The sequence below is a fragment of the Pseudomonas sp. FFPRI_1 genome, assembly GCF_055384485.1.
Map to the genome: position 1 here is coordinate 4,977,123 of NZ_AP029168.1, position 57,671 is coordinate 5,034,793.

37 protein-coding genes and 2 pseudogenes (2 of these 39 cut by a window edge) are annotated in these 57,671 nt (G+C 66.2%); 9 read left to right on the forward strand and 30 right to left on the reverse strand.

Annotated elements, in window-relative coordinates; translation table 11 throughout:
• Positions 1–617, reverse strand: the 5' portion of a protein-coding gene (locus tag ACZ5BO_RS21995) for a fimbrial protein (RefSeq protein ID WP_464696462.1). Its footprint begins 343 nt before the window's first position; the window shows 617 of its 960 coding nt (coding positions 1–617); it begins with the start codon at positions 615–617; its stop codon lies off the left edge, out of view.
• Between the two features lie 333 nt (positions 618–950).
• Between ACZ5BO_RS21995 and ACZ5BO_RS22000 the strand changes: the two genes are divergently transcribed.
• Both ACZ5BO_RS22000 and ACZ5BO_RS22005 read left to right on the forward strand, forming a co-directional pair.
• Positions 951–1,574, forward strand: coding sequence for a response regulator (locus ACZ5BO_RS22000; protein WP_464696463.1), 624 nt, complete (start codon positions 951–953; stop codon positions 1,572–1,574).
• Between the two features lie 10 nt (positions 1,575–1,584).
• Positions 1,585–5,172 carry an ATP-binding protein gene (locus tag ACZ5BO_RS22005; protein WP_464696464.1) on the forward strand — a complete coding sequence of 1,196 codons (3,588 nt, stop codon included), beginning with the start codon at positions 1,585–1,587 and terminating at the stop codon, positions 5,170–5,172.
• 67 nt (positions 5,173–5,239) lie between these two features.
• On the opposite strand, the gene ACZ5BO_RS22010 is transcribed toward ACZ5BO_RS22005, so the two are convergent.
• The 7 genes and pseudogenes from ACZ5BO_RS22010 to ACZ5BO_RS22040 all read right to left on the reverse strand — a co-directional run.
• Positions 5,240–7,663: a fimbria/pilus outer membrane usher protein gene (locus ACZ5BO_RS22010; protein ID WP_464696465.1), complete on the reverse strand. Its 2,424-nt coding sequence runs from the start codon at positions 7,661–7,663 to the stop codon at positions 5,240–5,242.
• Positions 7,664–7,768: 105 nt separating this feature from the next.
• A complete protein-coding gene (locus ACZ5BO_RS22015; protein WP_464696466.1) occupies positions 7,769–8,518 on the reverse strand; it encodes a fimbrial biogenesis chaperone in 750 nt (249 codons plus the stop codon).
• Between the two features lie 81 nt (positions 8,519–8,599).
• Positions 8,600–9,160, reverse strand: coding sequence for a fimbrial protein (locus ACZ5BO_RS22020; RefSeq protein ID WP_025130361.1), 561 nt, complete (start codon positions 9,158–9,160; stop codon positions 8,600–8,602).
• 221 nt (positions 9,161–9,381) lie between these two features.
• Positions 9,382–10,323, reverse strand: coding sequence for a LysR family transcriptional regulator BsrA (gene bsrA, locus ACZ5BO_RS22025; protein WP_464696467.1), 942 nt, complete (start codon positions 10,321–10,323; stop codon positions 9,382–9,384).
• A 110-nt stretch (positions 10,324–10,433) separates the two neighbouring features.
• Positions 10,434–10,784 carry a DUF3969 family protein gene (locus ACZ5BO_RS22030; protein WP_025130359.1) on the reverse strand — a complete coding sequence of 117 codons (351 nt, stop codon included), beginning with the start codon at positions 10,782–10,784 and terminating at the stop codon, positions 10,434–10,436.
• Between the two features lie 887 nt (positions 10,785–11,671).
• A pseudogene (locus ACZ5BO_RS22035) lies at positions 11,672–14,563 on the reverse strand (DUF637 domain-containing protein); the annotation flags it as partial.
• A gap of 366 nt (positions 14,564–14,929) precedes the next feature.
• A pseudogene (locus tag ACZ5BO_RS22040) lies at positions 14,930–21,865 on the reverse strand (two-partner secretion domain-containing protein); the annotation flags it as partial.
• Positions 21,866–22,219: 354 nt separating this feature from the next.
• On the opposite strand from ACZ5BO_RS22040, the gene ACZ5BO_RS22045 reads away from it, so the two are divergent.
• A complete protein-coding gene (locus tag ACZ5BO_RS22045) occupies positions 22,220–23,389 on the forward strand; it encodes an SRPBCC family protein (RefSeq protein ID WP_025126752.1) in 1,170 nt (389 codons plus the stop codon).
• A 32-nt stretch (positions 23,390–23,421) separates the two neighbouring features.
• Complete coding sequence (locus ACZ5BO_RS22050; RefSeq protein WP_464696468.1) at positions 23,422–24,525, forward strand: SMP-30/gluconolactonase/LRE family protein; 1,104 nt, start codon at positions 23,422–23,424, stop codon at positions 24,523–24,525.
• A 123-nt stretch (positions 24,526–24,648) separates the two neighbouring features.
• On the opposite strand, the gene ACZ5BO_RS22055 is transcribed toward ACZ5BO_RS22050, so the two are convergent.
• The 11 genes from ACZ5BO_RS22055 to ACZ5BO_RS22105 all read right to left on the reverse strand — a co-directional run bounded on the left by ACZ5BO_RS22055 (position 24,649) and on the right by ACZ5BO_RS22105 (position 37,425).
• Entirely contained in the window at positions 24,649–24,882 is a 234-nt protein-coding gene (locus ACZ5BO_RS22055) for a DUF465 domain-containing protein (RefSeq protein ID WP_025126750.1), read from the reverse strand.
• Positions 24,883–25,018: 136 nt separating this feature from the next.
• Positions 25,019–27,685 (reverse strand): excinuclease ABC subunit UvrA, encoded by a 2,667-nt coding sequence (locus tag ACZ5BO_RS22060; protein WP_464696469.1) that lies wholly within the window; start codon positions 27,683–27,685, stop codon positions 25,019–25,021.
• Positions 27,686–27,926: 241 nt separating this feature from the next.
• Positions 27,927–28,181, reverse strand: coding sequence for a DUF1652 domain-containing protein (locus ACZ5BO_RS22065; RefSeq protein ID WP_464696470.1), 255 nt, complete (start codon positions 28,179–28,181; stop codon positions 27,927–27,929).
• 434 nt (positions 28,182–28,615) lie between these two features.
• Positions 28,616–29,275, reverse strand: coding sequence for a DUF799 domain-containing protein (locus ACZ5BO_RS22070; RefSeq protein ID WP_025126747.1), 660 nt, complete (start codon positions 29,273–29,275; stop codon positions 28,616–28,618).
• Complete coding sequence (locus tag ACZ5BO_RS22075) at positions 29,272–29,643, reverse strand: DUF4810 domain-containing protein (RefSeq protein ID WP_025126746.1); 372 nt, start codon at positions 29,641–29,643, stop codon at positions 29,272–29,274. The genes ACZ5BO_RS22070 and ACZ5BO_RS22075 overlap by 4 nt, the downstream gene beginning before the upstream one ends.
• 30 nt (positions 29,644–29,673) lie before the next feature.
• Positions 29,674–30,354, reverse strand: a complete 681-nt coding sequence (locus ACZ5BO_RS22080) for a CsgG/HfaB family protein (RefSeq protein ID WP_464696471.1) — start codon at positions 30,352–30,354, stop codon at positions 29,674–29,676.
• 254 nt (positions 30,355–30,608) lie between these two features.
• Positions 30,609–33,815: an error-prone DNA polymerase gene (locus tag ACZ5BO_RS22085; protein WP_464696472.1), complete on the reverse strand. Its 3,207-nt coding sequence runs from the start codon at positions 33,813–33,815 to the stop codon at positions 30,609–30,611.
• Positions 33,812–35,227: a Y-family DNA polymerase gene (locus ACZ5BO_RS22090; RefSeq protein ID WP_464696473.1), complete on the reverse strand. Its 1,416-nt coding sequence runs from the start codon at positions 35,225–35,227 to the stop codon at positions 33,812–33,814. Before ACZ5BO_RS22090 ends, ACZ5BO_RS22085 begins: the two co-directional genes overlap by 4 nt.
• A 7-nt stretch (positions 35,228–35,234) precedes the next feature.
• A complete protein-coding gene (imuA, locus tag ACZ5BO_RS22095; RefSeq protein ID WP_025126742.1) occupies positions 35,235–35,852 on the reverse strand; it encodes a translesion DNA synthesis-associated protein ImuA in 618 nt (205 codons plus the stop codon).
• Positions 35,852–36,469 carry a transcriptional repressor LexA gene (gene lexA, locus ACZ5BO_RS22100; protein WP_025126741.1) on the reverse strand — a complete coding sequence of 206 codons (618 nt, stop codon included), beginning with the start codon at positions 36,467–36,469 and terminating at the stop codon, positions 35,852–35,854. Before lexA ends, imuA begins: the two co-directional genes overlap by 1 nt.
• Before the next feature lie 38 nt (positions 36,470–36,507).
• The gene (locus tag ACZ5BO_RS22105; protein WP_025126740.1) at positions 36,508–37,425 is read right to left on the reverse strand and encodes a LysR family transcriptional regulator; all 918 of its coding nucleotides are present in this window, start codon (positions 37,423–37,425) and stop codon (positions 36,508–36,510) included.
• Positions 37,426–37,528: 103 nt separating this feature from the next.
• Here ACZ5BO_RS22105 and ACZ5BO_RS22110 point away from each other — a divergent pair, with 103 nt between their 5' ends.
• Both ACZ5BO_RS22110 and ACZ5BO_RS22115 read left to right on the forward strand, forming a co-directional pair.
• Entirely contained in the window at positions 37,529–39,271 is a 1,743-nt protein-coding gene (locus ACZ5BO_RS22110; RefSeq protein ID WP_464696474.1) for an amidohydrolase, read from the forward strand.
• Positions 39,272–39,372: 101 nt separating this feature from the next.
• The gene (locus ACZ5BO_RS22115; protein WP_025126738.1) at positions 39,373–40,110 is read left to right on the forward strand and encodes a TorF family putative porin; all 738 of its coding nucleotides are present in this window, start codon (positions 39,373–39,375) and stop codon (positions 40,108–40,110) included.
• Between the two features lie 620 nt (positions 40,111–40,730).
• On the opposite strand, the gene ACZ5BO_RS22120 is transcribed toward ACZ5BO_RS22115, so the two are convergent.
• The 3 genes from ACZ5BO_RS22120 to ACZ5BO_RS22130 all read right to left on the reverse strand — a co-directional run bounded on the left by ACZ5BO_RS22120 (position 40,731) and on the right by ACZ5BO_RS22130 (position 43,907).
• Complete coding sequence (locus ACZ5BO_RS22120; protein ID WP_464701339.1) at positions 40,731–41,699, reverse strand: Gfo/Idh/MocA family protein; 969 nt, start codon at positions 41,697–41,699, stop codon at positions 40,731–40,733.
• Positions 41,700–41,716: 17 nt separating this feature from the next.
• Positions 41,717–42,604: a Dyp-type peroxidase gene (locus ACZ5BO_RS22125; RefSeq protein ID WP_025126736.1), complete on the reverse strand. Its 888-nt coding sequence runs from the start codon at positions 42,602–42,604 to the stop codon at positions 41,717–41,719.
• A gap of 265 nt (positions 42,605–42,869) precedes the next feature.
• A complete protein-coding gene (locus tag ACZ5BO_RS22130; RefSeq protein ID WP_464696475.1) occupies positions 42,870–43,907 on the reverse strand; it encodes an AraC family transcriptional regulator in 1,038 nt (345 codons plus the stop codon).
• A gap of 260 nt (positions 43,908–44,167) precedes the next feature.
• Here ACZ5BO_RS22130 and ACZ5BO_RS22135 point away from each other — a divergent pair, with 260 nt between their 5' ends.
• The gene (locus tag ACZ5BO_RS22135) at positions 44,168–45,112 is read left to right on the forward strand and encodes a SphA family protein (RefSeq protein WP_043274460.1); all 945 of its coding nucleotides are present in this window, start codon (positions 44,168–44,170) and stop codon (positions 45,110–45,112) included.
• 186 nt (positions 45,113–45,298) lie between these two features.
• Here the strand turns inward: ACZ5BO_RS22135 and ACZ5BO_RS22140 are convergent, their stop codons facing one another.
• The 8 genes from ACZ5BO_RS22140 to ACZ5BO_RS22175 all read right to left on the reverse strand — a co-directional run bounded on the left by ACZ5BO_RS22140 (position 45,299) and on the right by ACZ5BO_RS22175 (position 55,170).
• The gene (locus ACZ5BO_RS22140; RefSeq protein WP_464701341.1) at positions 45,299–46,507 is read right to left on the reverse strand and encodes a DSD1 family PLP-dependent enzyme; all 1,209 of its coding nucleotides are present in this window, start codon (positions 46,505–46,507) and stop codon (positions 45,299–45,301) included.
• A gap of 85 nt (positions 46,508–46,592) precedes the next feature.
• Positions 46,593–47,921: a D-arabinono-1,4-lactone oxidase gene (locus tag ACZ5BO_RS22145; protein ID WP_464701343.1), complete on the reverse strand. Its 1,329-nt coding sequence runs from the start codon at positions 47,919–47,921 to the stop codon at positions 46,593–46,595.
• 84 nt (positions 47,922–48,005) lie between these two features.
• A complete protein-coding gene (locus tag ACZ5BO_RS22150) occupies positions 48,006–48,413 on the reverse strand; it encodes a c-type cytochrome (RefSeq protein ID WP_464696476.1) in 408 nt (135 codons plus the stop codon).
• 173 nt (positions 48,414–48,586) lie between these two features.
• Positions 48,587–49,405 carry an energy transducer TonB gene (locus ACZ5BO_RS22155; RefSeq protein WP_464696477.1) on the reverse strand — a complete coding sequence of 273 codons (819 nt, stop codon included), beginning with the start codon at positions 49,403–49,405 and terminating at the stop codon, positions 48,587–48,589.
• Positions 49,402–49,848, reverse strand: a complete 447-nt coding sequence (gene tolR, locus ACZ5BO_RS22160) for a protein TolR (RefSeq protein WP_464696478.1) — start codon at positions 49,846–49,848, stop codon at positions 49,402–49,404. The genes ACZ5BO_RS22155 and tolR overlap by 4 nt, the downstream gene beginning before the upstream one ends.
• Before the next feature lie 15 nt (positions 49,849–49,863).
• On the reverse strand, positions 49,864–50,568 hold the full coding sequence (gene tolQ, locus ACZ5BO_RS22165; RefSeq protein ID WP_464696479.1) for a protein TolQ: 705 nt from the start codon (positions 50,566–50,568) through the stop codon (positions 49,864–49,866).
• A gap of 93 nt (positions 50,569–50,661) precedes the next feature.
• A complete protein-coding gene (locus ACZ5BO_RS22170) occupies positions 50,662–52,584 on the reverse strand; it encodes a phytase (RefSeq protein ID WP_464696480.1) in 1,923 nt (640 codons plus the stop codon).
• Positions 52,585–52,647: 63 nt separating this feature from the next.
• Positions 52,648–55,170: a TonB-dependent receptor gene (locus ACZ5BO_RS22175; protein WP_464696481.1), complete on the reverse strand. Its 2,523-nt coding sequence runs from the start codon at positions 55,168–55,170 to the stop codon at positions 52,648–52,650.
• A gap of 652 nt (positions 55,171–55,822) precedes the next feature.
• Here ACZ5BO_RS22175 and ACZ5BO_RS22180 point away from each other — a divergent pair.
• Both ACZ5BO_RS22180 and ACZ5BO_RS22185 read left to right on the forward strand, forming a co-directional pair.
• Positions 55,823–56,737 carry a GGDEF domain-containing protein gene (locus ACZ5BO_RS22180; protein WP_025126725.1) on the forward strand — a complete coding sequence of 305 codons (915 nt, stop codon included), beginning with the start codon at positions 55,823–55,825 and terminating at the stop codon, positions 56,735–56,737.
• Positions 56,738–56,746: 9 nt separating this feature from the next.
• Positions 56,747–57,671, forward strand: the 5' portion of a protein-coding gene (locus ACZ5BO_RS22185) for an AraC family transcriptional regulator (protein WP_025126724.1). It continues 113 nt past the right edge of the window; only the first 925 of its 1,038 coding nucleotides appear in the window; the start codon lies at positions 56,747–56,749; its stop codon lies beyond the right edge, outside the window.

The following is a 57,671-nucleotide window of genomic DNA, read 5'->3' on the forward strand; positions in this document are numbered from 1 at the left end:
CAATCGGTCAGGGCAATGAGCAGGTCCTTGTTGTCCATATGGCTGTCCTTGCCGTTGAACTGGCGGCGCATGACTTCGCCCATGGGCACCTCGATGTAGGCATTGGCACCACCGACTACCGAGCACTCCGAGCGGATCACCGTGCCGGTCAGGAACACCGCATGCAGGCGTCGGCTGCCAGACCAGAACGCCACCGCCGAGGTGGAGTTCTTGATCGCCGAGCTGCCCATGGGAATCTCGTCGCTGATCTTGATCAAGGTGAACCGAGTTTCTATCGGCTCGGCGATGTTGGTCGCCGTGGTATTGGTCAGCTTGAATGGCACATAGGGGGCGACCCCGCCAGTGGTGTTCCAACGCGTCATGTTGCGACCGGGTGCGATCACTACCAGGCCAACCCCAGGCACATTGGTTTTCAGGATGGTGGCATTGCCCATGTCCAGCCCGGTGATAGGCGGCAGGCTGATGCCTGTGACCTTGGGCCAGGGGTTCTGCCGGGTTTCCCAGGTGTCACCGACCCGACACGAGATCGTGCTGGAATGCTGGTAGCTGTAGCTGACGTTGGCCGTGCCGATCACCGAACCAAGGGGCGCATCCCGGGGCACATAGTGTGTCCCCATGTCGAACCCCGGATAAAAGTCGGTCTGCCCCCCTGAACAATCGGCCCAGGCGCCGCCACTTATACAGCAAAACAAGAACAACAATTGAGCACGCATTGACTGTCTCTAAGCCTCTAGTACCACTTAACTACAAGGGTACTCAGACTAACAAAGCCACTTGCCCTAAAGACCAAGACGCTTCTCATATAAAACCAAGAACATCCTTAAAAAACCACCGGACGGCAGGCTCGACAACCGACTGCCAAACGCCGGGCGTACAATAAAAACACTGAACCAGCGCTTTATCACGTAACGCGATAAAGCTCTAAAAAAAGTAATCAAAATGAGGTAGTCATGAGCAGAACTGTACTAATAGTGGACGATCACCCCGTCATCTGTGGTGCGATCAAAGCCATGTTAGAGCAACACGGTTATCAGGTCGTAGGAGAGTCAACCGACGGCCTGGACGCTCTGTCCAAGGTCCGCAAGCTTGCCCCGGAATACCTCTTATTGGACATCGGGCTCAATAGCCTGGATGGACTTTCGGTGTTGCAGCGGATCAATTCCGAGAACATCAAGATCAAGTCCCTGGTGTTCACCTCGCAACTGGCCAGTACCTATGCAGCGCGCTGTATGCAAGCCGGCGCCTTGGGCTTCATCAACAAGAGTGCAAGCCTGGAAGAACTGATAAAGGGCCTTGATACCCTCAACGATGGCTACCTCTACTTCCCCAAGGAAGTGTTGGGGCACTACATGGAGTACAAGTCCAATAGCACCTGCGGCACACCGAAGTTGACCAACAAGGAAATCATCGTGCTGCAACTTCTGGTTCAGGGGCTGAGCAATGTAGCCATCGGTGAAAAGCTGCATTTGAGTAACAAGACCGTCAGCGGACACAAGATCAATATCCTGCGCAAGTTGGGAGTACGCACCACCATAGAACTGGCCGAGATCGCCAAAGAAATGAGCCTGGTCTGACTTGCCCGACATGAAAGCCATCCTGATGACGCTACTCCTGGCGCTGCACCTGGCGCTGCTGCCAGGTACAACACAAGGTGCTCAAGCCTTGCATTTATCCTCTCGAGGGCAAGCCCTGGAGTTTTCCGCTCCTGTCAGCCCCGAGAACCAGGCCTGGCTCGCCAAGAGAAAAACCGTACGCCTGGGCGTCACCTCTCCCGACTACCCGCCCCTGACCATCTTTTCCGAAAAAAACGCGCTGGAGGGCATCCTCGCGGAGAACCTGCTGGCGCTGCAAAAGGCCCTGGGCATCCGCTTCGCGATCAGCCTGTATGCCGGCCGCGACAGCGCCTATAGAGCACTCAAGGCCGGCGAGATCGACCTGCTGGACGCCGCGACCCGGCCGGAAGTGCAAAAGTATGGCGTGCAGATATCGGCTCCTTATGCCTACACCCAGATCGCCCTGTACTCCACCACCGGCAGCCTGCTGGAGATCGATCTGCGCGATAAGGCCTCGCAGATTTCTTCCACCCCCGACGGCTTCATCGATGCCAACACCTTCAAGATCTTTCGCAGCGCCACCATCAACAACTACACCTCCCCCTATGACGCCATTGCCGCCGTGCTCAAGGGCAATGCCCAGGCCTACCTGGGAGATACCGTCAGCACCAACTACCTGCTGAACCAGAGCTTCAACAATCAGTTGGTGACCAATATCAGTGTCAACGGCCTGGAGACCCATATCGGCCTGGCCTACACCGGCGCCAACGCACGGCTGGCCGCCCTGATTGACCAGCAGCTGCAATCGCGCAGCCGCTGCCAGGTCATCAGGATGGTCAACTGGTGGGTCATGACGCTCAAGTGCAGTGACGAGGAATTCGTCAGCGTGCTCGATAGCGAGGAAAAACAGCTGCTGGACAGAAAGCTGCCATTCCGGATTGCCGTCAGCGAGGACCTGGCGCCCTACGCCCTGTTCGACAGCAACGGACAGTTCGGCGGCACCATGTCCGACATCATGGAACTGGTGCGCCTCAACTCCGGGCTGCGTTTCGAGATCGTGCGCACTCGCTCGGTACACAAGGCCATGGAGTTGCTCGACAGCGGCCAGGTGGACCTGGCCATCATGTCGGAAACCGACTTCAGGGAGCCCAAGTACCTGTTTACCCTGCCGGTGATCACCACACCCTACCTGCTCATCAGCAAGAATGACGGCAAGCCCAAACCCGACCTCAACAGTGCCGGCCAAAGCATCGCCCTGCCCCACTCCGATGCCTTGCTGGAGCACATTCGCATGCACTACCCACACCTGAAGATCCACACCACCGACAACGTCCCCGACGCCCTGAACAGGGTCCGCGACGGTGACAGCGACTTCACCCTGACCTCCACCCACCAAGCCAGGTACTACCTGTCGTACAAGTACGAGGACGCCCTCCACGCCTCGGAGCAGCTCAAGGGCGTCAGCGCCCGGGTGGGCATCGCCAGCCTGCCGCAGAACCGGGTGCTGATCTCCATCATCGAAAAAGCCCTGCGGCGCATCTCCCCCAGTGAAATCGCGGCGATCTCCGGGCGCTGGCGGGCCAATGCCGCTACCGACAACTTGTATTGGGAAGCCGTCAGCCTGCGCATCTACCAAGCACTCAGCGTCTCCTTCGTGCTGCTCCTGGCCACCTGCATCTGGATCCTTTACCTGCGCAAACTGATCTTCAAGAAATCCATCGTGCGCAGGCAGTTGCAGGAGCGCCTGAGCCTGATCCAGAACATCGTCGACAGCATTCCCCACCCCATCTACGTGCGCGACCGCGAAGGCGAACTACTGCTGTTCAACACCTCCTACGCCCAGACCTTCGTCCCGGGCGCCAGCTCCAACACCAACAGCAAGATGCTCGACGCCATGCTGGGCCAGGCGGTGCTCGGTCAGTGGCTCCAGGACTATGAACAGGTGGTGAACAGCGGTACTGCCATCTCCCGCGACCAGACCCTGCCCCTGGGCGGCAAAGCCCTGGACATCTATCACTGGGCGCAACCCCTGCGAGATGACCGGCAGCAGATCTTCGGGGTGGTCTGCGGTTGGCTGGAGATCGGCGATCGCCTGCGCATTCTCGAAGAACTGCGCCAGGCCAAGGATTCGGCGGACCAGGCCAACAGAGCCAAGTCGACCTTCCTCGCCACCATGAGCCATGAAATCCGTACGCCGATGAACGCCATCATCGGCATGCTGGAACTGGTGCTGACTCGCAAGGCGCCCCAGGGCAAGAACCTCGAATCGCTGCAAGTGGCCCATGACGCCGCCGTCAGCCTGCTGGAGCTGCTGGGGGGCATCCTGGACATCTCCAGCATCGAGTCCGGGCAGACTCGCCTGCACCTGGAAACCTGCACCCTGAAGGACATCGTCAATACCACTCGGACCATCTTCGACAGCCTGGCGGCCCGCAAGGGCCTGTGGATCCGGCTCGATGTGGATGCCTGGGCCGATCTGCCCGCGCGCCTGGACCGACAGAAGATCAAGCAGATCCTGAGCAACCTGATGAGCAACGCGATCAAGTTCACCGACACCGGCGGCATCACCCTGCGGGTCCGGGGTTCGCCCCTGGATCCCGTGCATTTCGCCTTCACCGTCAGCGTCGAGGACAGCGGCCCGGGCATCGACCCCGCCGACCGGCCCAGCCTGTTCACGCCGTTCTCCCGGGTGACCGTCAATCGCAACAGCGGCGCGGGAATCGGCCTGTGCATCTCGCAGTCCCTGAGCCGGATCATGGGTGGTGACCTGCTGGTGGACAGCACCCTGGGCCAGGGCACCACCATGACCCTGACCGCCACTGCCCAACAGGCCACCCCCAGCGAAACACCGTTGGCGTTGCCAGCGAGCGAACCCGCCGTGCCGACCCGGCAGCGCCTGAAGATCCTCATCGCCGAAGACCACCTGCCCAGCCTGACCCTGCTCAAGGAGCAGATCGAACTGCTCGGCCATGAGCCGATCCTGGCCCAGGACGGACTGCAGGCGCTGTTCATCTGGGAGGACCACGACATCGACCTGGTCATCACCGACTGCAACATGCCGGAACTGGACGGCATCGCCCTGACCGAGGAAATCCGCCGCTTGGAGCAGACACTGTGCATACGCCCGTGCACCATCATCGGCACCACTGCCAGTGCCCGGGAAGAGGATCGCCAGGCCGCTCTCGCCGCCGGCATGGATGCCTGCCTGCTCAAACCCCTGAGCGTATCGATGCTGGCCCGCTACGTGCCGGTATTCACCGCGAGCGCGACGCCCCCGGAAGACGAAGACGGCGCTGCGGCGCTGGTACGCTTCAATTTGCCGGAGGACAAGCGGCGCAGCCTGTTGGGCAACCTGATCCTGTGCAACCAGCAGGACCTGCAGGCCCTGGAAGACGCCATGGCGCGCCTCGATCTCAAGGCCGTGGCAGGGCTTGCCCACAAGCTCAAGAGCGCGGCGCAGATGATGCAGTCCGAGCCGCTGATGCGGCTGTGCGAAACCCTGGAAGACGCCCTTGAAAACAATGCCCCGGTCAGTGGCCTGTCTCTGCTGTGCCAGGAACTGCGGCAACTGATGGACAGGCTCAACAGCACCCTGGCCGCAGCCGCCGGGCCGCCGTGAGCTGCCGGGCGGCCACGAAAAAGGCCCGCAAGCCTCGGCTGCGGGCCCTGGGCACCGCGGATTGGAACTAACCGTGCGGGGCCGTGCAGCGTACCTGAGCCAGCTTGAACCCCTCCTGTTCATGGGCCTGCTCAAGATCCAGGCTGAACGCGCACTGCTGCTGCGCCGCGTTGCCCCAGACCAGGCGGAAATCCGTGCTCTCGCCCACCGACAGCAACACCTGGCCCATCGGCCCCACGGCATTGACCCGCTGGCCCGCGGCATCCAGCACCGCGCTGCCGAAAGGCACCAGCGTGCCATCGGGCAACGCGATGGTCGCCAGGACCTTCTGCGTATGCCGGGCGTTGAACTGCGCCAGCACCACCGCTCCGCGACGCGGCGTCACCGTGCCCACGCCGCTGTCGATATCGGTATTGGCGTCCAGCTTGCTGGTGTCCAGGCTGATGCGATTGCGCCGATAAGGCTGGACATAAGGCACCAGGCTATAGCCCTTGGCGTTGGTGAAGGTTCCCGGGGCATTGTTGACACCGACGTCGGGGGTGTCCTTGACCTCCACCAGGGCCATGGTTTCGCCCAGGCTCTGCCCCAGCTGCACACCCCCGCCATGGGCCAGCACCGAACCGGACATGCCGACGTTGACGGTCTTGTAGGCGCTGCTGCTGCTCAGGCCCGCACTGAGGTTGGCCCAGGGCGCGCGATAACCGGCCGAGGCCGAGCCGGTGTTGGCCGAACGCTCGCTGCGTTGCATATCAAGGTTGTAGTTGAGTTGGTTGTAGTCCCCGGCCAGGCCGCTCAGGCCCAGGCGCTGGTCATTGCTGCCGTCGGCGTTGCGCTCCAGGCTGACACTGGCGTTCTGCCGTCCCAGCGGGAAGCTCAGGGTCAGGCCCACCTGTACACCTTCGTTGTCGCTGTCGCTCAGGCTTTTGCTGGCGTACAGCGACAGGTTGACCCGTTGCACCTGGCCGCTGACTCCAAACTGCAACTGGCGCTGTTGCCGGGATGAGTTCCAGTAGTCCTGCTGCGACAGGTTCAGGTACAGCGACGTGCTGTCGGCCAGGGTCTGGGAAATATTGGCCTCCAGGCGGCTGCGCCGGCTGACCCGGCGATAACCGCCGCTTGCGCCCCCATCGCTGCGCCAGGAGCCCTGGCTCACCACCTCGCTGAAATCCCGGTAGCCCGGGGTCGAATAGCGATAGCCGGCAAAGCGCAGGTTGGTACCACCGGCGAATGCCTTGCCGTAGCGCAGGCCATAGCTCTGGCCACTGACAGACTCCTGGCGGGTGTCGGTCAGGGCCTGAGTCGCATCCAGGGACAGTGCGCCCAGGCTCCCCAGCCCCTTGCCCACGCCCACCTGATAAGCGCGATAGCCCTCCCCCAGCAGCCCCCCCAGGGACAAGGTGTAGTCCCTCGGCAAGCCATAGGCCAGGGAGACCTGGGTGAAGGTCGGTTGGTCGATCAAGGCCGTGGGTTCATGGTATTGGCCTGCCGTCACGCTGTAGCGCCAGGTGCCGTCGCGCAGCAGGTTGCCCAGGGTCGCATAGGGTTGGATAAAGCGCCGCTCGCTACCGTCGGCTTCGGTGATGATCACTTCCAGGTCGCCACTGCCGGAGGCGGCGTTGAGGTCGCGGATCTCGAAGGGCCCCGGGGTGACGAAGGTGCTGTACAGCGAATAGCCATGCTGGCGCACCTCGACCCGGGCCTGGGTCTGGGCCACGCCATGAATCACCGGCGCATAGCCTTGCAGCGAATCGGGGAGCATCTGGGTGTCGCTGGCCACCTGCACCCCGCGAAACGGCACGCTCTGGAAGGTATCACCCGGGGTCACGCTTTCCCCCAGGGTCAGGTTGCCAAAGGTGCCCGGCAAGTCGCGCTGCACATAAGTGGCCGCGCGCTCCCAGGTGCCATCCTTGCGGTAGGAGGAACTGGAACGCAGGCGCCACTCCCCCAGGTTGAGGCCGCCATTGAGATACAGATTGTAGTTGGCCGCACTGCGTTGCCGGCTCTTGCTCTGCGATCCGGAGAACTGGTAGTTGAGAAAACCGGCATTGATGCCGCTGTCCCACTCTTCGGGGGCCACATACCCCCGGGCATCACGGTTCATGGCGATCTGCGGCACGCTGATGTCCAGCTTGAGCTGCCGGCTGTCAAACCGCACCGTCGCGCCTTCCACCAGGGTCGGCAGGTCCAGGCAGTGCTGGTCCCCCGGTGAATCCTTGCGCGGCGCCAGCTTGACGCCCATTTCCACGAGCAACGCCTGGGGCAGGCAGGCCTTCAGGTCCGGCCCCGCACGGACAAAACTGACTTCACGCTGGCCAAAATAGTCACGGTTCAGGGTGATCCCCACCAGGTAGCTGCCGGGGCCGACCTCCTGCTCATGGAGCATGGCTTCGAGGTCGCTTTTCGGCGCGGTACCGTCGCCGAAATCCGCCACGAACCCGGTATCGAATTCGGCGGCGAACAGTTGGTTGCTCTTGAGCGTCGTCAGCAACAACGACCCAACCAGACAGCCGCTCAAAGCCCTCAAATAAACACCCATCCTGACCTCAGCACTTGCAATGACTTCCCAGGGGTTGCACTCCATCGATGCGCCAATGACCTAGAACCCGGCACTGGACTTGACCGGTTCGCTGTAGCCGCCGTAATCGTTGATGGTGGAGAACTCCACAAGCACCGTCCTGGACGTGAGCCGGCGGGGAATCGGGTGGTCCTGGCTGGACTTGGGCGCCACCATGTCGACGTCTGGCAGTTCGACGGGCGTGCCACCGTCCAGCACCCGGATCCCGATGAACGTGATGTGGTAGGCGCTGGGGTTGCTGACCCGCAAGACGGCGCCACCACCAGGTTGCTCGACCAGTTTCCAGGCCAGCAGCGCAGGCGCCTCCTGGACGTTGCCCGGCAGATTGGCGGGGCGATAGAACAACTTCACCCGGGTGCGCACCGCCACTTTCAAGGCGTTTTCCTGCTTGTGCTCCAGCACCGGGATTTCCTGGGCGTTGAAATAGAACACCGACTCCCGGTCCTGCGGCAGTTGCCCCGGGGTCTTGATGATCCGCACCACTTGCTCCTCGCCCGCGCGCACCTTGAACAGGGCCGGCATGGCAATGAACGGGCTGCGCTGGTCCTTGCTGTCACGGGCGTCGTTGACCCAGGTCTGCACCGCGTAGTCGCTGCGGGTGAGGTTGGAAACAATCGTCGAGGCACTGCGCTCATCGGCCCCGAGGATGATTCGCGTGCCATTGAGCATGATGCCGGCAGACGCCAGGGGCACCGGGCAGAGTGCGGCCAGGGCCGCGCCAAAGAGCCAGCTCCTGCTAGAGAAAGCGGCGCGCAGAAAAGCAGTCTTCATATCAACTTAAAACCTGGGGAGGGGGCTGCAGACAGCGGGGCCGAGTGCATCCGGCACCATCGACCCCGGTCGGGATGTGTCTTACTTGTAATCGACGCTGAAGGAAGCCTTGGCGTTGGCGGTGCCCGGCGTGGCTTCACCCGTGGCGATGTAGTTGGCGGTGAAGCGCATGGGCTGGGTCAGGTCCGCGTATTCGCTGGAGGCACGCCCCAGCTGCACATCCTGGCCCTTGGCATCACGGATCTGCACCGCGACGTTCTTCGCCACCCCGGCGCCGCCTGCGCCCTCCAGGGCCAGCCATTCGCCGTTGGGGCCGGCGGCACCGTTCATGCTGAGAAAGCGCACCGTGGCAGTCTTGCCGGTCAGTACGCAGTGATCGGTTTCACCCTCTTCCACCGTGGGGGCGGTCAGGGTCAGGGCAAAGGAACCGGCACCGGCGGTGTCTCCGGCCTTTTTCAGCGACAGGGACGGCGCGTTGCCCAGGGAAACGTTGGTGCCGGCACCGCCGTTGAGGTCACCGACATTCACCGAACAGGTGTTGGCGGTGATGGAACCGGTGAAGTTGATTTCGCCGTCGGCCGCCATGGCCTGGGCGGCCATGCAGCACGTCGCGACAGCCAGTGCAGACTTGATGAATTTCATGGGTTTACTTACCTATCTCGTGTTTGACGTTGGCCTTTTTCCTCAAGGCAGACCCAGCCTACAAAGGTTAAGCAGCGAACGAGACGGGACGACTCTGTGCTTTCTTCGAGAAGATTCTTGATTTTCGGCCAGACCCCCACCAAGACCTCGGCCCCCTCCCACCCTCACCGCCTGGCTCGCCGCGCCACGGCCATTGAGAAGACTCTGAAAGGGTCGACGCCTCAATGCCCCGGAGCGCTATGCAGCGAGTGCTCCGGCGCCCGGGCGATGGCATCGATCTCGCCCCGCAGCCATTGCAGCCCCGGCGCCTGTTGCTGCTGGCGATGCCAGATCAGGCTGACCTGCACCGGCGCCGCCGGCAGTGGCAGGTGGGCGCTGCGCAGCGGCAGCAAGGCGCAGAAATGCTCCGCCAGATGCCGCGGCACGGTGCCCAGCAGGTCGGACTGGGCGACGATCAGCGGGATGCTCAGGTAGTTGGGCACGAACACCTGCACCTGGCGCTGGACCTTGGCCGAGCCGAGGACGATTTCCAGCGGCGAGCCCCGGCCGCCACGGTCGGGAATCGCGACGTGCTGGCAGCCCTGGTAGGCCTCCAGGCTCAGTTCGGGGACGAATGCCGGGTGGTCGCGGCGGCCGATCACCAGCAGTTGCTCTTCCAGCAGGGGCTGGTAGCACAGCTCCGGGTTGTCGAAGTACAGGTAGTCCACCGCCAGGTCGAGCATGCCGGCACTGAGCCAGGCGGCGACGGAGTCGGCGCTGTCGCTGCGCACCGCCAGCCGCACCCCGGGCGCCACGAGCTGCAAGCGCCGGGACAGGGCCGGCAGCAGGCGCGCCTGGGCATAGTCGTTCATCGACAGGGTGAACAGTTGGTCGGCCGCCGCCGGGTCGAACACCGCACCGGGGTCCAGCCCCTGCTGCAACAGGTGCAGGGCCTGGCGCACCACCAGGTGCAGGCTGGTGGCCCGGGATGTGGGTTGCATGCCCCGCGCCGTGCGGATGAACAGCGGCTCGTCGAGGTGCCGGCGCAGGCGCGCCAGGGCATTGCTCACCGCCGGCTGGCTGAGGTTCAGGCGTACCGCCGCCCGGGACAGGTTCTGCTCCTGCATCAGGGCGTCGAACACCCGCAACAGGTTGAGGTCCAGGCGCTGCACATTGAGCTTCATGAATAATGCCCACCGCGGTTATCCAGGGGCTGGATAATTCGCGCTGGGGGCCCCGGCTGTCAATCAGCGCAGCAAGGGGAGCGAATCACTGGAGAACCGCAGGCCGAGGGCTAACGGATGACATACAAGTCTTGCCTCCCGATCTTTTCACTGGCCCTCTGGGCATAACCGGGATCGCTGTGCAGGATCGCTGCAAAACGTTCCCTCAGCAGTTGCACACTGGCCTCCAGGCGATCCGGCCTCAGGCTCTGCACATCCTCCAGTTCGCATGCCTCCATGATCAGGCTGCAGAGCTCGGGCGATAGCCCCTTGTCCTGCAACAGGCTGGCGGTACGCGGCGTGAACAGGGTCCACTCGGCCTCCTCCAGGGTGATGGCCTCATCGCGCAGCGAGGTCAACAAGCCAATCGCCAGCGTGCACACCAGCCGGGTGGCCTGTTCAGCGCCCAGGGCTTCAACCATCAACGATATTTCCTTCACTGGGTATTACTCCAACCGTTCTTGGTCTTCACGTTGAAGACCTTGCCACTTTCACTCTGGAAATAGTGCACCGAAACACGTGCACCGTTGCTGTCGAAACCGTCCTTGTACACCTTGCTCCACTTGCCGGGTTCCACTTTGCGCAGGTCAGCCAGCACGTCCCCGTTTTTGATCGCGTTGCGGCTGGTTCCTCCCGCGCGCTCCTTGAAGCCCTCGGGGTACTGCGGCGCTTTGCGCAGAGAGTCGTAGACATGCTTGATGCCGCCGTTCTGGCCGGCCCCACCACCCACCATCCCGCGCTTGATGCCGTCCGCCAGGCCCTTGGCGCCCCCTCCCGGGGTGAAGAGTTTCGACCTGGGGTCCGCCGCTTCGAGGATGTAGTCGGCAGCAGCGACCCCCAGGGTTCCATACTTGTCCCGCTGGGCATTGGCGATATAGCGGTTGAGCGCAGCCTGATTGTTGCCCAGGACAAGATACAGGTCGGTCAACTGGCCAAACAGCTCGGGTCGGCCCGATTTGCGCAGGTCGCTCATCCATTGCTGGTTGGTGCCCTCCTCGGACCTGAGGCGCTCGAATACCGCCTGGCACAAGGTGGGGTTCTGCTGGCAAAGCTGCGGGAACTCCTTGTTCCGGGTCTCATCCAGAGTGCGGTAGTAGGCACGAATGGAGTCGCACTCGGTTTTCGTCGTGCAGGCGCCCAGTTTGCGGTCTTTCTCGAGGATTTCCTCGTGGAACAGGTAGTTGTAGGCCGTCGCCATCTGGGCGATCTGCGCCCCCTGGTCCAGGTCCTTGCCCACCGCCGCAGCCGCCACCAGGCCGGTCAATTGCGACAGCGCCAATTGCAGGTCCTTGTTGCCGTCGGCCACGCTCGCCAGTTGGTTGATCAAAGCTTCGTTCAAGCCGGCCGCCGCAGCGCCGGTCTTGAAGTCGCCGCCGGTGGCTTCCGCCAGCAGGCCGCCCATCAGGGCATGGGCGACGACCTTCTCGAGCCCGCCATTGGGGAAGCGGACGTTGTCGCCGACCCAGTTGAACCCCGTCGCCATGGCCACGTTGCCCGCCTCTGCGAGCAGGGCCGCACCCAAGTTGTCGCCAAAGCTGCCGCCGCCGATCGCCGTGGAAATGCCACTGGAGATCAGTGCCCGCCCGGTGGTGCGGGTCAGGGTGTCGGCCGCCGTGCTCCAGCGGAAGATGTCCTTGGACGGGTTGGCATTGTTCAAGGTCGAGGCCGTGGTGCCTTCACTGCCCGGGGCTGCGGCGCCCGCTCCGGCACTGTCTGCACCGCCGAACCAGTTGGTGTCGGCATACTCGAAGGCGCCCGCGGTGAACCCGGCGATGGCAGCGTTTTTCAGGCTGTCGGCGCTGAGGGTCTCCTTGAGCGCCCGCCCCAGGTTGCCCTTGTTGCTGATGGTGCTGCTGACCCCGGTAGTGGCCAGGCTGCCGGCCACCGCTGCCTGAGGCGCCGCCAGGCCGAGGCCCGCCGGGCCCATGGCCAGGGACATCAGAATCGCGACCACCAGCTTGGCCCCCGCGCCGAGGCCCGAGGAGTCGTATTTGAAGCTCTCGTGGATTTCCCGGACCTGGCGCCAGTCGATGTCCCCACGCGCCTGGGCGTCCTTCATCCACGCCAGGCCCGGGTCGGCCTGGACCATGGCATCGATGGTCTGGCTGACCGTCTGCTGGTCGACCTGGCGGATATCCACGCGCAGGCCGTCGGCCGCCTTGATCAGCAGATTGCCCTGGGCCACCAGGGTGCTCTGGCGCAGGGTTTCATCGGTGCGGCCCTTGCCCTTCATCGAGTACCAGGAGAGATCGCTCTTGCTCTTGGTGTGCGTCTCGTCATGCAGGTCCTTGACCCCTTCGAAGGTGATCGCGCCGCCACTGTCCAGGGTCAGGTCCTTGGCGCTTTCCAGCTTGGCCACCTGGTATCGCTGATCGCCGCCGCTCTTGAGGGTCAGGTCGCCACCGGTGCTGATCTGGCTGCCGATGTTGGTGACCTGAGTCACCTCGTCGTGGCGCGCTTTCTTGCGCCCCCAGCTGCCTTTCTTCTTCATGTCGTACAACGAGTAGTCGCTGTCCTGGGCCGCCAGCAGTTCCAGGTTGTCACCGGCCACCAGGTAGGCTTCGTTGCCAGCATTGATGCGGCTGGAAATCAGCCTCAGGTCATTACCGGCACTGAGGACCACATCGGCCCCGGCGGTGAGGGACGTGCCGACCTGGTGCTCGTGGTCTTCCTGGCGGGTGACCTTCTTGGTCTTGGAGTAGCTGTGCTGCTCATCCGCCGCCGAAGCCAGGGTCATGTCCCCCACTGCATCCATGGCAATGGTGCGCTTGGCCTCGATCTGGCTGGCGACCGCCGTCAGGTCGCGTCCGGCGCTGACCGCGATGTCACGCCCGGCACTGACGCTGGAACCGTGCTGAGTGATGCTTTCATTCAAATACCGGTCGCGAGTGACTTTGTCGTGCTCCTGGGCCGACGTCAGGTTGACGTCGCGTCCCGCGATCAGGGCGATGTCGGCGCCAGCGCTCAGCACCCCGCCGACGTTATTGATATCGCGGCCTGCCCGCACACTCAGGTCATTGCGGGCCTCGATCCGCGCCGCGTTGTCGGCGTAGTCCAGGCGCTGGGTGGTGTTCCCGGGGTTGCTCTGGAAGGTGCTGATGCTGCGCTCGTTGATCACATCCCCGGCCAGGGCGCGGGCCGTCACATCGCGCCCGGCAATGATGCCGCCAGAACGGTTGACCAGGTTGTCACCGGCCAGCAGATCGAGGCGCCCACCGGCCTCGATCAGGCCGCCATTGATCAGGTTGTTGCCGGTGGTCGCACTGAGGTTCTCACTGGCGCGCAAGGTCCCGGAGTTGACCAGGTCCTTGCCGGCGATCAGGGTCACGTCGCGGCCCTGGACCAGCGCACCATTGGGCGCCAGGCGGTTGTTGGCGTGGGCCAGGTACAGCACCGGCACCAGCACCTTCTCGCCGTTCACCTCCTGCTCTTCGAGCCAGACGATGTCGTGGGTCAGGGCCGCCACCTGTTGGGAGGTCAGGGTCACGCCCACGGCCAGGTTGAGCGAGTCCTTGCTGGCAATGGCATTGTTCATCAGGTACTTGAACATGCCCTCGTCACTGTTCTGGCCGTCGAGGAAACGCTGGCCGGTGCGGGCCGTGACTGCCTGCTGGATCAGGCGCTGCTCATAGAAACCATCCCCCAGGCGCTTGGCGCTCTGGTCCGGGTCATAACCCAGGTTCGACAGCAGGTAGTCCGAGCCCATGAACTGCTTGAGGTCGGTGAGTAGCGGGTTGGTCTCGATCAGGTACTTGTGCGGGTTGCTGCGTACACTGCTGTCTGGCAGCCCCTGGACCCGCTTGACGCTCTGGTTGCCAGCGCCGCCCGCGGGCAGCATCACGCCCACCGGCCCAGCCCCGGACGCGGCGTTCACCTGCACCGTGGCGGTGCGGCCATCGATGCCCGTGGCCTGGTGATCCACCAGGTTCAGGTCACGAGCGCTCTGGGCCACTTGCGGCAGTGGCTGGTTGCTCAGCTCCCGGGGCCGGACCGGCGCCGGACCGGCCTGGCGGGTGCTCAGTTCGAGGCTGGCGCCGGCCATGCTCCAGCCCTGGGTCGGGGCCGTGGGCTGCGCTGCGCCGCCCTGGCCACTCAAGCGGAACAGGCCGTTCTGCCCGGACGGCAGGCTGAAGTTGGGCAGGCTCAGGGGGTTGACCTGCTGCTGCGCCAGGTCCGGCGGCAGCTGGGAATTGAGTACCACCATCAGCGGCTTGCTGGCAGCGCCCACCGCCGTGTCGCGGGCGCTGCCGCCCACGGCGATGGCACTCTTGATCACGCTGATGTTGCTGATGTCATTGGCCGCCGTGAGGCGCGCCTTGCCGCCGGCCTGGATGATCGCCGGCGCGGCGGAAGTGCCCTGGGTCGAGGTCTGCACGGGCTGGTCGATGCCGGTGAAGATGCCCGGGCTGAACTTGGCGATCAGCGCGGCGAACGCCTGCTGGTCGAAGGCCGAGCCCTGGGGGTGCGCCCTGTCGTAGGCCTGCACCTCTCGGGCCAGCTGGAAGAACAGCCCGCGCTTGATCTTGACCCCGGCGCCCACCTGAACGGCCGAGCTGCCGGAGGCCACCAGGGAGGCCTGGTTGGTGATGGTGCCGCTGGTGATGGTCAGGTCATTGCCCGCCGAGACGGTGCTGTAGCGATTGAGGAAGCTGCCGCTGTTGACCGTCAGGTTGCCCCCGGCATTGAGGGTCGAGGTCGGTGAATCGCTGGTCACCACCCCGGTCACGGTGCGGTAGACGTACACCGGCCCGCGGACCCAGCTGGCACCACCACCGCAGTGCTGCACGCACCGTATGGTGATGCGCCCGTCGGTGTACTGCTGGCTGGCTTCGTACTTCTCGCGGTCGTTGACCAGGTCCGCCACGGCGATGTTGATATCACCGCCGCTCTGGATATTGCCGGAGATGTTTCTCAGGCTCTGGGCCGAGGTGCCTGGAGCCATGCCCGCCACGCTCAGGCCGCCCAGGCTGTAGAACTCACCGTAGCTGTTGCTCAGGGTGTTGACGTTGAAGTTGGCGTTCTGGCCGCTGAACACGAACCCATGGTCGTTGACCAGGGTCGGGGTGCTCAGGCTCAGGTCCTGGGCGGCGCCCAGGGTCCCGGTGTTGAGCACGCCGCCGGCATTCACCGTGAGCTTGGCGTTGGATGTCAGGCGCCCGGCGTTGTTCAGTTGCCCGGCAACCGTGACCTGGGTATCGCCGCCGCCGGCGATGCTGCCCGCCGCGCCGAGATTGACCTGGGCAGCACCCAGGCCAAGGGTGCCTAGGCTGGACACCCGGCCGTTGCCGGAATAGCTGCCACCGATCTGCAGGTCCAGGCTGCCATCGCTGGCCAACAGCCCGTCGTTGTTCCAGTTGCCGCCCCGGGCCTGCAAGTGCTGGCTGGCCAGCAACTGGCCGCTGGCGGTCTGGCTGAAGGTATTGACGTTGAGGTTCAGGCGCCCGGCCTGGATCACGCTGCTGTTGGTCCAGTTGTCGGCGGTCAGTGTCAGCCCGCCCTGGGTGACCAGGCTGCCGCCAGCATTGATCACATTGCCGGTGGCGATATCGAAGTTGCCATCCCCCAGGTGCAGCAGGCTGCCGCCGCCGTTGAGCAGGCCCGAGGCCGCCAGCCTCAGGTCGGTGTTGGCGGTTTCCAGCAGGCCGTTGCGGTTGTCGAACAGCCCGCCGAGCTGCAGGTCGGTCATGCCGCCAGGGGCCAGGGCGCGCAGTTTGCCGCCCTGGTTGTCGAGGCTGGCGCCGCGCAGCGCCAGGCTCTCGCGGCTTTCGACCAGGCCGCCCTGGTTGAGCAGAGCGCCGTTGAAATCCAGGCCGATGTGCTGGCCGTTGATTTGCCCGGCGCTGTTGTTCAACTGATTGCCGCTGGCCTTGATCCGCCCGCTGGCGTACAGGCCACCCTGGCGGTTATCCACCCCGGCGCTGCCGGCATTGAGCAGCAGGTCGCCGCCCTTGGCCGCCATGCGTCCGGCGCCGTTGTCGATCCCAGCCAGGGCCTGCAGGTCCAGGCGCTGGGCCTCGGCCTGGCCGCCATGGTTGTTCAGCACGCCCGACACCCGGGCCTGGAACAGGCCCTTGAGGCTCGACAGCACACCCGCGCGGTTGTCCAGGCTGGAGCCCTGGATGTCCAGGTCACCGTCCTCGGCAATCAGCTTGCCGCCCTGGTTATCGATGCCCCCGGTCGTCACCAGGGTCTGGGCCTTGGCGCTCTGGATCGCGCCCTTGGCATTCTCCAGGCTGCCGGCGCGCAGGTTCAGGCCGGCGTCGCGGCTGTAGATCAGGCCGTCGTTCTGGTTGCGCACCTCGCCACTGGCGTTGATCTGCAGTGCGCCGTTGGCGGCCAGGGTGCCGCGGTTGCTGTTGTCCAGGCGGTCGCTGAACAGGGTCATCAGGTTCTGGCTGATCAACTGCCCGCCCTGGTTGTCGATCCGGCTGGAACGCTTGAGCAGCAGCGGGCCGCTGGCGGCCAACTGGCCCTGGGTGTTGATCAACGCGCCCAGCAGATCGAGGGTCACCGCGCCTTCGCCGCGCAGCTTGCCGCCCTGGTTGTTCAGGTGGTTGCCACTGAGGTTCAGGGCCCCCGCGGCGTTGAGGCTGCCGCCCTGGTTGTCCAGGTCGCCAGCGGCGATGTCGAGGCCAGCGCTGCTTTCGATCAGCCCGCCCCGGGCGTTGTTCAAGGCGCCGCCGAGGACCAGTTGCTGCCCGCCCTGGCTGGTGACGATGCCCTTGTCGCTGTTGTCCAGGCTGGCGGCCTTGAGCGTCAGCTGGCCCTGGCTGGCCAGCCCGCCCGCCGCGCTGTTGAGCAAGGCGCCGCCAAGGTCGATGTGCAGGTCACCCTGCAGGCTCGACAAGGTGCCTTGCTGGCGGTTGTCCAGGCTGCCGCCGCTGACCTTGAGCCCCTGCCAGCCTGATATCAGGCCCTGCTGGTTGCCCAGGTGCACGGCCTCGATCCCCAGTTGCTGGTGGCTGATCAGCGTGCCGCCACTGTTGTCCAGGCTACGCCCGGCCAGGGTGAAGCCCTGGGTGCTGGAGATTTCACCGATCTGGTTCTGCAGGTCCCGCAGCCCGGCAATGCTCAGCACGCCCTGGGTGTTGATCAGGCCCTGGCGGTTGTCCAGATCCGAGCCTTGATGCCCCAGGTCGATGCCCAGGCCGGTGCCACCGAGCAGACGCCCGCCCTGGTTGTCCAGGCCGTTGGCGCTGACCTGCAGCGGCCCGACGGCCTGGATCAGGCCCTGGTTGCGCAACGGGCCAGTGACCCGCAGGCCCAGTTCAGTGTCGCTGAGCAGCGAACCGCTGTGGTCCAGGCTGGCGGCGTCGATCTGCAGCGCAGCGGCGGCGATCTTGCCCTTGAGCGCGGTCAGCGCGCCCTCGATGCGCAGGGTCAGGGCCTGGTTGCTGAGCAGTTGCCCGGCGCTGTTGTCCAGGCTGCGGGCAGCCAGTTCGAAAGCCTGCTGGCTGGAAATTTCACCCTGGCGGTTGTCCACTGCGCCGAGGTTGTTCAGCAGCAGCGCACCCGGGGCATTGATCAGGCCACCCTGGTTGTTCAGGGTGCCGTGGTTCAGGTCCAGGCTCAGGGCGCTCTTGCTGAACAGCTTGCCGCCCTGCTGCTGCCAGCCGGTGACCGAGGCCGTCAGGGCCTTGGCACTGCCGATGCTGCCCTGGTCGTTGTTGACCTGGGCCGCGTTCAGGCTCAGTTCATCACCGCTGTTGAGGTGGCCGCCCTGGCTGTTGTCCAGGGCGCCGGTGGTGAGCGACAGCCGCCCCTTGGCGCTGATGATGCCCTGCTGCTGGTTGTCCAGCCGGGCACTGGCCAGGGTCAGGGCGGCGTCGCTCAGCAGCTTGCCGCCCTGGTTGCTCAAGGCTTGCCCGGCGCTGATGTGCAAGGCGCCGCCACTGGAGAGGCTGCCCTGGTCGTTGTTCAGGTTGCGCGCCTGGAGCGCCAGGCGGCCTTCGCTGCTGATCCGGCCTTTGCGGTTGTCCAGGTCTTCACCCAGCCCAAGGTCCAGGCGCTGGACGCCCAGCAACTGCCCGCCCTGGTTGTCCAGGCCGGTGCCGGTGAGGCTCAGGCCCTGGTCCGCGGATATCAGCCCGAGGCTCTGGTTGATCACCCGGGCCACGTTCAGTGTCAGGTCGCCGCTGGCCAGCAGCCGGCCCTGGTCGCTGTTGTCCAGGCGCGCACCGCTCAGGCCGATCTGCTGGCTCGATACTTCACCGCCGCGGTTGTCCAGTTGCCCGATCTGCAGGTCCAGGGCGCGGGTGGCGCCCACCAGCCCCTCCTGGCGGTTGTCCAGGCTGGCGGCCTTGAGGGTCATCTGCCCTGCGGCCAGCAGGATTGCGCCCTGGTTGTCGGCGTGCCCGCTGACCTGCAGCAGGCTGTCGCCACGGCTGTGCAGCTGGCCGTTGCGGTTGTCCAGGCTGGCGCTGCGGCTGTCGATGGCCGCCGCCGAGATCAGGCCCTTGACGTTGGCCAGGGCCTGCTCGATGCGCAGGGTCAGGGCCTGGTTGCTCAGGAGCTTGCCGGCACCGTTGTCCAGTTGCCGGGCGTTGAGGCTGAAGGCCTTGGCCCCGGAGATTTCCCCGCCGCGGTTGTCCACCCGCTCGAGGTTGTGCAACAGCAGTTGCCCCGGGGTGTGCAGATTGCCGCCCTGGTTGTCCAGCAGGCCGTGGTTCAGGTCCAGGCTCAGGTCGGCGTTGCTGAACAGCTCGCCGCCCTGCTGTTCCAGACCAGTGACGCTGGCGTTGAGGGCCTGGTCGCTGCCGATCCGGCCCTGGTTGTTGGTCAACTGGGCAGTGCTCAGGGTCAACTGCCCGGCGCTGGTCAAGCTGCCGCCCTGGCTGTTGTCGAAAGCGCCGGTGCCCAGGCGTGTGTCGGCCTTGGCGCTGATCACCCCCTTGTCGCTGTTGTTCAGGCTGGCGCTGTCCAGGCTCAGGCCCTGTTCGGCGACGATCGAGCCGCCCTGGTTGAGCAGCGCCCCGCTGCTGTCGAGGCTCAGAGCCCGGGCACCGGTCAGGCGCCCGCCACGGTTGTCCAGGCTGCCGACCTTGAGGGTCAGCAGGTCTTCGCCGCTGATCAGGCCGCGCTGGTTGTCCAGGGCTGCGCTGAGGGTCAGCAGCAACGGTTTCTGGCTCACCAGTTGGCCGCCGCTGTTGTCCAGGCTGGCGCCGGTCAGGTTCAGCCCCTGCTTGCTGAACAGCAGCCCCTGGTTCTGGTTGACCACCCGAGTCACCTGGAGCAGCAGGCGCTGGTCAGCCAGGACCTTGCCGCCATCACTGTTGTTCAGCCCCTGGCCGTTGATCTGCAGCTCTCCCTGGCCCGACAGCGCGCCGCCACGGTTATCCACCTCGGCGACGTCCAGGGTCAGGGCCTTGAGGGACGCCACCAGGCCCTGGTCCCGGTTGTCCAGGGTCTGGCCCTGCAGGTGCAGGTCACCTTCGGCCACCAACTCGCCGCCGCGCTGGGCGAGGCTGTCCACCTGGGCCTGGAGTTCGCCTTTGCTGGCGATGCGGCCGGCGTGGTTGAGCACCTCGCCGCTGTTCAGCACCAGGGTTGAAGTGGCGCTGAGCAGGCCACCGCTGTTGTCCAGCCGGCGACCTTCGACGGTGACCGCGGTCCGGCTTTCCAGGCGGCCCTTGTCGCGGTTGTCCACGTCGCGGCTGTGCAGGCCCAGGGCCTGATCGGCGCGGATCACCCCGCCGCGGTTGTCCAGGCTCTCGCCGCGCACCAGCAGGGTGTCGCTGGCGGAAATCTTGCCCTTGCGGTTGTCCAGTTGCCCGGCCTGCACCTCCATGGCCGCGGTGGCCTGGATCAGGCCCAGGTCCTGGTTGTCGAGGCGCCCGGCGACCCGGACCTCCAGGCGCTCTTCGCTGCGCAGGTTGCCGGCCTTGCTGTTGTCCAGGGACGCGGCCTGCACCTTCAGCAAACGCTCCGCCCCCAGGGCACCACCACGGTTGTCGATGGCCCCGCTGGCGTTGATATCCAGGGTTTCACCGGCCATCACCAGCCCGGCGACGTTGTCCAGCGAAGCCAGTTGCAGGGTGACCTGGTCCAGGCTGCTGAGCTCACCGTGGCGATTGCCCAGGTGGCCGATCTCGGCCCGGAGTTGGCCGTCGCTGGCGATCAGGGCGTTGTGGTTCAGCACCTCGGTGGCCTGCAGCACCAGGCTATCGCTGCTCAGGACCCGGCCCTGGTTCTGGTTGTCCAGGGTCCCGGCGCTGACCTTCACTTGCCGCTGGCCGCTGAGGGTGCCGCCCTGGTTGTTCAGGGTCTTGGCGGTGGTCAGGGTCAGGTCGCGACTGGCGACCAGGCTCTTGCCGCGGTTGTCGAGATCCCGGGCGTTAAGGCTGATATCGCCGCTGGCATTGCGACTGTTATCGGCATTGACCCCAGCCTCGATGATGCCGTGGTTGCTCAGTTGGCCACCGCTGTCCAGCTGGATGCTGTCGCGGGCGGCAAGGGTTTTCTGGTTGCTCAGGTCGCCCCGGGTCTGCACCTTGAGATCGCTGCCGGCGTACACCGCGCCCTGGGCATCGAGGCTGCCGGCCTTGATCGCCACCGCGCCCTTCTCGGCGCTCGCGTCCGCCATGCGCAACTGGCCGTTGGCATCGAGCTGGATGTCGCCACCGCTGGCAATCAGCTTGCCGTCGAGCTTGACCCCAACCCCAGCCTCGGTGCCCACCAGCTTGATCGCCCCGGCGTACATACCGCCCAGGGCGCTACTGTCGATGGCCAGTTGCGGTGCATCCGCCGGGTTGGCGGCGCGCGCCGTGGCGCTCAGGGTCTTGGCGTCGACGTCGTTGGCCCCGGCGATCAGCGCCAGGTGCTGGGCCTGGATCTCGGCGTTGATCCTGGCGCTGCGGGTGATGATTTCGAACTGGTCGACGTTGCTCGCATTGAGCCCCGCGCCTTCGATGGCGACGCTGCCCTGATCCACCTGATAACGCTGGATCTGGCCGTTGTCGATCACCGGCTTGCCGGTGGTCAGGGTGGCTTTCGGGGTGTTGATGAAGCCGCAGCCGTTGCAGGTCACGCCATAGGGGTTGGCGACGATCACATGGGCCGACTGCCCGGCCACTTCGGTGTAGCCCTTGAGCTGGCTGGGGCTGCCGCCGTTGACTTCGTTGAGGATGATATTGGCCGAGCGCCCGCCCAGGTTGGAGTTGCCGAGGATGATCCCGCCCAGTTGGGTTTGCTGGGTACGGCCGGTGGCGTTGTTGAGGATCACCCCCTGCTGGCCGACGTTGTAGTCGCTGAACTGGTTGTGGGACAGGCCGCTGCCATTGGGCGCGGCGATGTTGACGATGGGCACGCCATTGCCGGCCTGGCCCAGTGTGGTGCCACCGCCGTTGACCACGATGCCATCGGCCATCGCCACCACAGGCTGCCAGAACATCATGTTGGCCAGGACGAACGCCAGGCTGCGCTTGGACAGGCCGCAGAACGAATCACGGGATTGCAGGGCAGCAGCCGGTTGCTGGGCCAGGAAGGTGAAGTGGCGAACGTCCATGTCAGTCTCTTAGCAATGCAGGAGCACAAGCCCCTGGAGCCTTCATCCTGAAGGCCCATGGCGAGGAAAAATTGATTTCGGCAAGCAGGATCGAACTGGCAGACCCTCTATCCCCGACAGGCAAAACAGGGACAAAAGGCACAGAGCGCGAGCAAAAATGATATCAATTCAATATCAAAATACTAAATAGCCACTATTCTGGCGTCAATCTTTCATTCACCACACCGTCATTTCGATGAGCTTTACTCGGGCATTTTCAGCCTGATGAATAATCCTCATTCCGACTATCCATTGGCTGGATAATTGCCCGCCGGCTACGCTGCAGCCCATAAAAACAACAACGGGAATCGGGCCGTGCGAGAAACCACCCAGCACTTTCGTCTGCAGTACCGCGCGGCGGTCAGTCCGCGCTACAACCCCTGGCTGCATGGCGGCTTTGTCCTGGCCTATGGCCTGCTGTGCATCGTCCTGCTGTGCAGCACCCTGAATCAGGTGCAGCCCCTGGAGTGGCTGGCGGTGCCGCTGGCGCTGCTGTTCTTCAACCTGTGCATCTACGGGGTGCACCGCTGGCTGGGGCACCACAAGCAGCGCTTCGCGCGGATGTTCTATGCCCGCCATACCGGCGACCACCACAGCTTCTTCGCCCCCGGGCTGATGGCCTACGAAGGCTACCGGGACTGGCGGGTGATCCTGTTTCCGGCCTGGCTGATCGTGCTCCACAGCCTGCTCTTCGCCCTGCCCCTGTGGGCCCTGCTGCGCCTGTGGAACGGCAACGTGGCGGCGCTGTTCGCCAGTTGCACCCTGCTTGGCTACCTGGCCTACGAGGTGTTCCATGCCTGCGAGCACCTGCCCGCCAGCCACCCGCTGGCGCGCCTGCCCTGGATCCGCCAGATGCGCCGCCTGCACGAACTCCATCACCGCCGCGAGCTGATGCAGGAGCGCAACTTCAATATCGTCCTGCCGTTGATGGACTGGCTGTTCGGTACCTTGTACTGGCAACCGGAAGAATCACCGCTCGCCACCCACTCCTCAGACAGGTCCACGCCCATGACGCGCATGCAGCATCAGGTCGAGATTCCCCGCAGCGCCGCCACTGCCCTGGCCTACGCCGCCAGCCCACGGTGCTGGCCACAGTGGCACCCGTCCTCGCTCAGGGTCGAGGGCGATGAGGGCCCGCTGTTCGCCGGGCAAGGCTTCGAAGAAGACATCCATGCCGGCGGACGCAGCGGCCACCTGAGCTGGCAGGTCGAGGAATACCTGCCGGGGCACCGCTGGCGCGCCACGGCCCGGGGCGATCACGGCCTGCAGTTGCAGGTGACCTATGAATGCCAGCCGCTGGCCGCCGAGCGCACACGCTTTGTGCGAACCCTGGACTACCGCTTCGACGGCCTGCTGATGCGCCTGGGCAATCAGCTGTTATTCAAACGACGGATAGAACGGGAATCCGCCGCCTCATTGCTGGCATTGTGCGAAATGGCTCAGCGAGCCATCCCGCTGCCGTCCACCGATCCGGCCCGCAGCTGATCCTGAATGCGTCACTTGAATGGAGTCATTGCATGAACCAGATTGCCCCCCGACGCTTTCGCCTCAGTCGGATCCTGCTGTTGCTGCTGATCGCCCTCCTGGCCTTCCTGTTGCTGGCGCCGACCGCAGTCCAGCCGGTGGCCTGGCACCCGGCGCCGGCGCCATCCCTGAGCCAGGGCCCATTTGCCGCGAACCAGAAACTCCAGGCGGTGCAACCGGTGGGCGCCCGCGGCATCGACGGCCCTGAAGCCCTGATCCTGGAAAACGACCAGTTGATCACCGGCCTGCATGATGGCCGGGTGATCCAGACCAGCCTCGACGGCCAGTCCCTCAAGGTGCTGGTCAACACCGGCGGCCGGCCCCTGGGCCTGGCCCGACACCCGGATGGCCGCCTGATCATCGCCGATGCCATCAAGGGCCTGCTGGCCCTGGACGGCCAGGGCCAGTTGCAGACCCTGAGCACCGAGGCCAACGGCCTGAAGTTCGGTTTCACCGACGATGTCGCGGTGGATGTCGCCGGGCGCTATGCCTACTTCAGCGATGCCACCAGCCGCTGGGGCTATGGCCATGACGGCGAAGCGGTGATCGAGCACGGCGCCGATGGTCGCCTGCTGCGCTACGACTTCCAGAGCGGCACCACCGAGGTCCTGCTGGACCGCCTGGAGTTCGCCAACGGCATCGCCCTGGGGCCGGACGAAGCCTATGTCCTGGTCAATGAAACCGGCGCCTACCGCATCAGTCGCTACTGGCTCAAGGGCAACCAGGCCGGCAGCCATGACCTGTTCATCGATAACCTGCCGGGGCTGCCGGACAACCTCAGTTTCAATGGCCAGGGGCGTTTCTGGGTGGCTCTATACGCACCGCGCAACGCCCTGCTCGATGGCACCGCCCCCTACCCCTTCGTGCGCAAGATGCTGGTACGGGCCATGACGGTGGTGCCCAAGCCGGTGGAGAAGCGCGGCTTCGTCCTGGGCCTGGATACCCAGGGCCAGGTGATCGCCAACCTGCAGGATGGCAGCAGTGGCAACTACTCGCCGATCACCACCGTGCGCGAATACGGTGACGCCTTGTACCTGGGGTCGCTGAGTGCCAGCCACATGGCGCGGCTGCCGTTGCAGGAGGCGCTGGTGCCTTGAGGATGTGAAGTGGGTGCGCGGTAGCGTGGTGAGAGAACAGGCGGAGGGCGTCAGGGCGGCTAGGCCGCCCAGCGGGAGCAAGCTCCCTCGCCACAGAAAACCCCCTTGTCACAGGGGGAAGAGTCAGGAACGGGCGGTGAGTTTCCCGGCGATTTCATCCTTGATCAGCAGGCGTTTTTCCTTGAGTTTCTTCAGTTCGTCGTCTGCGGCAGCGGCAGCTTCGGCCTTGAGCACCTGATCGTCGATGCTGGTGTATTTGTCGAACAGCGCATTCAGGTGGGGATCACTGGCCCGACGCTGCTGAATGTCTTCTTTACTGCAGCTCAGGTCCTGGTAAAGGTCGTGGGTCACCGGCATGGAACACCTCCGTGGTTGATCGGCAGCAAGGGCGTCTTCACGCCCCTGCCGGTTACCAGAATGGCCTCGCCGCCCCGGGTCTGTCGACCGCCAATCAGACCAGCGGTAACCGTTCGTCGCCAATTCCTGCCCTGGATCAATGCCCTGCCAGGGCCGCGGCGAGGAATGCCGCGGTGCGGCTGTTGCGCTGCTTCGCCACCTGTTGCGGTGGACCGCAGGCCACCAGGGTGCCGCCCTGATCACCCGCGCCCGGGCCGATGTCGATGACCCAGTCGGCCTGGGCCACCACGCGCATCTCGTGCTCGACCACCACCAGGCTGTGCCCTGCCGTCACCAGCTTGTCCAACTGCTCCAGCAGGCGATCCACGTCCCGGGGGTGCAGGCCAGTGGTGGGCTCGTCGAGCACGTACAACGTGGCGCCCCGGGCGTTGCGCTGCAGCTCGGTGGCCAGCTTGATGCGCTGCGCCTCACCACCGGACAGCTCGGTGGCCGGTTGCCCCAGGCGCAGGTAATCCAGGCCGATGTCGCGCAGCACTTCCAGGGAACGGTGAACGCCCGGTTGCCCGGCAAAGACTGGCAACGCCTGCTCGACACTCAGTTGCAGCACCTGGGCGATGTTCAGGCCCTGCCAGGTCACGGCCAGGGTCTGGGGGTTGTAGCGCGCGCCATGGCAGGTCGGGCACGGGGCGAACACGCTGGGCATGAACAACAGTTCGACGCTGACAAAACCTTCGCCTTCGCAGGCCGGGCAGCGGCCCTTGGCGACGTTGAAGGAAAACTGCCCGGCATCGAAACCGCGCTCCCGGGCCTCGGGGGTGGCGGCGAACAGCTTGCGCACCTGATCGAACAGCCCGGTGTAGGTCGCCAGGTTGGAGCGCGGCGTACGGCCAATGGGTTTCTGGTCCACCTGCACCAGGCGCTTGATCTGCTCCATCCCAGCGGTGATCCGGCCACCACTGCTGACCGGAGCCTCGTCTTCCAGGTCCAGTTCGGGGCTTTCGCCACTGTCTGCGGGCTTGCCCAGATGGCTTCCCACCAGCTCCAGCAGGGCCTGGCTGACCAGGCTCGACTTGCCGGAACCGGAGACCCCGGTCACCGCGGTGAAGCAGCCCAGGGGAAACTCGACCTCCAGTTGCTTGAGGTTGTTGCGGCTGACGCCTTCCAGGCGCAGCCAGCCCTGGGGCTCGCGGGGGCTGCGGCGGGCCGGGGCCTGCTCGGCGAACAGGTAGGCCCGGGTCTGGGACGCGGCAACCTGTGCCAGCCCCGCCGGCGGCCCGCTGTACAGCACCTGGCCGCCACGCTCCCCCGCGGCCGGGCCGACGTCCACCAGCCAGTCGGCGCGGCGCATGGTCTGCACATCGTGCTCCACCACAAACAGCGAATTGCCGGCGGCCTTGAGCCGCTGCAGGGCCTCGAACAAGGCTTCGGCATCCGCCGGGTGCAGGCCGGCCGAGGGCTCGTCCAGCACATAGATCACCCCGAACAGCTGCGACCCCAACTGGGTCGCCAGGCGCAGGCGCTGCAATTCGCCGGAAGACAGGGTCGGGGTGCTGCGCTCCAGGGCCAGGTAGCCCAGCCCCAGGTCGGTCAGGGTAGCGACCCGCTCCAGCAGGTCCTGAGCGATGCGTTGTGCCGCCAGGCGTTTCTCCAGGGACAGGTTCGGCGTGTGGCGCACATCCGCTGCGCCGCGATGCGCCGCTGCCCCCTGGGCATGACGCTGCTGGCGCGCGGCGCGGGTCTGCGCAGGGCTCAAGACCGGATCATCGGCGGCGGCCTGCGCCAGGTAATCCGCCGCGGCAACCGGCCGCAATACCTCGGCCAGTTGCATCAGCGGCAGGCGCGCCAGCTCGCCGATATCCAGCCCGGCAAAGGTCACCGCCAGGGCCTCGCGCTTGAGGCGCTTGCCCTCGCACAGCGGGCACGGGCTGCCGCGCATGAACTGCGACACACGCTTTTTCATCAGCGCGCTCTGGGTGTGGGTGAAGGTGTGCAGGACATAGCGCCGAGCACCGCTGAAGGTGCCCATGTAGCTGGGCTCCTGCTGGCGCTTGAGGGCTTCGCGGGTCTGTTCCGGGGTCAGCCCGGCGTACACCGGCACCGTGGGGGTTTCCTCGGTGAAGAGGATCCAGTCGCGCTGCTTCTTCGGCAGCTCGCGCCAGGGGATGTCCACGTCGTAGCCCAGGGTCACCAGGATGTCCCGCAGGTTCTGCCCCTGCCAGGCCAGGGGCCAGGAAGCCACGGCGCGCTGGCGGAGGGTCAGCGAAGGGTCGGGGACCATGCTTGCCTCGTCGACCTCATACACCCGGCCCAGGCCATGGCACTCCGGGCAGGCGCCCTGGGGGGTGTTCGGCGAGAAGTCCTCGGCATACAGCATCGGCTGCCCCGGCGGGTAGCTGCCGGCCCGGGAATAGAGCATGCGCACCAGGCTCGACAAGGTGGTCACGCTGCCCACCGAGGAGCGGGTGCTGGGGGTGCCGCGCTGCTGTTGCAGGGCCACCGCCGGCGGCAGGCCATCGATCCGGTCGACATCCGGCACCCCGACCTGATCGATCAGGCGCCGGGCGTAGGGCGCCACCGATTCGAAATAGCGGCGCTGCGCCTCGGCATACAGGGTCGAGAACGCCAGGGACGACTTGCCCGAGCCGGAGACCCCGGTGAACACCACCAGCGCGTCCCGGGGAATGTCCACGTCGACATTCTTCAGGTTGTGCTCGCGGGCGCCGCGCACCCGGACAAAACCGCCGTGAGCGGAGGAAGGCGTACTCGCCGGGGAAGCACCTGGGGCATTGCGCGTAGAAGTCATGGACCTGCCTTATGTCGAAAGCCTGGGCGTTGAAAATCCGGCATCGAGATCCATCGATGGGCAAGCGCCGGCCGCCGATCATCACACAATCCGCCGCCCCGAGGGCAACCCGGCGGTGAACGACGCAGCGGTTTTCACGCCAGGTTTTCGAACCTCGCAGCTCAGGCAAGGTTCCATCTGCAACAGGCTTGCCGCCAGGGACGCCGCGCGCGGCGCCCGGTGCGCCAGCTGCTGGAGCCGGCTACCTGCGGCCCGCCTGTTCCGCCGCCAGGCCGGTGTGCTTGAGGTCGTAGCGCAGTTCGGCAATCAGCTCCGAGAGGGCCCGGGAGCTGGTCAGGGTACGGGTGTTGATGCCCGTCACCAGCAGATCGACGCGGCCGCTGGCCGGGTCGCAGATCCGCACGGTCATGCCGCCGCCGTGACCGACGGTGCACTGGCATTGCAGGGGTAGAAAGCTGGTTTCAATGATTCGGCGCAGTTCAAGGGTGGAGATCACGGCGGAGCATCCAAAAAGGGTTGATCGGTAAACCGCGCAAGACAGGCTGTATCGGGGTGGGTTCAGGCGGTCAATGCCCTGCCCTTGGTCACTGGGAAAACAGTACAAGTTCATTCAACTTGGTGCAGCGTAGAAGCTTGGCCGCCACTTGTCGTCAACGACTGTCGGTTTTTATGCGCTGCTTCACATTGATGCCGTTACGCCCTCGGCCAGCAATGCTGCTCGCACGCCCAAGGTGTGGGACTGCTCGGCAGGCGGGCGGCGCCGGTGATGGCAGCCGCTAAGAAGGGGCTGCGCCGTAGCACACTGACGCCTGATCGGTGACAGGGGCCGTGCCTGAGCGAACTGAAAAGACAGCTCAGGCGATACCGGCCGGCCCAGGTGGACGCCCGCAGGCGCCACCTGGCAAAGGGTGGATTGCCCACCCTGAGGTTTCAGTCGGTGCCGTATTTCGGCGAGCGGGGACCGTACAGCAAACCGGTAGGCCGCCCTGCCGACAACAGCCGCTGGCTGGCGATGCCGGCAATCGGGTGGCCAGCATCGGTGGCGGTGTTGATGATCTGCTTCACCGCCGCGGTGATCAGCATGCCCACCAGGCCGCCGTTGTTGCCGTTGTTGCCCTCCTCGCTGGATGCCCGGGCACTGCCGGTCCATAGCGTGGTGCCGGTCTTCAGGTCCACCAGGGTGGCACTGGCGGTGACCACCGTCTCACTGCTGATCAGCATGTAGCTGGTGCCGTATTCCTTGACGGTGATGTACAGGCCGGCATCGGCGCCGAAGATCTCGTTGAGCTTGGCCGGCGACAGGCCGTGGATGTCCGCCGGGTTGGTCACGCCGTTGTGGCGGAAGGTCTCATCGACCACCGCGATCGGCATCACGTAGTAACCGGCCTCGGCCAGGGGCAAGGTCACCTGGGACAGCATGCTGTAGGTGGCCTTGACGTCGGGCGACTCATTGAGCGGCGGCAGCACCAGGATCGACTTCGGACGGGCCTGCTTGTAGGCCGAGTAGTCCACGGTCTTGGGGGCGGCGCAGCCCACCAGCAGGCTCACCGACAACAGAGCCAGCACATTGCGCAGGGCGTTGAGGCTCATTGGGCGCCTCCCTTCTTGGCGTTTTTCAGCAGGAAGTCCATGTAGGACGCGGACTCGGGGAACAGCGCCTTTTCAGTACGGAACTGCTGCACCATCTGGTCATCCTTGCCCAGGCCCGCATAGAGCATGCCCAGGTGCGCGTGGTAACCCGGCGGCACCGCCTTGCCGGTGGACTTGATCTTCTGCAGGTCGCGCTCCAGCGCCTCGACTTGAGCTTCTTTGGCTTCCTCGCCCTTGAAGTACTCATAGGTCTGGGCCTGGTAGGTCTCCCACTGATACAGCGTCTGCGGACTGCTGCAACCGGCCAGCCCTACGCTGCCCAGCAAGGCGGCGACCCTCAATGGTCGTGCCATCATTGTCTTGAACATGCTTGCACTTCTCCCTGTCAGCAGTGTTTATCAGCGGCTCGGTTTCCAGGCGCCGGCATCGATGGCCTCGACCATGCGGTTGACCGCCTCGCGCATGGCCAGATCGAGGACCTTGCCGTTGAGGGTCGAATCGTAGGAGGCAGTGCCGCCGAAGCCGACCACTTCCCGGTTGGACAGGGCGTACTCACCGGCGCCCTGAGTGGAATACACCACTTCCGAGGTGCTGATGTTGACGATGTTCAACGCGACCTTGGCGTAGGCCACCTGGGTCTTGCCACGGCCGAGGATGCCGAACAACTGGCGGTCGCCGGTTTCCTTGCGGCCGAACTCGGTCACGTCGCCGGTCACCACGAAATCCGCGCCCTTGAGTTTCTGCGCCTGGCCCTTGATGGCCGCCTCCTGCTGGATCTCGCCCATGTTGTCGCGGTCCAGCACGCTGAAGCGGTTGGTCTGCTGCAGGTGGGTAATGAGGATGGTCTTGGCCTGGCCACCGAGGCGGTCGACGCCGTCGGAGAAGATCCCGCGCATGTAGCTGGAACGATTGTCGAACTTGCCCACGGCCATCGGCACCCGGGCCCCGGTCCAGGCCTGGCTGGCACTCTGAACCTTTTCCACCGGCAGCGCACGGGAGCTTTCCGTGGCACAACCGCTGACTCCTGCCAGCACCGCCACGGCTGCGCCCGACAGTACCCACTTCGAGATTACTCTCACTCTGCGTTCCCTCTTGATTGATCAATAACGACTTTGGCACCTGGCATAAACCCTCCCCGGCGCCTCTGGCAAAGGGCCGCGGGAAAGATCACAGGGCTTGGCAAGCTGACGCAGGGGGCGCCGTCGGCGGCGAGTATGACAAAACGCTATCATCGCGAAAAGGAATAAAAATCTTTGACGTCAGTCCATTGGCGTCTTTCAAATCCCAGGGCAGGCACCCGGTTTACGCCACCCGCTGGCAAGTGCCTGATCCGTCAGCGAAAATCCCGGCTGCGCACGCTGATGCCGTCCAGCAACGGGCTCAGGTCCCTCAGGCGTCCGGCGATCAGGTGCCGCACCTCGCCCTCGGTTTCCAGGATGCCGTCGACCCGCAGCAGCTGCGAGCCCACCAGTACCCGGCGCTGGCGCTCGGCCAAGTCGCGCCAGACCACCACATTGACGTTGCCGAACTCGTCTTCGAGGGTGACGAAGGTCACCCCACTGGCGGTGCCCGGACGCTGGCGGCCGGTGACCAGCCCGGCGACGCTCACTGGCCGCCCATGCTCGACCTCCTGCAGCTCCCGGGAGCTGCGGCAACGCTGGGCCTTGAGCTGGGCCCGCAGCAACGCCAGCGGGTGCGGCCCCAGGGTGGTGCCGAGGCTGTGGTAATCGGCCTGCAGGTCTTCGCCGACGCTGGGCCGGGGCAGGCTCACCGCGCCCTCTTCCCGGCTCGGCAGGGCCGCGAACAGCCCCAGCTGTTGCTCGACCCCGGCCACTTCCCAGCGGGCCCGGAAGCGATCCCCGGCCAGGCCGCGCAAGGCCCCGGCATCGGCCAGCAGTTCCTGGGCGCGGTCATCCAGCCGGGCCCGGCGCCCGAGGTCGGCGATGTCGACAAAGGCCCGCTGCTGCCGGGCGTCCTCGATGCGCCGGGCATCTTCCTGGCGAAAGCCCTTGATCATCCGCAGGCCCAGGCGCAGGGCCGGCTGGCCAGAAGCGGTGACTGTCGCGTTCGGCCATCTTGCGTTGCAAGCAGGTTCGCCAGGCTCATTCACAGCCTGCGCCCTCGCCTGTTCCGGCCCGGCCCGGCCTTCACTCGCAAGCTTTTCAGCCCCTCTGGACTGGCCCTGGATCGGTTCCAGGCTGCAATCCCAGTGGCTCGCCCCCACATCCACCGGCCGGATCTGCAAACCGTGGCGCCGGGCGTCCTGGAGGATCTGGTCCGGGCTGTAGAAGCCCATCGGCCAGCTGTTGATCAGGGCACAGGCGAAGGCCGCCGGCTCATGGCATTTGAGCCAGCAACTGGCGTAGGTCAGCAAGGCGAAGCTGGCGGCGTGGGACTCGGGAAAGCCGTAGCTGCCAAAGCCCTTGATCTGCTCGAAGATCTGCGCCGCGAACGCATCGCTGTAGCCGTTCCTGCGCATGCCCTGGCGCAGCCGTTCGCGGTGCGGTTCCAGGCCGCCGTGACGCTTCCAGGCGGCCATGGAACGGCGCAACTGGTCGGCCTCGCCCGGGGTGTAGTCGGCGGCGACAATGGCGATCTGCATCACTTGCTCCTGGAACAGCGGCACCCCCAGGGTGCGCTGGAGCACCACCTCCAGCTCCGGCGAAGGGTAGGTCACCGCTTCCTCGTTCTTGCGCCGGCGCAGGTAGGGATGAACCATGCCGCCCTGGATCGGCCCCGGGCGCACGATGGCCACCTCGATCACCAGGTCGTAGAAGTTCTTGGGCTTGAGCCTGGGCAGCATCGACATCTGCGCCCGGGACTCGATCTGGAACACCCCGATGGTGTCGGCGCGGCCGATCATTTCGTAGGTCGCGGCGTCCTCGGGAGGAATGCTCGCCAGGCTGTAGCGCTGCTGGCGATAACCGTGGATCAGGTCGAAGCAGCGGCGGATGGCGCTGAGCATGCCCAAGGCCAGGATGTCGACCTTGAGCAGGCCGACCCGGTCCAGGTCGTCCTTGTCCCACTGGATCACCGTGCGCTCGGCCATGCTGGCGTTCTCCACCGGCACCAGGCTGTCCAGGGGCTGCTGGGAAATCACGAAGCCGCCAGGGTGCTGGGACAGGTGCCGGGGAAAGCCGATCAACTGCCCGGTCAGGCTCAGCACCCGGCGCAGCACCGGGCTCTCGGGGTCGAAGCCGGCCTCCTGCAAACGTTCGACGCTGGGCGGCGTATCGCTCCAGTGGCCGCAGCAGTCGGCCAGGGCATTGACCTGGTCCGGGGGCAGGCCCAGGGCCTTGGCCACGTCGCGTACTGCGCCGGCGCCGTGGTAGCTGCTGACCACCGCGGTCAGCGCCGCGCGGTGCCGGCCGTAGCGCTGGAACACGTACTGCAGCACCTCCTCGCGGCGCTCATGCTCGAAGTCGACGTCGATGTCCGGCGGCTCGTTGCGCTCCCGGGACAGAAAGCGCTCGAACAGCAGGGTCGAACGGTCCGGGTCGATCTCGGTGATGCCCAGGGCGAAGCACACCACCGAGTTGGCCGCCGAGCCCCGGCCCTGGCAGAGAATGGCCTGGCGCCGGGCGAAGTCGACGATGTCGTGCACGGTGAGGAAATAGCTCTCGTAGCCCAGTTCGCTGATCAGTTCGAGTTCTGTTTCGATCTGCTTCAGCACCTCGGCCCGGGCCCCGCCGGGCCAGCGCCGGAGGATCCCGCGCCGGGTCAGGACCCGCAGCCAGGACTTGGCGTCGTGGCCGTCGGGCACCAGCTCCCGGGGGTATTCATAACGCAGTTGGCCGAGGTCGAAATGGCAGCGCTCGGCGACCCGCAGCGATTCGTCGAGCAGGGCCTGGGGGTACAGGCCTTGCAGCACCGACAGCCCTCGCAGATGACGCTCGCCATTGGCGAACAGGCGCTGGCCGGCCTCGGCCACCGGCAGGTGATGACGGATCGCGGTCATGGTGTCCTGCAGCGCCCGGCGTCCGCGCACATGCATGTGCACATCGCCACAGGCCAGGGCCGGCAGCGCCAGTTGCCGGGCCAGGGCCAACAGCTCCTGCAGGCGCCGGGTGTCGTCCTGGCCGCAGTGCAACTCCACCGCCAGCCACAGCCGCCCGGGGAATAGCCGCTGCAGCCAGTGCCCCTGCTCCGGCGGCCCGGCGCCGTCCGTCAGCCACAGGGCCAGGAGCCCCGGCAAGGGTTCAGCGAAGTCTTCGCGCAGCAACCGGTAGCAACCCTTCTCGGCCCGGCGCCGGGCCCGGGTGATCAGCCGGCACAGGCCCTGGTAGCCCGCGAGGTCTTCTACCAGCAGCACCAGACGCGGGCCGTCCTCGACCTGCATTTCACTGCCGACGATCAGCTTCAGGCCCGCCTCGTCGGCCGCCTGCCAGGCCCGCACGATGCCCGCCAGGGTGCATTCATCGGTGATCGCCAGGGCCTGGTAGCCCAGGGCCTTGGCGCGCTGAAACAGCTCCGCGGCACTGGAGGCGCCGCGCTGGAAACTGAAATTGGACAGGCAATGCAGCTCGGCGTAGCCGCTCATGCGAACCAGCCTTGCAGCAGCAGCGGCCCGGGTTCGCCGACGCAGCGATAGGCCCAGCCCTGCTGGCCGCTGCGGGTTTGCACCAGGTAGTAGTCGCGGCGCACGTCACCCCCGTCCCACCAGCCGGACTCGACGCGTTCCGGGCCCATGAGGATGCGCACCGTGCCCTCGCTCAAGGCCTGGGGCTCGCTGAACAGCCAACCGGGGCGGCGCAGCCCGGGGTTGGCCGGGCATGGCCGCGGGTCGCTCAGGGCCTGCCAGCTGCATTCGGGACGATGATCGGCGCGGTGCCCAAGGCCCTGCACCGCCTCATCCCCCAAGCGCGCCCGCAGGCGCTCGCGCAACTGCTCCCAGGGCAGGTTCTGCTGTGGGCGCTCGTCGAACAGCTCGGTGTGCTGGGGCACGAACAAGGGCAGGTCCTCGGCCACCAGCCGCAGGTTGCGCACCGGCGCCGGCACCTGGATCTGCTCCAGGCGCCCGCGAGCCAGTTCGAAGAGCAGCGCCGGGTCGCGCTCGGCGCTGAGCAGGCCCACCGGGATCAGGGTGTCGGCGCCCTCGGCATGTTCCAGGTGCAGGGCAAAGCGCTGCACCCCGCTGTCGCGGCCGCAGAGAAAGGCCGCCAGGTCGGCCGTCAACCGGCGCAGGGGAAACAGCAGCGCCTGGTGCGACAGCACATCGAAATTCAGTTCGATGCGCAGGTCGAAACGGTCCGGCGGCTGGTAGAAGGCCAACCCCAGCGGGCGTTCCCCGAGCAAGGTATCGAGGTGTTTGAGCAAGCCGCCATCAAAACGCCGGGCCAGGCTTGGCCGGGGCAAGGCGCGCAATTGCTCGAAGGTGCGCAGGCCCATGCGCGACAAGGCCGTGGCCTGCTCCGGCACCAGCCCCAGGCGCTCGATGGGCATCGGCCCCAGGGCCTGGCGCAAGCTTGCCTGATCGGCCACCGCCAGCCCGTCGTAGGCATTGGCCAGGGCCCGGGCCGCCGCCGGGTTGGGCGCGGCGACAATCCGGTGACGAAAGCCCAGGGCCACAAGTTCCCGGCGCAGGCGCGCCTCCAGCTGCGGCCAGGGGCCGAACAGCCCCAGGCTCGATTCGATCTCCAGCACCAAAGTGCGCGGGTAGGCAACGCTGACCTGGGAACTGAAGGAATAGGCCCAGGCCGCCAGGAACTGCTGCCAGTGCTCGATCTGCTGCGGGTCGTATTCGGCGCTGGCAAAGGCCTTGGTCAGGGCCTGGGCGGCGGTCAGCGACTGCCCGGGGCGCAGGCCCAGTTGCCGGGCGGCCTCATTCACCGCCTGGATCACCCGCCGCTGCGGGGTACCGCTGAGCAGCGCCAGGGGCGCCTCGGGTTCGGCGCGCTGGCGCAGCGCCGCGTCCAGCGCCAATTGCGGGAACAGGATACAGACCCAGCGCATGGCAACCTCAATGCCCCGGGCTGAAAGCAATCGGTGCCGAATGGGCCAGCCCGCCCCGGCACTTGAGCACCCGCAACTGCGCCGGCCGGGCATCCACCGCGATCCGCAGGGCCGCCGGCGACGGGTTGACGGCCTCGGCCTGCGAGCGATAGGCGAAGGCCAGGGTCTGGCCGGTCTCGGCTGCCACCTGCAAGCGCCGCAAGGCCCGGTCATCGGCCTGTTGCGGCCAGCACAGCACCGCGCCGCAACTGCCCGAGCGCAGGCACTGCTCGGCCGCCCACAGGGCATCGCGGTCGGCCGCCCGGATCAGCGACAACTGGCGCACATCCACCCCGGCGTTCTGCCAGGCCTGGGGATAGGGCACGTAGGGTGGCGCCACCAGCACGATGCGCTCGCCCGCCGCCGCCAGCCGCGCCAGGGTCGGCCATAACAGTTGCAACTCGCCCACGCCCTCGGCGGCGATGAGGATCTCGCTCAGGGCCGCTTCCGGCCAACCGCCACTGGGCAAGGCCGCATCCAGCGCCGCATGGCCCGTGGGCTGCGGGCTGACGCTGGGCGCAGCCGGCCGGCCCTTCCACACCCGGCCGGCATTGAACAGCGAGTCCAGGGCAACCACGGCGCCCATCAGCCTTGCCTCACCAGGCCACAGAACACCCCTTCGATGGCCAGCTCACGATCGGCCTCCACCAGGATCGGTTCATACGCCGGGTTGCGCGGCAGCAGGCGCACCTGCTCGCCACTGCGCTCAAAACGCTTGATGGTGACCTCACCGTCCAGCCGGGCCACCACGATCTGGCCGTTGCGCACCTCGCTGCTGCGGCGCACCGCCACCAGGTCGCCATCGAGAATGCCGTCGCCGATCATCGAGTCGCCCTGCACCCGCAACAGGTAGTCCGGGGTGCGGGAAAACAGCCCGGCGTCGAGCATCAAGCGGCTGTGCACCTGGGCATCGGCATCGATCGGCGCACCGGCGGCCACCCGCCCCAGCACCGGGATCTCCAGCAGTTCGGGGCGCCGGCCCTGATGCACCAGGCGGATGCCCCGGGCCTGGTTCGGGTTGACCTCGATAAACCCGGCCTCGGTCAGCGCCAGCACGTGCTTGCGCGCCACGCTGCGGGAGGCGAAACCGAAAGCCTCGCTGATTTCAGCGAGGCTTGGGGGCTGACCATGATCGGCGATGCGTTCGCGGATAAACGTCAGGATGGCACTGCGGCGGGGAGATAAAGTCGTCATGGAGTACATTTGTACTCCTCTCGGATTTATCTGACAAGAACCGCCAATCAGTCCAGCCCGCGGCTGGCCAGAAAACCTTCCACATAGTCGATGAACGCCTGCACCTTGGCCGTCGCCCGGCGGTGGCTGGGGTAGACCGCGAGGATGTGCGGGCCGAAGGAATCCGGGTCGATGGCGTAGTCCGCCATCAAGCGCACCAGGCGCCCGTCGGCCAGGTAGGGCGCAGCGCTCCACAGCGGGGTGTGCAACAGCCCGACCCCGGCCAGGGCATTGGCCAGCAGCAGGTCGTAGTTGTCGCTGCGCAACCGCGGTGCCAGGGGTTGCGCCAGGCTCAGGCGCTGGCCGTCGCGCTCGACCCACCAGAACTCGCGACTGAGCAAGGGGTGGCGATAGAGCAGCCATTCATGCTGGTCGAGGGTCTGCGGGGTCACCGCCAGGCCCTTGCGGGCCAGGTAGACGGGGCTGGCACACAGGGCCAGGCAATTGCGCCCGACCACCCGGGCGATCAGCCCCGGCAAGTCGTCATGGCCTTCGCGCAGGGCCAGGTCGTAGCCGCTTTCCAACAGGTTGACGAACTCGTCGCACAGGTCCACCTGCAGGTTGATCTGCGGGTACTGCTGCAGAAAACCGCCACAGACCTGATCGAGAAACGCCTGGCCGTAGGCCAGGGGCGCGGTGACCTTGAGATTGCCCCGCAGGCCATGCTGCAACTGCTCGACCTCCTCGCCCACCTCCTCCAGCCGCTGCAGCACCTGGCGCGCGGTTTCCAGGTAGAGCCGGCCGACCTCGGTGAGCACGATGCGCCGGGTGCTGCGCTCGAACAAGCGCGCGCCGAGGTCGGCCTCCAGGTGGTTGACCGCCTTGGTCAGGGCCGAGGGGGTCTTGCCCAATTGCTCGGCAGCCCGGCTGAAACTGCCCAGTTGCGCGGTGACCACGAACATCTTCAAGGCACTCAACTTGTCCATGGTTTTTCCATTCAGGCAAAAATGTTTTTCGCCGGCGAGGCGTTCTGCTGAGCGTGATCAGCCCCTAATCTGCCGATCACCCAGAATAATAAGGAAATGCTCGATGAAAAGATTCATCCCCAAGCTGCTGCTGGTCGCCATGGGTTTTGCCTCGATGGAAGCCATGGCCGCCACCGACCTGGTCCTGCTCAATGGCCAGATCTTCACCGCCGACCGCGCCCAGCCCAAGGTCCAGGCCCTGGCGGTGGAGAACGGCAAGGTCTTGCAGGTGGGCAGCGATGCACAGATCAAGGCGCTGATCGACAAGGGCACCCGGGTCATCGATCTGCAGGGCAAGACCCTGATGCCGGGCCTGATCGACACCCACTCCCACGCGATCTTCGGCGGCCTGGAAATGACCTCCGCCAATCTGCAGGACGAAGTGCTCAAGCTCGACGAGCTGGAGCAGCGCCTGCGCACCTGGCGTGACGACGGCACCGCCCGGCACGGCGATGTGCTGAACATCGCCGGCATCAGTTCGGCCTACTGGGCCCAGGCCGAAGCCCTGGGCCAGCGTTTCAACCGCGGTGAGTGGGCCAAGGTAGCGGTGGTGTTCACCGGCAGCGACCACCACACCGCCTGGGCCAATGACGTCATGCTGCAACGCGCCGGCATCGACGCCGCCCTGCTCAAGCGCCTGCCCGAGGCCGAGCGCGGCACCATCGGCAGCCTGGCGGACGGCCGCCCCAACGGATTCCTGGTGGACGCCGGCTGGGACCGGGTCGCGGCGCAGATGCCGGTGGCCGACGCCGCGACCCTGCTGCGAGCGGCGCAATCGGCCCTGCACTACAACAACAGCCTGGGCATCACCGCCTGGATGGACCCGGCCGCCAACGCCGCCCCCGGCGAAGCGCTGTTCGCCCTCAAGCCCACCGAAAAGACCGTGGGCATGCTCCCCGCCTACAAGGCCCTGGCGCAAAGCGGCGGCCTGACCGCCCACGTCGCCGCGCTGCTGGTGGCCAACCCGAAAAGCGTACCGGCCGACCTCGACACCCTGGACAAGGTGCGCCAGCAATTCCAGGGCATCCCCAACCTGACGCTGCCAGGGATCAAGATCTTCGCCGACGGGGTGATCGAGTACCCGGCCCAGAGCGCAGCGATGCTCGAACCCTACAAGAACTCCCACAAACCCGGCGAACTGCTGATCGACCCGGCGCACTTCGGCGAGCTGGTCAGCGCCATCGACCAGCGCGGCTGGCTGGTGCACATCCATGCCATCGGCGACCGCGCGGTGCGTGAGTCCCTGAACGGCATCGAGCAGGCACGCAAGGACCGCCAGAGCGGCATCACCCACTCCATCACCCACCTGCAGATGGTCAACCCCAAGGAGTTCGCCCGGTTCAAGCCGCTCAACGTGATCGCCTCGATGCAACTGCTGTGGGCCTCGGCCGACGACTACACCACCGACATGATCAAGCCCTACGTCAGTGCCCTGGCGTTCCGCTACCAGTACCCGGCGCACTCGCTGCTCAAGCAGGGCGCGACCCTCGCCGGCGCCAGCGACTGGCCGGTGTCCTCGCCCAACCCATGGAACGCCATGGCCCAGGCCATCACCCGCCAGGGCCCGATGGGGGTGCTCAACGCCGATGAAAGCCTGGACCGCGAAACCCTGTTCTACGCCTACACCCTGAATGCCGCGCGCACCCTTGGCCTGGAGCAGCAGATCGGCTCGCTGACAGCCGGCAAGCAGGCCGACTTCATCGTCGTCGATCGCGACGTGTTCGCTGTCGATGAAAAGGCCCTGCATGAAACCCAGGTGCTGCAGACCTGGTTCGCCGGCCGCGAGATCTACAGCCGCCCGCTCTGACCCCGCGCCACCGTTGCACCGCCTGCCCCGCGCCCTGGTGACGCCGGGGTACGGCGCCGCCTTGCCCGCTCCCCCATAACAATCACAACAACGGGATACCCATGAAGACCCTCACCCTGCTCACCCTGGGCGCCGTGTGCCTGCTGCCGCAGGCCGGCCACGCCCTGCCCCTGACCGACGACCTGGCCGTGGAACTGGAGCTGACCCTGGCCAGCGACTACCGCACCCGCGGCATCTCCCAGACCCAGAACGACCCCGCGGCCCAGGCTGCCGTGACCCTGCTGCACAGCAGCGGCCTGTACCTGGGCACCTGGAGCTCCAACGTCGATTTCGGCGGTGGCCTGAAGACCCGCCAGGAAGTCGACTACTACGGCGGCTGGCTGTGGCAGGCCAGCGCAGACATCAGCCTGGACCTGGGCTACCTGAAGTACAGCTACCCCCGGGAAGCCCAGTTCAACCAGAGCGAGGTGTACGGCATCCTCAGCGTCTACGGGGTCAAGCTGGCAGCCTATTACTCCGACGATGCCCCCGGCCTCGACAGCCAGCAGAGCACCCTGTACCGCTACCTCGGCTACGAGACCCGACTGCCCCTGGAACTGGGGCTGCAACTGCGCTACGGCCAGATGGACTTCAAGGACCCGCGGCTGATCCGTGCCTCGGGCCAGGGCGAGGACAGCTACCACGAATGGCAAGCCAAACTGACCCGGGAACTGGCCGGGCTGGAACTGGGCCTGAGCTACATCGACACCGACCTGTCCCGCAGCCAGTGCACCAGCAACTACGGCTTCAGCGACCTGTGCGGAGCGACCTGGGTGGCCAGCGTCACCAAGACCTTCTGAGCGACCAGCCGCCCGCCCCCGTAGGAGCCGGCTTGCCGGCGAACAGGCCCTTGAGTCTTGCATCGCCTGGACGGGCGCTTTCGCTGGCGAGCCAGCTCCTGCAGCAATCAGATAGATCGTGCAGTTCCTCGTAGGAGCCGGCTTGCCGGCGAACAGGCCCTTGAGTCTTGCATCGCCTGGACGGGCGCCTTCGCTGGCGAGCCAGCTCCTACAGCAATCAGATAGATCGTGCAGTTCCCCGTAGGAGCCGGCCTGCCGGCGAACAGGCCCTTGAGTCTTGCATCGCCTGGACGGACGCCTTCGCTGGCGAGCCAGCTCCTACAGCAATCAGATAGATCGTGCAGTTCCTCGTAGGAGCCGGCTTGCCGGCGAAGAGGTCCTTGAGTCTTGCATCGCCTGGACGGGCGCCTTCGCTGGCAAGCCAGCTCCTACAGCAATCAGATAGATCGTGCAGTTCCCCGTAGGAGCCGGCTTGCCGGCGAAGAGGTCCTTGAGTCTTGCATCGCCTGGACGGGCGCCTTCGCTGGCAAGCCAGCTCCTACAGCAATCAGATAGATCGTGCAGTTCCCCGTAGGAGCCGGCTTGCCGGCGAACAGGCCCGCAAGGCATGCGCCCACGGATCAGCCGCGCTGCAGGATCCGGTCCATCAGCCGGTCGGTCTTCAGGGCTTCGCTGGCCAGGGCCGGGTGCCGGATCTGGCCGCGGATATGGGCGTTCATGCCCTGCACGTGATGCCACTGGATGTGCTCGGGGTTGTCGATGAACAGGTTCAGGGTCTCTTCGGCTTCGAGTTGCAGCGGATGCTCGTCGAACACGGAAAAAGTGATGCGCCCCTGGCTGCCGATGATTTCCACCCGGTCCACCCGGCGGTCGGCGACGAAGTTCCAGGCGCCGCTACCCAGCGCCCCACAGGCGAAGCGCCAGCTGGCGCTGACCGCATCCTCGGCGGCATACAGCCCGGCCTGGCGGGTGCTGAAGCCGGCCACCTCGACGATATCGCCCAGCAGGTACTGGAACAGGTCCAGGCCATGGCTGGCCAAATCGGCGAAATAGCCGCCGCCGGCCACTTGCGGGTCGGTACGCCAATTGGCCGCGCCGCTGCGGTCGGCCTCGGAGGCGGCCTTGCTCAGGCTCCAGTGCAAGTGCCGGACCGTACCGATGCGCCCATCCGCCAGCCATTGCCGCACCTGCGCAAAGCGCGGCAAGGAACGCCGGTAATAGGAGACGAACAGATGCAACCCGGCCTGCTCGAAGGCCTGCTGCATGGCCAGGCTTTGCCCGGCATGCAGGGCCATGGGTTTTTCCACGCAGCAATGCTTGCCGGCGGCGGCCACTTGCAGGCTGTAGGCGTAATGACTGTCGGGGGGCGTGGCAATGTACACCGCGTCCACCTCGGGGTCGTCGATCAGGGCCTGGGCATCGGTGTACCAGCGGGCAATGCCGTGGCGCTGCGCATAGTCGCGCACCGCCTCGGCCCGGCGCCCCATCACCGCCACCAGCGCCGACCCTGGAGCCTTGTAGAAGGCCGGGCCGCTCTTGCGCTCGGTAACACTGCCGCAACCGATCATGCCCCAGCGCACGGTCCTCAGCGGCTCGGCCCCGGTGTTCATTTCGGCGCTTGCAGCGCGCTCAGGTCGAGGCGGCCGTCCCGCAGCGGCGGGCACCAGTAGTAGCCGCCGGTGATCGGCCGGCTCATGCGGTACAGGCCATCGACGATGCCGTCTTCCAGGCCGCTCATGCGTCGCAGCTGCACTTCGAAGGCATTCAGGGTGCAGCCAAACGCCAGGAACATCAGGCCGCCCTTGTCGCCTTCGATCCACGGCATCGAGCGGCGCACCATGAAGGCTTCCGGGGTAAAGCTTTCCTGGGCGGTGCGCTTGACGTGGGCATACTCCGGCGCGTCGTCCAGCTCTTCGTTGTCGCTCAGGCGGCGGCCGATGATGTGGTCACGCGCTTCGGGCGACATCGCGGCAAACCCCTTGAAGTCGTGCTGCCATTGCTGGATCGCGGCAAAGCTGCCACCGCGCAGGCCGTCATCGCCCGTGGCCAGTGCAGCGGCCACAGCGGCCTGGTCCTCGGGGTTTTCCGTGCCGTCTTCGTAGCCGGTGAGGTCGTGGCCGGTCTTGTGGCGGAACGCCTCGCTCATCTGCACCAGGCGAAAGGCCGGGGCCAGTGCGGCCTCAAGCTCATTGCTGCGGTGCAGCAGTTCGCCGCGCTCGTCACCGTGCAACCAGACCCACAGGGCGTGCTGGGTCGAAGGATTGTCGACACCGACCCCGGTCAGCGCCGGGAACGCCTTGAGCCCTTGCACCCGAGCCCCCAGGGCCTTGACCAGCGAAGCACCAAACCCTGCCACCGCCGTTGCGCCGTCGACCCGCGTGAGCAATTGATCGAGGGCCTGGGGCAAGGCCTCGATGGACTCAAGGCTAAAAAACAGGTGACGGGCCTGGGACGGAACGGGTGCAGCGAGGATGCCGGGCTGGTAGTAACTCATGGGAACTCCTGAATGAAGCCGGGCAGTTTAACCCTCCGGACGGCCGGCGTCAGCGTCGACACGCGAAGGCGGGACCCTTTGCCGCAGACAGACAGGCAGAGGATGGCCACGGCCTTGAAACAGCCAGGCTCGATGATTCAATCCTTCATGTTCACGAGCGCCTGGCGCGAGCAAGCACCCTCGCCACGGGGCCCGGCAGCCCTGGTCGCGCAAGCAGGCCTTGGCCGGCGTCGCCGGGGCGCACGAGCCCCCAGGCAGAGAGGGATCAGTGCACCGCGGTTTCTTCGCGAAAGGCGCTGGGGCTCAGGCCGGTCCAGCGCTTGAAGGCCCGGCGGAAGCTGCGCACGTCGCTGTAGCCGACCTCTTCGGTGATGCGTTCGATGGACAGCTCCGGGTTGCCCAGCAGGGTCAGGGTGCGGGCCTGGCGCACCCGCTCCAGCAGCGCTTCGAAGGTCAGGCCGTGCTCGGTCAGGCGCCGGCGCAGGGTGCGCCCGCTCATGTTCAGGTCCCCCGCCACCTGCTCGATCGGGCTGCCGGCCCGCAGGTCCCGGGACAGGGCCCGCTCCACCGCCTGGATCAGGTCCATTTTCTGGTGCACCTGGGCGCTTTCCAGTTCCAGCAGCTTGAGGGCCTGGCGCAGGGCCACCGGGTGGTGATTGGGCAGCGGCGCCTGCAGCCAGCGGGCCTCGATCACCAGGCGCGCCTGCAGGCAACCGAAGCGCACATTGTCGCCGAGCAAGCGGGTATAGAGCTCGGCATAAGCCGGCGCGGCGTGCATGAACTCCACCCGCAACGCCTGGAAGTCCGCACTCAACAGCGCCCGGCCATAGATCAGCAGGCTGGCGAAGAACTCTTCGGCAGCAAAGATCTGCACCTCGCCATAGGGCAGGCGGCATTGCAGTTCGACAAAGAACTCATCCCCCTGGCGCCCGACGTCGGCGCTGACGATGGTGCCCGAGGTGTGCTGGTGGCGGATACCCAGTTCGAAGGCATCGCCCAGGGTCCGGCACAGGGACAGGGCGTGGCCCAGCAGGCCCAAAGTGCCCAGCACGTTGCGGCTGCCGACCCAGAGCCCCAGCCCCTGCTGGGGCAAGGCCGCCAGGGCACGCTCGATCATCGCCACCGCCTGGCGGTAGGAGATGCGCAGGGTCGGGTCTTGCAAGTCGTCCAGGGTAAAGCCCAGGCCGCGGCACAGGCGCTCGGCGCTGACCCCTTTGTCCTGGGCGACATCGGCCAGGGTCTGCAACAGGAAGGGTGAAACCAGGGCTAGCTGGTCATGGGCATCGACGGCTTTGATCGGCATGGAGTCGGCTTCCGGGCCGCTTGGGCGGCTGTTCTTATTGTCGGGCTGCACCGGTGCCAAGGCACCACCGGCTGCCCAAGCATATCCCGTGGCGGGGGAATTGGCGGGAAAATGTAACAAGGCATTGCAACCTGTCCGACAAAGTCCCCCTCAGTGGCCGCCAATACCCTGCCCCGCGCCCCGGCCAGGGCTTATTTCTATGGGGCGGCCGGCGCGCCTGCCACCGCGCTCCCCCACTAACAATAAGAATGAGCCCAACCATGCACCCGAAGCGTCTCACCTCCCCTCTGCGCCTGGGCCTGGCCCTGATGGCGTCCTGCAGTCTGACCGCCCAGGCCACGGAGTCCGGGGTCGACAACATCGGCCCCGGCACCGACGGTTTCTACGTCCTGCCCCTGAGCCCCGACCAACTGCCGGACCACATGTTCGCCTTCAACCTCTACTACAACCACTACCAGGCCAAGAAGCTCGACATCAGCTCTTTTGGCGGCAAGGTGCAGGAGGTCAAGATCACCTCCGACGCGATCATCCCGCGCCTGGACTACCTGAGCCCGCTGCGAGTCTTCGGCGGCCGCCTGGGGGGTTACGTGGCCCAGCCCTACCTGCGCCAGCAGGTGTCGCTGTTCGGCCAGAGCGACCGCCGCGAGAGCATGGGCGACACCACCTTCGCGCCGATCATTCTCTGGGACCTGGGGCCCAACCTGACCCTCGGCGCGGCGGTGGAAGTGACCTTGCCCACCGGCGAATACGATGCCGAGCGGCTGGCCAACACCAGCAACAACTTCAGCACCTACAAACCGCTGTTCTCCATGACCTGGCTGCCCAGCGAGCGCAGCGAACTGTCGTTCAAGACCACCTACAGCTTCAACCAGGAAAACCACGCCACCGACTACCGCTCCGGGCAGATCTTCCACTTCGACTATTCGGCCAGCTACCGGGTGACCGATGACCTGAGCCTGGGGCTCAACGGCTACTACCTGAAGCAGACCACCGACGACAAGCAGTTCGGCAAGACCGTGACCTTCATGGGCGAGGACGTCAGTGATGGCGTGCGCGGACAAGTGTTCGCCATCGGCCCGGCAGTGCACCTGCGCTTTCTCAAGTACGCCAGCGCCGAGGTGCGCTGGGCCAAGGAGTTCGAAGTGAAGAACCGCCCCGAAGGCGACATGCTCTGGGCCAAACTGACCATCCCCTTCGCCCTCTAGAGCCGCCCCGCCGGCAAGCGGCAAGCCTCAAGCCTCAAGCCTCAAGCCTCAAGCCTCAAGCCTCAAGCCTCAAGCCTCAAGCTTGGGGTTTGAAGCTTGGGTTTTGTTATTTTTCGCTTTTCGCTTTTCGCTTTTCGCTTTTCGCTTGCAGCTTGCAGCTTGCAGCTTGCGGCTTGCAGCTGCCCCTCACCTATAAACCGGCCAACGTTCGACGATGCGCCCGCCGCGCAGCGCCAGCAGGTCGCCGAATTGCAGGAGCACCGCCTCGCTCTGCTGCGGCCGCAGGAACACCTGGTCGTCCACCTGCAGGCCCACCGCCGGGGAGCCGTTGACCATCTCCTGATTGGAGCTGCGGCCAAACAGCTCGTTGCTCTGCAGGCCCGCCGGCGACTCGAAGTCCGCCAGCCAGTGGCCGCCGTAGATGAAAAAGGTCGCGCGCTGGTTGCTGTCCCACCAGGAGAACAGCCGCGACTTGTCGTCCAGGGCCGGGATCCGCACCGGGCCGGTGCTCTTGAGCACCGGGGTGGCAATAAAGGCCGCCGGTACATGCTGCTCCAGGGACACCAGGTCGTAGTGGCTGGGTTTGAGCAGCGCCGTGCCCACCGACAGTTCGGTGCTCAAGGACTCCTGCTGATGCCGGCGATAGCTGGGGCTGCCGGCGGTGTTCAGGGTCAGGCCAGCACGCCACAGGGCCGGGTACTGCTGGCGGGTGAAATCGACGAAACCGTTGTAGAGCAGCATGACCTGGGCAAACAGGCTCTGCGGGGAGCCGAGGATCCCTGGCACGCCCATGTCGACAAAGGGGTCGTAGCCCATGAACCCGGCAAACTCCAGGTGCTGGGGATTGGCCTGGATCAGGCCGAGCATCTGCCCCAGCACGGCGCTGTCTGCCACCCCGCCCCGGTGCAGGCCCACGTCCAGCTCGATATTGATGCGCATCCGCTGGCCCAGACCCTGGGCCAGCGCCAGGTACTGCTGCAGGCGTTCGGGGGTGTCCAGCAGCCACTGCAACTGACGCTGGGGGTCGAAGGGCCCCTTGAGCTGCTGGTAGAACAATTGCGCGGCGCGCACCGGCAGCGGCTTGCCCAGGAGGATATCGGCGTCGGGGAACACCTGGGCATCGTGATTGAGAAACGGCTGGTGGAAGGACATCAAGCGCCGGGTGCCGGCGCGCTGGGCGATATAGCCCAGCAGCCCCGGCGACGGCAGGGATTTCTCCACCAGGCGCAGCTGCTTGCCCCCGGCGCGCACCGACTGCATCACCTGGTCGATATTGTGGTCCAGGCGGTCGAGGTCGATCAGCATCACCGGCTGCATCGGCCCGTTGGCCTTGAGTTCGCGGTTGAGCGCAGCGAAGTAAGGGCTGTAGGGCGCGCCCCGGTCACCGGGCCGCAGCCAGGCGCCGACGCCCGCCAGCAGGACACCGGCACCCAGGGTGCCGGCCATGAAATGACGACGGTTCATGTGCTGAATCTCCGTTTCACGCCACACCCAGCACCGAGGCCAGGTGGGCATTGATGAACTTGCCCTGGGGGTCCAGTTCCTGGCGCACCCTGGCAAAGGCCGACCACTGCGGGTACAGCCCCTGCAAGGTGCGAGCGTTGAGACTGTGATGCTTGCCCCAGTGCGGACGGCCCTGGTACTTCCAGAAGATCGGCTCCACTGCGGCGAAGAAGTTGTGGTGATCCATGCTGTAGTGCTGGTGCACCGAGATCGAACAGCTGTCGCGGCCCTCGAACATGCTCAGGGGAATGTCATCGGCCTTGACGTAGCGGTACTCGATGGGAAACCAGGTGCGCAGGTCCTTGTCGCGGATCAGCGCGAGGATTTCCCGCAGGCAGGCCGGGCCCTGGGCTGCCGGCACCGAGTACTCCATCTCGTTGAAGCGCACGCTGCGCACGTTGGCGTAGACCTGGAAGGAATCCCCGACCCGCTCATCGAAACGCGCCAGCCAGCGCAGGCTGTTGAGCAGGTGGCGGCGAGTCTCGGGGAAGTCGCTGACGTACTTGTCGAGGTTCTCGATCAGGCTGACGAATTCGTTGCCGCCCTCTTCCGCCGGATCCCTGGGCGCAGTGGCCGGATCGGAGGTTTCGTTCAGCGCCACCGCCAGGGCGTAGTCGGAATGGGTGACCACGAGCATTTCCCAGTGCTGGTTGTCACGGGTGAGGTGGTCCATGTCTTCCAGCAGTTCGTCGGTCCTGGCGATCCATTGTTTTTCCCGCAGGCGGTAGGCCGCGCGGTTCTGCAAGCGCACCCGGGTGGTCACCCCCAGGGCACCGAGGGACACCCGGGCGGCGTGGAACACTTCGGCGTTGCGCTGGTGATCGCAGTCCAGCACCTCACCCTGGGCGCTCACCAGTTGCAGGCCGCAGACCTGGGACGAATAGGAACCGAAGCCGACTCCAGTGCCGTGGGTGGAGGTGGAAATCGCCCCGGCCAGAGTCTGGTAGTCGATGTCTGCCATGTTCCACAGGGCCTGGCCCACGTCCTTGAGGGCCGGGCCCATCAGCGCCATCGGCGTGCCGGCGGCGAACTCGGCCTGCAGGGTCTTGGGGTCGTGCGCCAGCAGGCCGTTGAAATAGGCCAAGGACAGCAAGGTGCCGTCGGTGGGCACCAGAGCGCTGAAGGAATGCCCGGAACCCACCGGACGGACCTTGCCCGGGGCCTGGCGGATCACCCGGATCAGTTCGTCGAGGTCCTTGGGCGCCAGCCGCGCCTCGGGCAGGCAGCTTTGCGCGCCGGACCAGTTGCGCCAGGGGATCAGCCGCGGGGCGCGGACCAGCTCGGCCAGCACCGGGTTGCTGCACAGTGCGGCAAAGGCACCGAGGGCGCCGGCCCCTTGCAGCAGCCGGCGTCGAGAAAGAGGCATGACCATGGGGCGGTCCTTGTCTTGTTATTGGAATGAGTGGCCGGACATGAAACTGATCAGGGCCAGGAACTGCTCCTCGCTGCACTGCATGCACTGGCCCATGGGCGGCATGCCCTGATAGCCGTTGATGCTGTGGTCCAGCAGGGTGTCGGCACCCTGGGCCAGGCGCGGGGCCCAGGCCTTGGCATCGCCGGCCAGGGGCGCGCCGGAGGCCGGGTTGGCGTGGCACAGCTGGCAGCTGCTGGCGTAGACCTGGGCCAGGGCCGGGTCGGCCGGGCGCTGCCGGGCGGCGTCGAGGCGCCCGGCAGCGGGGGCTTCAGCTTCGCCGCAGGCACTCAACAACAGGCTCAGGAGCAGCACTGGAGCCAGACGCAAGACAAACCAGGCGGGCTGCCTCAGCGGGCGGGAACAAGCGGGAATGGCGGTGGGCATCGACGGTCCTCTGTGCGGCCAGGGCAAAGGGCCCGCCCCAGCAACTGGAGCGGACCACACCCGGCCACACTAAGGCACCCCGACGCCGCGGTTGAGGGCATTGGCGGACAGCCAAGGGGACTTGCTCGGCCACACAACGAGCCCTCGGGCAACCTCGATGGGCGCCCGAGGCCCTAGTGGATCCGGTAATGGAAGGTGTTGCGCACCGCCGGCACCGTGACTGCCCGGCCATCGAGCAAGCGTGGCTGGTAACGGAAGGTCGCCACCGCCGCCAGGGACGGGCGTATGAACAGCGGATGGCAGCCATCGATGACCTTGGGGTTCTCCACCCGGCCCTGTGGGTTGACGCTGTACTCCACGGTGCAGTCGCCTTGCAGGTTCTTGTCCAGGGCTCGCTGCGGATAGTCCGGCGCCTCCTTGCTCAGGGGCTGGTACTGGCGGCTGTCGGCCGCCGCCTGGGCGGCCTGCTGGCGCGCACGCTCGGCTGCCAGCCGCGACTGCTCGGCACGCTGGGCCTGTTGTGCCTGTTCCTGGGCCAGGCGTTGCTCGGTATCGCGCTGCCGCTGTTCGGCCTCCAGGCGCTCGCGCTGCTGGCGCTGTTGCTCCTGTACCTGCTCGCGCTGCTTGTCTTGCACGCGCTTGCGCGCCAGGGCCGCCTGCTCCAGCTTTTGCGCCTGCTCCTGGGGGGCGACCTGGGGCGTGGGCGGTGCCAGCGCAGCCGCAGGTGGTGGCGGTGGCGGTGGCGACACCTCGGCCACTGCCGGCACGGGTGGCGCAGGCGCGGCGGGCGGCGCCAGCATCACCAGTTGGGTGGTCAGCACCGGCGGTGTTTCGGCCTTCGGCGTGTCCACCGCCCCGCCCAGCACCAGCGCCGCCAGCACCCCGGCGTGCAGGGCCAGGGCCAGGCTCGCCGCCAGGCTGTTGCGCCAGAAACCGGACGCCTCGGGGGCCATCGGCAGCAAGGCCGGGCCGGGCATGCTGAGCGCCGTCATTGCGGGGCCTCGGTCACCAGCCCGAGGTTGCGCACCCCACCCTGCTGCAAGGCGGCCATGGCCGCCACCACGCTGGCGTAGGCGGCGTCCTGGTCGGCGCGGATGTACACCTGGGTGTCGCCGCGCTGGGCAATCACCTGGGCCACCTTGGTGCGCATCTGCTCAAGGTCCACGGCGCTGTCGGTCTGGCTGTGGGTGTCCAACTCGCTGCCCAGGTTCCAGTAGTAGCCACCGCTGGCCTGCACCGACAGGGTGAGGATCTGCTGGCGGCTGTCGGTGGCCAGGGCCTCGCTGGCAACCTTGGGCAATTCGAGCTTCACCCCCTGGGTGAGCATCGGCGCGGTGACCATGAAGATCACCAGCAGCACCAGCATCACGTCGATATAGGGCACCACGTTCATTTCCGCCTTGGGTCCGTGCTTGCGTTGCGGCCTGACTAACATCGGTTTGCTCCTCGTTCAGGCGGCCACGGCCAGGTGGCTCGGGGTGCCCTGCAGGGTCCGGTGCAGGCGCACTTGCAGCTCGTTGCCGAAGGCGTAGTAGCGGGTCAGCAGGGTCTGGCTGCGGGCGGCAAACCGGTTGTAGGCGATCACCGCGGGGATCGCCGCGAACAGGCCCATGGCGGTGGCGATCAGCGCCTCGGCAATCCCCGGGGCCACGGTGGACAGGCTCGCCTGCTGCACCTGGGACAGGCCGAGGAAGGAGTTCATGATCCCCCACACGGTGCCGAACAGGCCGATGTAAGGGCTCACCGAGCCCACACTGGCGAGAAACTGCAGGCCCTTCTCCAGGCGGGTTTCCTGTTCACTGACGGCCACGTACAGGGCCCGTTCCACCCCGTCGAGCACCGCCTCGGCGGCGCTGTGCAAGCGCAGGTGGCTGAACTCCTGGAAGCCGGCGAGGAAGATCGGCTCGACGCCGCCCTGCGGGTCCGCTTGCTGTGCCGTGTCGCGGTACAGCGGCAAGAGTTCGGGGACCGCGCGAAAGCGCTGGATGAACGCGTTGAGCCGGCGCTCGTCTGCGCGCAGTACGCTGGCGCGCTGGATGATCAGGTACCAGCTGAGCAGCGACGCCAGAAGCAAACTCAGCATCACCGCCTTGACCAACAGGCTGGCCTCGCTGACCAGCCCCCAGATGCTCATGTGTTCGAGTGTGGCCTGCATGGTGGAACTCCTTCTCGGGTGCCCGCCAGGGCGTGAGCCAGTGCTGGCAGGGCTATTCGATGAGATTCAAATGACCGGGTGATGACCGCCGGCTCAGGGCAGCTTCAGGGCCCGGGTGACGTCGGCCCAGGGCACCAACTTGAAGTTCTGGGTGTCTTCGGGCATGCGCTTGCGCCCGTCCTGGACCACCAGCAGGCCCTGCCCCCAGGGCCCGCCGAGGTTGGCCGAGGTGACTTCCAGGCCATCGGTTTCCGAGGCGCCGTCGATCCTTGCCGCAGCGTTGAGGCCGACCCGGAACGCACCGTGGGAAGCAAAGGGCGGCTCGGCATCGAGCACCAGGTAGCTGTCGTTGCCCTGGCTGGAAATCACCAGGTAGTCCCGGGCCTCGCTCTGGTACAGGGCCAGGCCTTCGACATCGGCCTGCAGCAGGCCACCGACCTTGATCACGCTGTGCAGGGTCGCCGGCTGCTCGGGACGGGCATCCACCGCCCAGACCCCGACATCCTCTTCACCGAGAAACAGCCGCTGGCGCTGGTCGTCGGCGACACAGCCCTCGGGCTGGCTGGCCACCTTGAACTGGCGCACCAGCTCGCCCTGGGCGGTGCCGCCGGGGGCGCTCAGGCGGTACTGGACGAAGGTGCCGTCCTTGTCGTTGGCAATGGCGTAGATCTCGCCGCTGGCCGGTTGGAACAGGCAGATGCCGTAGATTTCCTTGAGCGGCGTGGGCACCTCCCCGGCCTCGCTCAGCTCGCCGCTGGCCCGGTCGATGGCGAACAGGCTGAGGCTGTTGCGGTCGCGGTTGCTGGCCACGGCCAGGTCCACGCGGCGCTCGCCGAGCTGGAAGTTGGGCCGCACGTCGACGTTGTTCAGCCGCCCCACCGCCAGCTCCTGCAACAGCTTGCCCTGCAGGTCATAGGCCAGCAGGCCCTGCTTCTTGTTGGTGCCCAGCACCCGGCTCAATTCCGGGCGCTGGGGGTGAATCCAGATCGCCGGATCATCGGCGGCATCGCCCTGGCGCCCCACCGGCGCGCTCTGCGCTGCGGCCATCACGCTGGGCAACACCTGTGGCAGGGCCTGCGGCGTCGGTTGCCAATCCAGCTGGCCCTGGTACAGGCGCCCGTCCTGGTCATCGCGCAGCAGCACTTGCAGGCCCTTGGCCGTGGCGCGCACGGCTAGGTTCTCCGGTTCCTTGAGGCCCTGGAGTGGCAGCGTGGCCTCGGCCGTCCAGCCCTTGGCCTGCTGCTGAAAGAGGTGCAGTTGCGCAGCCTTGGGGTCCAGGCCCAGTACCCCGCCCGGCACCAGGGCCATGGCCCCGGCGCTCTTGGCGATGGCGCCGAAAGGAGCACGCAAGGCCACCGGCTGGCGGCTGGTGTCGGCTTCGGCGTGGGCCGGGTAGGCCCACCAGCCCAGGTTCTGTTCATTGACCAGCAGTTGCTGGGATCCATCTTCCACCTGGCAGAACTTGGCCTCGGGCGGCAGTGGCAGGCCGCGCACCCGTTGCGGCTCGGCGCTCAACTGCGCAGCGTTGCCCACCAGCCATTGCTCGCCCTTGCCCTCCTCGCCCACCAGGAACAGGAACAGGTTGCTGGCCTCGTCGCGAAACAGGCACAGGCCATTGACCGGATAATCCCGGGCCGGCAAGTACAGCGGCTGGCCCCAACGGCGGGTCGCCGGATCAAGGCTCACCAGCAACGCCTGCTGACGGTCGTTGTCGAGGCTGGCCACCAGCACCTGCTGGCCGGCGGCGCGGCTGTCGAGGCCGCTGAACGACCCCTTGAGCTGGGCCAGGGAGCGCCCCTGCTGATCCAGCAGCAACAAGCCGTCGCGGGCGCTGGCGGCCAGGCGTTCGCTGCCCTGGCCCACGGGCAGAAAACCCAGGGCCTCGACACTCAATTGCGCGGTGGCCCAGGGCTTGAGGTTCAGGCCCGGCACGCTCGGCGCCGCCTGGGCAGCGCCCCAGGACAGGCCGACCAACAGCGCCAGCAGGCAGGGTTTGCGGGCAGATACAGTGCTCATCAAAAGGTGATTCCTTGGCAGAAGTCGATTGCGTCCGCCGCCACCGGGGCAGCGGCCGCTGGCTTAGAAATGGGTGAAGGTCAGGCCGAGCTTGTAGGTCGGGCCGTACTCTTCGTACTGGGCGTTGTAGGAGCGGTTGCCGGTGTAGACGAAGTACGGCTGGTCGGTGAGGTTCTGCGCCTCGAAGCTCAGCTGCAGGTTCTTGGTCAGGGCGTACTTGGCGCTGAAATCGACAAAGGTCTGGGCATCCACGTGCAGGTCGTGGGCCTTGTCGCTGATGGAGGCCAGTTCGAACAGGTAGGCCGACTTGTAGTTGGCCGACAGGCGCAGGCTGAGCTTGTCGTCTTCCCAGCCGAGCATCAGGTTGCCCACGGTGTTCGACTGGTTGGGCAGGTCGATGTCGCGCTTGCGGTTGACCCCGGCCTTCTGGTCGAAGCCCTCGATGCTCGCGCTGGAACGGCTGAAGGTGCTGTTGGCGCCTACCAGCAAGCCGTTCCACGGCGCCGGCAGCCAGTCGAATTTCTGCGAGTAGGCCAGCTCCAGGCCGTACAGCTTGGCGCTGTCGCCGTTGGCGAAGGTGTGGGCCTCGGAGAACCCGCTCCAGGCGCCGGTGCCGGCCAGGTCGGTGTTGTAGACGAAGTTCTGGATGTCCTTGTAGAACACGAAGGCCGAGACCGTGCCGGCATGGCCCATGTAGTGCTCGATGCCCAGGTCCAGGTTGCTCGACTCCAGGGGCTTGAGGTCGGGGTTGCCGAAGGTCGCCTCGTCACCGTCGATGACAAAGCCCGGGGCCAGTTGGCCAAAGGTCGGGCGCACCACGCTCTTGGTCCAGGCCGCGCGCAACTGGGTGTTCTTGTCCAGCTGGTAGCGTGCGTGCAGCCCCGGCAGCCAGTGCTGGTAGCGACGCTGGGTGTCGGTGGCGGTAAAGGCGCCGTCGGTGACCCCGGTGCCCTTGGCCTGGAACTCGGTGCCCTCGTAGCGCAGGCCGGCGATGAAGCGCCAGTCGTCGATGTCCAGGGTGTTCATGAAGTAGCCGGCGTTGATGTCTTCGCGGATCTTGAAGTCGTTGACCCGGGACTCTTCCTCGTCATAGAAGGCCGCCTGATTCAGACCGCCGATCAGCTGCTTGATGGCACCGCCACTGATGCCCGGGCCGAAGCGGCCGAGGGAATAGTCCACGCTGCCCTTCTGGAACTGCCCGAGGTTGAGCTGCGCGTCGCTGAACCCCAGGGCGTCGAAGTCCTTGTAGACCCAGGCCTCCAGGTCGTTGTCCTTGTTGCGCCGGCTGAGCTTGCCGCCGAACTTGAACTGCGCGGCGTAGCCACCGAGGTCGTAGTCCCGGGCCAGGTCCAGGCGCAGATTCTTCTCGGTGTCGGTGGTGTTCTGCTTTTCCCAGTCGACCTTGTCCAGGGTGAAGTTGGCCGGGTCGTAGAAGCCGGCGCCGATCACCGGGCGTGGCTTGCCGTTGCCGTAGAAACCGCTATCGGAAAAATCGCTGTTGCCCTTGAAGGTGGCCCCGGCGATATGCGCCGGGCTGTCTTCGCTGGAACGGCTGTAGCCGGTCTGGCCGCTGAGGGTCCACAGGCCCAGCTGGCGCTCGCCGCCGAACACGTAGGACTGGATCTCCTGGGTCTCCTCGCGCTGCTTGAGCTTGCGCGCGGCTTCGGCGTCGCCGCGCTCGCCGGCCGCCAGGGGATCGGCGAACTCGATGCTGGTGGAGTTGCGGGTCTCGCTGTCCTTGTAGCGGCTGTAGAGGGTGCGCAGGTAGTAACTGCTGCTGTCGTCGGGCTTGTAGTCGAAGTTCAGGCCGCCACCGGCGCGCTCGCGGCTAATGGCGTAGTCGCGCTGCTCGAATTCCTGCAGCTTGGCACCTTGCTCGAAGTCCCAGGCGCCGCCGGTCTCGACGTTGTCGGAACCGAAATCGCGCTTCTGCCAGCTCAGGGCCGCGGCCACGCCGAAGTTGTCGATGCCGTCGCCGAGGCTGAAGCGGTTGCTCGCCGCGCCGGAGAATTTCGGGCTGGTCTGGCGTGTGTTCTGGTCGTAGCTGGCCTCGCTGCTGCCGGTGTAGAACAGGCCCTTGTGGTCGAAGGCCGAGAGGCTTTTCACGTCCACGGTGCCGCCTAGGGAGTTGGCGTCCATGTCCGGGGTCAGGGTCTTGATCACCGACAGCGACTGCACCAGTTCCGAGGGCAGCACGTCCAGGGCCACGGCCCGGCGTGCGCTTTCCGGCGAAGGCACCAGGGTGCCGTTGATGGTCACGCTGTTGAGGTCCGGGCCCAGGCCGCGAACGCTGACGAAGCGCCCCTCGCCCTGGTCGCGCTCGATGCTGATGCCTGGCAGGCGCTGCGCCGCCTCGGCAACGTTCTGGTCCGGCAACTGGGCCACGCCGTCGGCATGCACCACGCTCTCGATGCTGTCCGAGCGACGCTGCTCCTTGAGCGCCTGGTCGATGCTGGCGGCCTGGCCCACCACTTCCACGTGCTCGGTGGCCGCTGGCTCCGCGGCATTCAAACGCTCGCTGGCGATGGCCATGGCCAGCGCGGTCAAGGTAAAGCTGACAAGCCCGGGACTGCTGCGCTTGTACATGATGGTCCTCCCCCAAGAGTCCGCTGACGCCGGGCAAGGGGCCCGGCAACTGGGAGGGCACGCTAGGGTCGGCGAATGACGGTTCTGTGACAGGTCGGGGCGCAAGGCGAGCAAAACGCCCCTTTGCCCGGGTATCGCCCCGGCAAATGAGCTGAAATGACCCCTTGGGCAGGCGCACGTCGCGCGGGCCTCTTCGCCGGCAAGCCGGCTCCTACGGGAAACTGCACGGTCTAACTGCCTGCTGTAGGAGCTGGCTTGCCAGCGAAGGCGTCACCTGGGGCGCTGCATGACTTGCGGGCCTCTTCGCCGGCAAGCCGGCTCCTACGGGGATCTGCACGGTCTATCTGCCTGCTGTAGGAGCTGGCTTGCCAGCGAAGGCGTCATCCGGGGCGCTGCATGACTTGCGGGCCTCTTCGCCGGCAAGCCGGCTCCTACGGGGATCTGCACGGTCTATCTGCCTGCTGTAGGAGCTGGCTTGCCAGCGAAGGCGTCATCCGGGGCGCTGCATCACTTGCGGGCCCCGCCAGCAAAAAAGATCGCCTGCACCCTGAGCTGATTCGACCCCCCCAGCGGTTTTTCCCGGCGTCACCCCAGTGTCATGAACATCTGCTGTGCTGGCGCCCTCTCACTCCTGGCAAAAAGGATCGCGGCCATGTTCTGCGTGCTCAAACCCCATCGCTGGAAGCTCGCCGCGCTGCTCCTGGCGGCCAATGCCGGGCTGCTCCTGCACCTGGCCTGCGGCACCCTCAAGGCGGTCAGCGAATGGCAGTGGCTGGACATCATCGGCGAAGGCGGCTCGGCGCTGCTGGCCCTGGTGTGGCTCGGCCTGGTGCTCAAGAGTCGCCCCGCCGGCCGGGTCACCAACTACCTGGCCCTGGGCCTGAGCTGCATCTTCTTTTCCTGGTGGATCGACAGCCTCGACGAGTTCATCCGCCTGCCCGACAGCATCACCTGGGACCATTGGCTGGAGTCGGGACCGATGCCGGTGGGGATGATCCTGCTGACCATCGGCATCTATCACTGGCACCGCGAACAGCTGGCCATCAGTGCGCAGATGGAAAAGAAGGAACGGCTGTTTCGCGAGCATCGCCAGTTCGACAAGCTCACGCCCCTGGCCGGCGCCGACTACCTCAAGCGCGAGCTGGCCGCCAGCCTGGAAGACGCCCGCCGCCAGCAACAGCCCCTGTCGCTGCTGGCCCTGGACCTGGACCATTTCGCCGCGATCAACCAGCACTACGGCCATGCCGAAGGCGACGCGGTGCTGCAGGCCCTGAGCCATGTGCTGCTGCTCAACCTGCGCCGCCAGGACCTGCTGTGCCGGCTGGCTGGCGATCGCTTCGTGGTGCTGCTGCCCCACACCGGGGAAAGCCAGGCGCGGCTCCTGGCCCTGGAGCTGGAACAGGCGGTGCAAGGGCTGGCGCACAAGACCCGACAGCACGGCGAGCGCCTGCACCTGAGCGCCAGCAGCGCTGTGGTGATGGCCCTGGACGAGGCGCCGGAGGGGTTGCTCAAGCGCCTCAACCTGGCCCTGGCACGGGCCAAGCAGCCCCTGGCGAAAACCGCCTGAGGCGCCGTCATGACCGTGAAGACCAGTTGGTACGAAGCCGACACGCGCTTTATCCCCGGGCACTATCAACCGGCGGCGCTGATCGACCTGGCGCTGTCCCGGGACATCGACAGCCATCGCCTGCTGCGCGGCACCGGGCTGTTCCACGAGGACATCCTCGCCGGCCAGACCCGCCTCAGCCCGCAACAGTTCCTGACCCTGATCGGCAACAGCCGGCGCCTGCTGGATGCCGATGACAGCAGCTTCCTGTTCGGCCAGCGCCTGCTGCCCGGCCACTACGGCGCCGCCAGCCACGCCCTGCGTCACGCGCAGAACCTGCACCAGGCCCTGGACAGCCTGATCCAGCAGCAGGCCCTGCTCAGCCCTCTGGCCAGCCCGCGACTGCTGCTGGACGAGCACTTCGCCTATTGCTACTGGCTGGACAGCTGCGGCGCCGGCGAGCACTGGCGCTTTGTGCTGGAGGCGAGCATGACCGCGCTGGTGGCCACCAGTCAGTGGCTCAGCGGCCAGCGCCTGCCCTGGGAATGCGGGTTCAGCCATGCCGAACCGCGCTATGTGGAACAGTACTGGGTGCACCTGGGGGAACACAGCCAGTTCCAGCGCCCCCTGGACCTGATGCGCATCCCCCGTGCCTGCCTGACCCAGCCCTGGCCCAACGCCTCGGCCACCGCCGGCCAGGTGGCACGCCTGGAGGCCGGCGAGCAGCTGCAGCAGCTGGGGTTCGACAGCAGCTTTCTCGACGTCCTGTATGACTACCTGCACGACCAGGTGCGCCAGCCGCCCAGCCTGGAGCAGACGGCCCAGGCCTTCGGCATGAGCCCGGCGACCCTCAAGCGCAAGCTGAGCAAGCACCACAGCGGCTACCAGCAACAGGTGGATCGGGTGCGCAAGCACGTGGCCCTGTACCTGTACCAGATCAAGGGCTGGAGCAACG

What these genes read in the sequence shown, in the direction of transcription:
- bsrA (WP_464696467.1), bottom strand. Translation starts at nt 10,323, where the DNA reads ATGAAGCTCAATGTGCAGCGCCTGGACCTCAACCTGTTGCGGGTGTTC.
- ACZ5BO_RS22155 (WP_464696477.1), bottom strand. Translation starts at nt 49,405, where the DNA reads ATGACGGCGCTCAGCATGCCCGGCCCGGCCTTGCTGCCGATGGCCCCC.
- ACZ5BO_RS22180 (WP_025126725.1), top strand. Translation starts at nt 55,823, where the DNA reads ATGTTCTGCGTGCTCAAACCCCATCGCTGGAAGCTCGCCGCGCTGCTC.
- ACZ5BO_RS22125 (WP_025126736.1), bottom strand. Translation starts at nt 42,604, where the DNA reads ATGAGTTACTACCAGCCCGGCATCCTCGCTGCACCCGTTCCGTCCCAG.
- ACZ5BO_RS22170 (WP_464696480.1), bottom strand. Translation starts at nt 52,584, where the DNA reads ATGAGCACTGTATCTGCCCGCAAACCCTGCCTGCTGGCGCTGTTGGTC.
- ACZ5BO_RS22005 (WP_464696464.1), top strand. Translation starts at nt 1,585, where the DNA reads ATGAAAGCCATCCTGATGACGCTACTCCTGGCGCTGCACCTGGCGCTG.
- ACZ5BO_RS22000 (WP_464696463.1), top strand. Translation starts at nt 951, where the DNA reads ATGAGCAGAACTGTACTAATAGTGGACGATCACCCCGTCATCTGTGGT.
- ACZ5BO_RS22135 (WP_043274460.1), top strand. Translation starts at nt 44,168, where the DNA reads ATGCACCCGAAGCGTCTCACCTCCCCTCTGCGCCTGGGCCTGGCCCTG.
- ACZ5BO_RS22050 (WP_464696468.1), top strand. Translation starts at nt 23,422, where the DNA reads ATGAACCAGATTGCCCCCCGACGCTTTCGCCTCAGTCGGATCCTGCTG.
- lexA (WP_025126741.1), bottom strand. Translation starts at nt 36,469, where the DNA reads ATGTACTCCATGACGACTTTATCTCCCCGCCGCAGTGCCATCCTGACG.
- ACZ5BO_RS22015 (WP_464696466.1), bottom strand. Translation starts at nt 8,518, where the DNA reads ATGAAGACTGCTTTTCTGCGCGCCGCTTTCTCTAGCAGGAGCTGGCTC.
- ACZ5BO_RS22175 (WP_464696481.1), bottom strand. Translation starts at nt 55,170, where the DNA reads ATGTACAAGCGCAGCAGTCCCGGGCTTGTCAGCTTTACCTTGACCGCG.
- ACZ5BO_RS22070 (WP_025126747.1), bottom strand. Translation starts at nt 29,275, where the DNA reads ATGAGCCTCAACGCCCTGCGCAATGTGCTGGCTCTGTTGTCGGTGAGC.
- imuA (WP_025126742.1), bottom strand. Translation starts at nt 35,852, where the DNA reads ATGGGCGCCGTGGTTGCCCTGGACTCGCTGTTCAATGCCGGCCGGGTG.
- ACZ5BO_RS22055 (WP_025126750.1), bottom strand. Translation starts at nt 24,882, where the DNA reads ATGCCGGTGACCCACGACCTTTACCAGGACCTGAGCTGCAGTAAAGAA.
- ACZ5BO_RS22110 (WP_464696474.1), top strand. Translation starts at nt 37,529, where the DNA reads ATGAAAAGATTCATCCCCAAGCTGCTGCTGGTCGCCATGGGTTTTGCC.
- ACZ5BO_RS22090 (WP_464696473.1), bottom strand. Translation starts at nt 35,227, where the DNA reads ATGCGCTGGGTCTGTATCCTGTTCCCGCAATTGGCGCTGGACGCGGCG.
- ACZ5BO_RS22085 (WP_464696472.1), bottom strand. Translation starts at nt 33,815, where the DNA reads ATGAGCGGCTACGCCGAGCTGCATTGCCTGTCCAATTTCAGTTTCCAG.
- ACZ5BO_RS22075 (WP_025126746.1), bottom strand. Translation starts at nt 29,643, where the DNA reads ATGTTCAAGACAATGATGGCACGACCATTGAGGGTCGCCGCCTTGCTG.
- ACZ5BO_RS22130 (WP_464696475.1), bottom strand. Translation starts at nt 43,907, where the DNA reads ATGCCGATCAAAGCCGTCGATGCCCATGACCAGCTAGCCCTGGTTTCA.
- ACZ5BO_RS22115 (WP_025126738.1), top strand. Translation starts at nt 39,373, where the DNA reads ATGAAGACCCTCACCCTGCTCACCCTGGGCGCCGTGTGCCTGCTGCCG.
- ACZ5BO_RS22020 (WP_025130361.1), bottom strand. Translation starts at nt 9,160, where the DNA reads ATGAAATTCATCAAGTCTGCACTGGCTGTCGCGACGTGCTGCATGGCC.
- tolR (WP_464696478.1), bottom strand. Translation starts at nt 49,848, where the DNA reads ATGTTAGTCAGGCCGCAACGCAAGCACGGACCCAAGGCGGAAATGAAC.
- tolQ (WP_464696479.1), bottom strand. Translation starts at nt 50,568, where the DNA reads ATGCAGGCCACACTCGAACACATGAGCATCTGGGGGCTGGTCAGCGAG.
- ACZ5BO_RS22105 (WP_025126740.1), bottom strand. Translation starts at nt 37,425, where the DNA reads ATGGACAAGTTGAGTGCCTTGAAGATGTTCGTGGTCACCGCGCAACTG.
- ACZ5BO_RS22030 (WP_025130359.1), bottom strand. Translation starts at nt 10,784, where the DNA reads ATGGTTGAAGCCCTGGGCGCTGAACAGGCCACCCGGCTGGTGTGCACG.
- ACZ5BO_RS22060 (WP_464696469.1), bottom strand. Translation starts at nt 27,685, where the DNA reads ATGACTTCTACGCGCAATGCCCCAGGTGCTTCCCCGGCGAGTACGCCT.
- ACZ5BO_RS22150 (WP_464696476.1), bottom strand. Translation starts at nt 48,413, where the DNA reads ATGCCCACCGCCATTCCCGCTTGTTCCCGCCCGCTGAGGCAGCCCGCC.